Origin of the sequence: Dysgonomonas sp. PH5-45 (genome assembly GCF_029893235.1) — a bacterium.
Classification (GTDB): Bacteria; Bacteroidota; Bacteroidia; order Bacteroidales; family Dysgonomonadaceae; genus UBA1309.
The window spans coordinates 1-57,671 of sequence record NZ_JARXWE010000015.1 but is presented as its reverse complement, the minus strand read 5'-3'; the positions used below and the strand labels follow the sequence as shown (position 1 = coordinate 57,671).

The window sequence follows — 57,671 nt, the reverse complement described above, 5'->3', positions numbered from 1 at the left end:
AATCCGCAAAAAATTCTTTTCCGTCAGGGCATACGGCAATCGCTTTTATGGGTGCTGAATTTCTTTGGCAAGAATATAAAGATGTTTCAATCTGGTATGGAATAGCGGGATATACTATCGCTGCGGGAACCGGAGCATTCCGCATATACAATAATAAGCACTGGGTAGGCGACGTCGCATTCGGTGCCGGGCTTGGCATATTAAGTACAAAACTTGCCTATTGGCTCTATCCTACTGTTGAAAAGAAAATATTTAAAGGTGGTCAGGAGAAAAAGAACAAACGAAATCTTGCTTTTTACCCCTATTACACAGGTCAGCAGGGTGGTTTATCGCTTTCAATGCAATTTTAAAATATAAATGATATGAACTCTACAAAAGATTATGATTTAACCATAATAGTTCCTGTTTATAATGAAGAAGAAAATATAAACAAACTTGAAAAGGAACTATCTGAATATGTATGTTCTTCATCAGTAAAAACCTGCATACTATTCGTTGATGATGGATCGAAAGACCAAAGCAAAACATTGATACAGGAAGTGTGTCAGCGAAACCGTCATCTTTTTTATATAAGTTTTGCTCGAAATTGCGGATTAAGCGCAGCTATAAAAGCAGGGATAGATATAGCCCAGTCGTCATTTGTCGGATATATAGATGCTGATTTACAAACAGCGCCTAAAGATTTTGAACTTTTATTGCCATATAGAAATGAATATGAAATGGTAATGGGTATCCGTACAGGACGCAAAGATAGTTTAGGAAAAAAACTATCGTCGAAAATAGCCAATAGTTTTCGCCGCATGATGACTAATGACGGCATAGAAGATACGGGGTGTCCACTAAAAATTATTCATACCGAATACGCTAAACGCATTCCGATGTTTACGGGGATGCACCGTTTCCTACCTGCTCTCCTTCAGTTACAACATGGCAGGGTAAAGCAGGTTCCTGTTAGGCATTTTGAACGTACCGCAGGTCAATCAAAATTTCATTTATGGAACAGGTTGGTTAGTCCTTTTATGGATTGCTTTGCTTTCCGATGGATGAAGAAACGGTACATAAACTATACTATTGAAAAAGAAGGTATTAATTAAGCCATAGCAAAAAGTGAATAACGACATTTGGTATTTTGTTTTAGGTTTTTTAGCACAGGGGTTATTTTCTGCCAGAATGCTTATTCAGTGGATTTTATCGGAAAAGGCTAAAAAAGTTGTATCTCCGACTATCTATTGGCAGTTAAGTTTATTAGCTTCTATATTATTTTCTATATATGGGTGGCTAAGGGGAGATTTTGTAATAATTCTCGGACAACTATTCTCCTATTATATCTATATATGGAATTTGAATAGTAAAAACAACTGGAAAAAAATCCATTTAGCTATAAGAACAGTAATTCTCTTAATACCTGCTGCCGCACTTTGCTATGTGCTATATAACAATGAAGTAAGCATTGACAGGTTATTTTCAAATATATCGTTATGGTTACTTCTATTTGGTTCCGCAGGTCAGATAATTTTCACTTTCCGCTTTGTTTATCAATGGTGGCATTCAAGATTGAGAGGTGAATCTGTCCTTCCCTTAAACTTTTGGCTGTTGAGTATAATAGGTTCTCTGATAACTATTGCATACGCAATATTCAGAGAAGATCCGGTATTGCTTATTGGTCAAAGTTTTGGTTTTATCACATATTCCAGAAATGTGTGGTTGATTATAAAAAACTGTAATGAGGATGAATCTAAAAAAGAGATTAAATGAAAATATTAGTTACAGGCAGTGCAGGATTTATCGGATTTCACTTGGTAAAAGCATTGGTTGAAAATAAAGAGAATTTCGTTGTGGGAATAGATAATATAAATGACTATTACGATGTAAACCTAAAATATGGCAGGTTGTCTGAATGTGGAATAGGAAAAGAGGATATAACAGAAAATGAAGTAGTCCATAGTTCATTTTATTGCAATTATGATTTTGGAAAGATTGATCTTACGGACTTTATACAATTAGGTGTTCTTTTTAAGAAGTATCAATTTGATTATGTTATCAATCTGGCAGCACAAGCGGGGGTTCGGTATTCTTTAGAAAATCCCCATGCTTATATCAACTCTAACATTCTTGGCTTTGTAAATATCTTAGAGTGTTGCAGGCATAATAATATCAAGCATCTTATATATGCTTCCAGTTCTTCGGTTTATGGATTGAACAATAAAATTCCTTTTAAGGAATCTGCCACAGTTGATAATCCTGCCAGTTTTTATGCTGCAACAAAAAAAAGTAATGAACTGATGGCTCATTCTTATAGTCATTTGTTCAATTTGCCCTCCACAGGAATAAGACTTTTTACTGTATATGGAGCATGGGGAAGACCTGATATGGCTCCGATGATTTTCGCAAGATCTATTCGGGAGGGCAGAACAATCAAGGTTTTTAATAATGGGGATATGCTTAGAGATTTCACCTATATAGATGATGTTATAAAAAGCATCGTCTTACTCTTGGATAAAACTCCGGATAAAAATTCAGATTCCGCTTTCTATCAGATTTTTAATATCGGCAATTCAAAGCCAGTTAATTTACTCCAGTTTATAGAAGCGATTGAATATGAAATGCAAAAAGACGCTCATTTGGAAATGTACCCTTTTCAATCCGGTGATGTAAAGGAAACCTATGCTGATATAAGCAAATTGACCAGATACATTCATTATAAGCCCAAAACAGTATTACCGGAAGGAATAAAATCATTTATTGAGTGGTTTAACTCAATGGAAAATCAATAGGTGTTAATCCTTAATTATTAACTATGACATTAAAACGATTATTTACGATTGACCACATCTACTATATTCTTGTTTTTGCATTAATGTTCCCATTAATCCTACTCCGGGATTATACGCCTGCAAACGAACTTAGATATTTGAATATAGTTGATGATGCCTTAAAAACAGGGAATTTTTTCTCATTTTATAATCATGGTGAAATATATGCCGATAAACCGCCTTTATATTTCTGGATTATAATGCTCGGAAAAAAGATATTCGGAAGTCATCAAATATGGTTCTTGTCGCTATTCTCATTACTACCCGCTTTTGTCATTCAGTTTACGATGGACAGGTGGACACGAGCTGAACTTCCAAACGAATATCAATCCAGTGCAAAACTATTATTGTTCACAAGCGCTCTATTTATGGGTGGAGCCATTATTCTAAGAATGGATATGTTAATGTCTATGTTTATAACATTGGCATTATATGTTTTTTATAGAATGTATTCAGGCAGAGAGAGAAAATATGATAAGTATTTGCTTCCTCTTTGTATTTTCCTCGCAATATTCAGTAAAGGGCCAATCGGAATAATTATTCCGGTAGTCTCTATACTGACATTTCTAACTATAAAAGGGAAAATTAAGGATAGTGGAAAATATTTAGGGTTTAGAACTTGGGGAATACTCTTATTGCTTTGTTCTGTTTGGTTCAGCTTAGTGTGGGTTGAAGCGGGAAATAGTTATTTGAACGATTTACTCTTTAATCAGACATTCAACCGTGCTGTTAGCTCATTCCATCATAAGGAGCCGTTCTATTATTATTTTCAGGTATTTTGGTATTCCTTCGCTCCTTGGTCAATTTTATTCTTTGCCCTTATCCTGTTAGGGATTAAAAATGAGCTGATAAAAACAGATATAGATAAATTGTTTTTGACTGTTGTTTTAACGTCATTTCTTGTCTTATCTATTGTAAGTGCAAAGATTGAAATTTATATGTTGCCTGTATTTCCTTTTGTGGCTTATCTGTCAGTTATTATATTGATGAGATTAAAGAATAAGAAATGGATTGTATATTTTATGATAGCGTTATCTCTCATAGCAATAATGGCTTTGCCGTTGTTTTTATTGAGTAAAAATGATATTACATTTTCTTGGTTGAATGAAATTCACACTTCCATAATATGGGGATTAATTTCACTTGCTCTATTTGGATTCCTTTCTTTATATTTTCTGATTTTCCGAAAGAATATAATTCGTTCGATTAACAGCATATCAATAGGGATTTTAACCGTGATATTTATTGTATCCTTTGAAATGCCTTTTCTGAACAGCTATGTCGGTTATGAAAATATGTGTAAGAGTGGGATTGAGTTATCAGAAAATTCAAAACAATACATTGTTTATGGAATCCGCCGTCCAGAGAATATGAAAGTATATTTAGGAGAGAGTGTTATCATAGCTGAAAAGGATGATATTATGTCCGATATTTATGGCGGTTCAATACTTTTTATTTCTGATAGAGCATTGAGAAAAGATTTTTCATTACGGGAGTATATTGAGAAAAAGCCCTCTACAAAAATAGGAGATAATCTTGTGGTAAAATTATGAGAAGTGTCTTTCTCCGTTCAAGTTAAAAATTATTTTATTTTTTGGTAGGGTATAATTACTCTTATGCGGTATATTAACATATAACATTTTAACAATAAAGGAATATGAAAAGAGTATTTTATTCATTAGCGGTTCTCGCATCGGTTATCACATTCGTTTCTTGTAGCCAGGATGATGATAGCAACTTTGGAGATATAGATCAAAGTTTGGAGCTTCGTGCATCTACACTCGGTTTTTCAAATGGCGATATCTACAAAAGCAGCGTGCTGAATCAGTGTGCTGCCGGAAATCACGAAAACTGCGATATACTTGCAGACGGAACACATCAGGTTTGTACAAATTCCCAACATTCAGGAATTAAACATGACGGTACCCATCACAATGGCACAGGCACAGGACATGGAGGAAATAACCATGATTCCAATACCTGCATGGATGTAAGCCACAATCATAACAACACACAAAACCACGATGTGAATACTTGTACTGATGCAAACCATAATCACAATAACGGACAAAACCATGATGTGAATACTTGTACAGATACAAGCCATAATCACAATGGAGAACAAAACCATGATGTGAACACTTGCACTGATGCAAGTCATAATCACAATGGGGAACAAAATCATGATGTGAATACCTGTACTGATAAGAGCCACAATCACAATGGAAGTGCCGATGGCTCTCATAATAAGGGCAACCATCATAATTAAGATATTATATGCAAAAAGGATGTGCAGTGATTTTAAAATCAGCATCATTTGACACATCCTTTTTGTTATAGAATAAATAACATAAATAATCTTTGAAATACGTGGACGATTTTATCATAAAATTATTAGAAGGAAAAGGCATAAAGCCCACATCTACACGGATTTTAGTATGGGATACAATGCTAAAGTTCACCGAAGCATTCAGTTTAGGGGACTTAGAGAAAAAATTATTGAGCATTGATAAATCGACTATTTCTCGTATAATTCACCTCTTTAATGATAATGGGCTGATTCATAAATTTGACGACGGATCAGGTTCGGTTAAATATTCGGTTTGTCAGGAGGATTGCGGTTGTAGTGAAGGTGATTATCATTTACACTTTTACTGTAACTACTGTAAAAAGGCATTTTGTTTGGAAAACGTGCCTGTTCCTCAAATAGAACTACCGGGAAATATGGAATTGGAGAGCGTTAATTTCGTAATTAAAGGCTATTGCGGAAAATGTGATAAGATTGCAACTTAGTTGCATGACTTTTTATTTTATCTTTGCACAGGTAAAAAAAGATTTAGTGAAACGAATTATTTCCATATCGTTTGTTGCATTGTCAAGTTTAGTATTACTGATACTTGCAATAGTACCACATCATCATCATGAGGGATTGGTGTGTATTGTTATGGAGATATGCGAACAGGATAATCAGGTAAACGATGAACATACAGACCATCGTGAGTTACCTAATGACAGTGACCATGAACAATCTTGTATTGCTGAATCTAAATATACTTCACCCAAAACGACAAATGAAACTAAGTGCAAGGTTTCTTCTTGTCAAAACCATGATCTTACACATTTATTCCCGATATTCTTTTTAGCTGCGGATTTCTTAATCTACGATTCGGGAGAATCAACCTCCGACTTTGAGTACGGAGAATTTATTTCATTCTATAAATCCGCAGAAGCAAACCAATTTCACGGTTTACGCGCCCCTCCTTCCATAATTTCCTGATGTTTTGACTTACAGGCTGTAAGTCATGCTGCTTTGTGCATTTGGATATGTTCAAGGCATAGGGTATTGGTATATACATATCAACCCATAAAAATCAATATTTCTCACGAGAAGCAAAGCAAATATCAGGATATGCTTTACTTCCCCCAATAATTAAAAAATAAAATGAAAACGTACATAATAGGATTATTCGTTGTTATCGCAATATTATTAACCGGATGCAATTCCGGTCAGGGAAAAAACAATCAAAAATCAAGTGATAAACATGAGCATGTTGATGGTGATGGACATGACCATTCTAATGAGAAAGAGCATGAACACTCCGAAGGTGATGGACATGACCATTCAAACGATAAAGAACATAAACATACTGACGGCGATGGGCATGACCACGCTAACGAGAAAGATCATAAGCACTCCGAGGGCGACGGACATGACCACGGAGCAGAAGCAATGGAAGACAGCCATTCGGATGAAATACTTTTCACCAAACAGCAAGCGCAACTTGTTGGATTGAAGACAGAAACCGTTGCTCTTGGTAGTTTCTACAATTCCATTAAAACCAGTGGACAGATACAAGCCTCGCAGGGTGATGAAGCTGTTATTGCAGCTACTTCCAACGGTATTGTATCTTTCACCAATCCGTCCATAACAGACGGTACAGCCGTACAAGCCGGACAATCCATTGTAACTATTTCAGCAAAGAAACTGTTGGAAGGCGATCCGTCCGTAAAAGCGCGGATTGAATACGAAACTGCACAGAAAGAGTTCCAACGTGCCGAATCATTGGTAAAAGACCAGATTATTTCCGCTAAGGACTTTGAACAGGCTCGTTTGCGTTATGAAACAGCGAAAACAGTATATCAGGCACAGGCAGGCAATATGACAGCCACCGGGGTAAGCGTTACAGCTCCCATTGCCGGATATATTAAGAACAGGCTTGTTGCACAGGGGGAATACGTTTCAGTAGGTCAGCCCATTGCAACTGTATCGCAGAATAGGCGTTTGCAGCTACGAGCCGAAGTATCAGAGAACAATTTCAAGATACTTAAAAGCATCAGTAGTGCTAACTTTAAGCCTGCCTATGACAATCAGGTATATAAACTTTCGGAACTTAACGGCCGGCTTTTATCTTTCGGTAAAGCATCCACTGACCAATCTTTCTATATTCCTGTTACATTCGAGTTTGATAACGTGGGCGATATTATTCCCGGAGCATATACCGAAGTATATCTGCTTTCGACCTTACAGGATAATGTAATATCCGTTCCCGTTTCTGCTATTACCGAAGAACAGGGACTTAACTTCGTGTATCTGCAAATAGGCGACGAAGAATATAAGAAACAGGAAGTAACCCTCGGACAGAATAACGGCGAAAGAGTGCAGATCCTTTCAGGTCTTCAACGCGGAGCCAAAGTAGTTACCAAAGGAGTATATCAGGTGAAACTGGCAGCAACTTCTTCAGTAATGCCCGAAGGACATAGTCACTAACCATTAAAACACGAATCAGTATGTTGAACAAGATAATAAAATTCTCGCTGAACAACCGTGTCGTTGTTTTAGTGGCATCCCTGCTGCTTATGCTGGCAGGAACCTATACAGCCGTCAATATGGAAGTCGATGTATTTCCCGACCTCAATGCACCCACCGTTGTGGTGATGACAGAGGCACGAGGTATGGCTCCCGAAGAAGTCGAACGGCTCGTTACTTTCCCTGTCGAAACCGCCCTGAACGGTGCTACTGATGTACGCCGTGTGCGTTCATCCTCTACCACAGGCTTTTCTATCGTATGGGTAGAATTTAACTGGGGAACGGACATCTACCGTGCCCGTCAGATTGTATCCGAAAAGTTAGCCGTTGTCAATGACCAGTTGCCGTCTAACGTTGGTAATCCGACGTTGGGGCCGCAATCGTCCATACTGGGTGAGCTTATGATTATCGGAGTAACCGCCGATTCAACCTCATTACAGGATTTGCGGACATTATCTGACTGGACTATCCGCCCCCGTTTATTATCAACAGGTGGAGTGGCACAGGTAACCGTTCTCGGTGGTGAAATCAAGGAATACCAGATATTGCTCGATCCCGGAAAGATGAAACATTACAACATCGGACTCAATGAAGTAATCGACGTCGTTACCGAAATGAACCAGAACGCCGCAGGTGGTGTATTGTATGAATACGGAAACGAATTTATCATCCGTGGCGTGCTTTCAACAAATAAAATACCATCATTGGGAAAAGCTGTTATCAAAACAGTAAACAATGTTCCTATCCTGATAGAAAACATTGCTGAAGTAAAAATAGGAGATAAAGCACCTAAACTGGGTATGGCATCCAACGACGGCAAAGCTGCCGTATTGATAACTGTTACCAAGCAACCGGCTACAAGTACGCTCGAATTGACAGACAAACTTGACGCTTCGCTTGCCGATTTACAGAAACAGCTTCCGGCAGATGTGAAGATAACAACCGACATCTTTCGTCAGGCACGTTTTATAGACAACTCCATCAATAACGTACAGAAATCATTGTACGAAGGGGGTATCTTCGTGGTTATCGTTTTCGTTATCTTCCTGATGAACGCACGTACAACCATTATATCACTTGTAACGATACCGTTGTCATTAGTCTTTGCAATACTCTCCTTAAAATTCATGGGGCTTACTATTAATACCATGAGCCTCGGAGGTATGGCTATTGCTATTGGCTCGCTTGTGGATGATGCCATTGTCGATGTAGAAAATGTGTTCAAGCGATTGCGGGAGAACAGGCAGAAACCAAAGGAACTGCAAAAAACCGTACTCAACGTCGTGTTCGATGCTTCCAAAGAAGTGCGTATGCCAATTCTATACTCCACATTTATCATCATCGCCAGCTTCGTTCCCTTGTTCTTCCTTTCTGGAATGGAAGGTCGTATGCTTGCACCGTTAGGAGTAGCCTTTATTATGGCATTGATAGCTTCTACCGTAGTAGCCTTAACCCTTACTCCAGTATTGTGTAGCTACCTGTTGGGTAAACCACGAAAAGATGATAAACCGGAACGTGAACCGTATATAGTAAGGAAACTGAAAATCGTTTACGAGGTAGCCCTTAAATGGACACTCAAATACAAGAAATGGGTACTTGGCGGAACAGGTGTTGTTTTAGTGATTGCCGTTATCATTTTCTTCTCATTAGGTCGTAGCTTCCTGCCGCCATTCAATGAGGGTTCATTTACCGTAAGCATCAGTAGTATGCCCGGTATATCGCTTGAAGAATCCGACAAGATGGGGCGTATAGCAGAAGATATCTTGCTTTCCATACCCGAAGTTCAAACCGTAGGACGGAAAACAGGACGTGCCGAACTCGATGAACACGCACTCGGTGTAAACGTATCGGAAATCGAAGCACCGTTCATCCTCGATAAACGTTCCAAAGATGAAGTGCTTGCCGAAATACGCGAAAAGATAAAAGTGTTGCCGGGAGTGAATATAGAAATAGGCGCACCCATTTCGCACCGTATCGACGCTATGTTATCCGGTACACGTGCCAACATCGCTATCAAGTTGTTCGGAACAGACCTCAATAAAATGTTCTCCATCGGTAACCAAATAAAAGCAAACATTCAGGACATTGAAGGTATTGCCGATCTGAACGTAGAACAACAAGTGGAACGTCCGCAGTTGAAGATAGAACCCAAAAGGGAAGTAATGGCGAAATACGGCATAACCTTACCCGACTTTGCGAAGATTGTAAACGTCATGCTCGCAGGTGAAGTCGTTTCACAGGTGTACGAAGAAAACCGCTCGTTCGACCTTACCCTAAAAGTAAACGACGATAGCCGTGAAACAGCCGAAAGGATAAAGAACCTTATTGTTGATGCCAACGGACGTAAAATTCCATTGAGTAATATAGCCGAAATAACATCGTCCACAGGCCCCAACACCATCAATAGGGAAAACGTTGCCCGTAAGATTGTAATATCGGCTAACGTTGCCGGACGTGACCTGCGCGGAGTAGTAAATGACATTCAGGACATCGTAAACGAAAAGATAGAACTGCCCGAAGGTTATCATATTGAGTACGGCGGACAGTTTGAGAGCGAACAGGCAGCATCACGCACCCTGCTTATTACCTCAATCTTCTCCATTCTTGCTATTTTCATGCTTCTGTTTGCGCAGTTTAAGAGCATAAACCAGTCCGTTGTTATCCTGCTTAACCTGCCGCTTGCCCTTATCGGCGGAGTGTTTGCCATTTTCTTTACTAACGGCGTTCTGAGCATACCGGCTATTATCGGGTTTATCTCCCTGTTCGGTATCGCTACACGTAACGGTATGTTGCTTATCTCACGATACAACGACCTTGTGGCAGAGGGGTATAGCAAACTTGATGCGGTAATGACCGGCTCGTTAGACCGTCTAAACCCCATCTTGATGACCGCATTAACCTCCGGTCTTGCACTGATACCGCTTGCATTGGGTGGTGATTTGCCGGGTAACGAAATACAAAGTCCGATGGCAAAGGTTATCCTGGGCGGATTGCTCACATCGACTTTGCTCAACGGCTTTATTATTCCTATCATGTACTTAATTACAAACAGGAAAGTAGTTGAAACCGAAATTCTGGACAACGAGGAACCTGAAGTAAACAACACTAAATTAGAATTAGAATGAGAACAATCATAATAACCATGTTGGTACTCTTCGCAGGCATAACGCTCAATGCGCAGAATAATATCAACCCTGTATTGTCTTCGATAGAAGAGAACAATACAACCCTGAAAGCCCTCCGCGAACAAGTTGAAGCGGATAAGCTGCAAAACAAAACGGGCATCTTCCTTGATGATCCGGAAGTGGGCTTCAATTATCTCTGGGGTAACCCTTCAAATATAGGTAATCGTACCGATTTTAGCGTATCGCAGACATTCGACATTCCCACCATTACGGGAATGAAAAGTCGGTTAGCAAACGGTAGAAACAACCTTGTGGAATGGCAGTACAAAGCCGACCGTATGAATATATTGCTCGAAGCAAAACAATACTGCATTGAACTGATATATTACAATTCCCTGCTTAAAGAACTTTATTTGCGTCTGGAACATGCAGAAACCATTGCCAAAGGTTATAAAGACCGTATGGACAGGGGCGACGTAAGTATCTTGGAGTACAACAAAGTAAACCTGAACCTTTCTACCATACAAGGAGAAATATCGCGCATGGAAGTAGAACGTGATGCACTCCTTGCCCAGTTGAAAAGGCTGAACGGCGGTATCGACGTAGTCTTTAATGATGCAGACTACGGCAGCCGTGAGCTTCCGTTGAACTTTAACGACTGGTATGTACAAGCCGAAGATAAAAACCCGGTGTTGGCATACGTGCGTAACGAAATCGAAGTAAGCCAGAAACAGGTATCACTAAGCAAAGCGATGAACCTGCCTAAGTTTACCGCCGGATACATGAGTGAAAAAGTAGTCGGACAACGGTATCAGGGTGTGTCGCTTGGTATATCCATACCGCTATGGTCGAATAAAAATCAGGTGAAACAGGCAAAGGCATCTGTTGCTGCTGCCCAAAGCCGCGAAGCCGATACCAAGCAACAGTTTTTCAGCCAACTGCAAATACAGTATTCCAAAGCAATGGGACTGAAAACTACTGCCGACAAATATCGTAAATCGCTGGCAAACGTAAATAATACCATCCTGTTGAAAAAAGCACTTGATGCGGGTGAAATATCCTTGCTTGATTACATGGTTGAAATGGGATTGTACTACGACAACGTAAACCAGACGCTTGCAGCCGAAAGGGATTATCAACTGGCATTTGCCGAACTTGCAGCCGTAGAACTCTAAAAAATGATGTCATGAAAAGACAGCAAAAGAAAAAAAAGAGTAAGGTCATTGCAAAGAAAAAAATGATTAGTTCAAGAGCAAAAAAATGGATTGTAGCGTTAAGTATAACCATTGGGATTACATTAGGTTTTTTGTTATGGTATTATGTAACCAGATGTCCCCATCATCATTGTTTCTTTCATAGATGGCCGTTAAAGGAAGTCTTATTCTTTGGGACTTTGTTTACACTATTACCATTTGTGTTTTTGAATGAGGAATTGTATAAAAAGAAGTATAAACGATAAATTAAAATAATTATGGGAAATTGCAATGATGGGGCTTGTGTTATAGACAAGACCAAACAGGAAATGGATACCTCACAGAAAAGAGGTTACATCCGGGCGGCTATCTCCTTTGTGATGCTGATTGCAGGCATCATCTTTTCCGCTGTCGGGCTTTCGTTCTTTGCCGATAAGTGGGTACAACTCGCATGGTATATCATCGCTTATATTCCGGTAGGCTTACCGGTGATAAAAGAAGCATGGGAAGCCATTCGCCAGAAAGACGTATTCAGCGAGTTTACATTGATGAGTATAGCTACCATCGGGGCGTTCTTTATCGGAGAATACCCCGAAGGCGTTGCAGTAATGCTGTTCTATGCCGTAGGCGAACTCTTTCAGGATGCAGCGGTAAACCGTGCAAAAAGGAGCATTAGTGCATTACTTGATGTCCGACCAGAAACAGCGACAGTTATTAAGATGGATAAAACTGAAATAATGTCGCCGGAGAATGTAAATGTAGGTGATATTGTGGAAGTCAAGGTAGGCGAAAGAGTGCCTCTTGACGGAATTTTACTGAATGAATCGGCATCTTTTAATACTTCGGCATTAACTGGAGAGAGTGTTCCCAGAACGATACGGAAAAATGAGGACGTATTTGCAGGTATGATACTTACCGACAATGTTTCAAGAATTGAAGTAACGAAACCATTTGGTATGAGTGCTTTGGCTCGTATTCTTGACCTTGTTCAGAACGCCACAGAAAAAAAGGCACCCGCAGAACAGTTCATACGCAAATTTGCCCGCATCTATACTCCGATAGTGGTGGCACTGGCTGCGCTTATAGTGTTATTACCACTGGCATACTCTGCTATTAATCCGGCATTCAATTTTGTGTTGTACGACTGGGTTTATCGTGGATTGGTATTCCTCGTTATTTCCTGCCCGTGTGCTTTGGTTATCAGCATACCGTTGGGCTACTTTGGTGGTATCGGGGCGGCAAGCCGTAAAGGAATACTATTTAAAGGAAGCAACTATTTGGAAGCCATTACCAAAGTAAATACGGTGGTGATGGATAAAACCGGAACACTGACACAGGGAGTTTTCAAGGTACAAAAGATTGTTCCGGCAGATTTTCTGCTCGAAACAGACCTTGTGAATTTAGTGGCTTCGGTTGAAACGCAAAGTACGCATCCCATAGCGAAAGCTATTGTGGAATATGCAAAAGAGCAGAATATCGAAGTAATTAAGCCGGAGATTGTGAATGAAATCGCAGGGCACGGCTTACAGGCTTCTATCAATGGTAAAATAGTTCTTGTGGGTAATCCTAAATTATTGATAAAAAACAATGTAGAGTTCCCGCCGGAAATAGCGACTATACCCGAAACGATTGTTGTTTGCGCTATCAATGGCATCTATTCCGGATATATTCTGGTAGCCGATGCTCCGAAAGAGGATGCAGCTACAGCCGTGAACGCTTTGCGTGAGTTAGGAATTAAGAATATTGTAATGCTGTCAGGAGATAAACAGGCCATCGTTTCGCAGCTTGCCACAGAGTTGAACGTTACGCAAGCGCATGGCGATCTGCTGCCCGAAGGAAAGGTTGAGTATGTAGAGCAGTTGAAGTCCGATCCGGGTAATAACATTGCTTTTGTAGGCGATGGGATAAACGATGCGCCTGTTCTTGCCATGAGCGACGTAGGCATTGCAATGGGTGGACTGGGTAGCGACGTTGCCATAGAAACGGCAGACGTTATTATTCAGACAGACCAACCGAGCCGGATAGCAACGGCTATAACAATAGGCAAAGCTACACGCCGAATTGTTATACAGAATATAAGTCTGGCTTTTGGTGTAAAGCTCATTGTGTTGATTTTGGGTGCAGGAGGTGTTGCAACCTTATGGGAAGCGGTATTTGCTGATGTTGGGGTATCGTTATTGGCGATATTGAACGCTATTAGGATTTTGAAAATGAAATTTTAATTATGCCCTGTTGGGGTTTGTACCTAAAATATAGCCTTATGAATAAACACGTCAATACTATAATCGAAAAAGTGAATGATCAGCTTGAAGCTATTGAACTGGAAGAAGAAGCCTCTTTAAGAAAAGCTAAAAAAGCAGTTTTGTTGCTAAAAGGAATTATGCAACAGCTAAAGATGAAACTGAACGATTATAAGTTCAAAAGTGATGATGAAGAAATATGTTTTTTTAAAGAGTACAAACCCCAACTTTTCAGCAAATTAATCTATTACTCGGAGATTTATAAGATAGAAACTAATCGACCGACTGGAAGTGATACGGCACAGAAAAATTATATAATAAGGGAATTAGACAGGATAAAAGATTATTTTGATAAAAACTTAGATTTCTACCAGTATTACAGGACAGAGAAGACTCATCTTGACCGTTATTATTTTCTTCGGGTAGAGCCGAATATTGAACTTAATGTAGATTGCTTCTACTTTGAAAGGGATAATAATTTTTCTACCAGTTTTGATTACAAAGTTTCTAAAATATTAGCCAATGAGATGCTCCGTATTTATCTCAATGCTGAATTAAATAAACTGGAAAAACATCCTGAAAACGAAATGGATAACTCTAAATTTCCCCGTATAAAACATACTTGGACAGGAACTAAAACAGAACTTGTCGAACTGATTTATGCTATATATGCAAAAGGAAGCATAAATTATGGAAACATTGATATTAAAGAGTTGATAGATTATTTCTGTAATGTTTTCAATACCGATGCCGGAGAGTTTTACCGCATCTATTTGAATATCAGAAACCGGAAAGAAAGCCGGACTTTATATCTTGATTCATTGCGAGATAGCCTTAACAAAAAAATGGATGATGACGATAACAGGTAAAATGTCAGGTGGTCAATAAAAAAACAGCAGAAGTAATTATAAAAATCAATTCATTATCAATAAGTTATGAGAAAATCAATATAAAGATGATATAAAGTTTATCTTAACGGATTTTCCCTCTTTTAGCCCTGAAAAACTATCATTTTCAGGGCTTTTTTACGTCTTTTTCTTCCAAAAATACCCAATGTAAAGATTCTCACTTTACATTCCTAAAAAAACAAAACTAAAACATTCTGATTATTAGATATTTAGAATGAAATTTCAAAAATAGTTATAGCAACTTGTCATTCTACGTTTTTGCAACTTCCGAACTTTGCATCAATTCAATAAGTAGCAATTATGGATGTCATTACAATAGAATCACAGGCATACAAAGAATTAGTTTCCAAAATTAATGCCATAGCGAAATTCGTGATAGATCATCAGGATGATGATACTACCAACCCGGACGAAATGTGGGTGGACAGTTACGAAGTTTGCACCTTTCTCAAAATCAGCGAACGAACACTTCAACGTTTGCGAAGTAACCGGATGATTTCTTATTCCATTATCTCCGGCAAATCATATTATACCATTGCTGAAATAAAACGGATGCTTACTGAGAAAAGAATCCGCAGCACCGATGAATGTATGAATGACCTTATAAATAATCATAAACTCCATGCTCAACAAAGACGAATTATTAAGACGGACGAATAACGGTTTGGACGTATTCAAACACTATATCCCAGTCCAATGGAAAACAGGACGTAATTTCCTTAATCCTTTGTATGAAGACCGTAAAGCATCGTGCAATGTATATTTTGACCGTCGTAATGGCGTTTATAAAATTAAGGATTTCGGCAATGACGATTACAGTGGCGATTGCTTTTTCTTCGTTGGAAGATTGAACGGTTTGGATTGTAGCAATGGAGCTGATTTTGTCGAAATATTAAAGACAATAAACAGGGATATGGCATTAGGACTGGGTGATTCCGATTACTCTCATACTCCGCAGCCAATCACATCGAACAAACAACAGCCTACGCCTGAACTACCCAAAAACAAACCGTATAATATCATTCAACAAAAATTCACTCAAAAAGAACTGGATTTTTGGAAGCAATCAGGTATTACGCCCGAAATATTGAAATACTACAAAACAGTTTCCCTGAAAGAATTTAGAAGCGAAAATAAAGACAATAAACCATTCTACTATACTTCATCAGAAAATGAGCCTATTTTCGGATATATGAGTAAACGGTATGTGAAGATTTACCGTCCGTTTTCGGAAGTCCGTTTTTTATATGGTGGTAATATCGGGGAGAATTACTGTTTCGGACTGGAGCAATTACCCGCCAAAGGAGATACGCTGTTTATCACCGGCGGAGAAAAAGACGTGATGACACTTGCCGCTCATGGATTCCACGCTATCTGCTTTAATAGTGAAACCTCTATAATCCCGACAGGGATCATCTACAAACTGACATTCCGGTTTAAACATATTGTACTGCTCTATGATGCAGATAAAACAGGAACAGATAGTGCGGTGAAGCATGAAAAGGCATTGTCCGAATATGGTGTTAAACGTCTTGTACTCCCACTTTCGGGAGAAAAAAAGGACAAAGATATTACCGACTATTTCAGTAAGGGTAATAGCCGGAAAGAGTTCCGACAATTATTTCTCGATTTTCTTGATAACCTATATAATGAAACAATGACCATGCTGAAATCATGCGAAATTGATTTTAACAATCCTCCGGCAAAAGCAGAAGAAGTTATATCTGCCGGCGACGTACCACTGGGCACACAGGGTAACATACTTTGTATTACTGGCGGTGAAGGCACAGGAAAAAGCAACTATGTTGCTGCCCTGATTGCAGGTTCGATAAGAAACGACAATCGTCCCATTGATACGTTAGGCGTTGATGTACGGGATAATTCCGACCATAAAGCGGTTTTGCTCTATGATACGGAACAATCGGAAGTACAGCTTTTCAAAAATGTATCAAATCTTTTAAAGCGTGCTAAACTGGAAGAAAAACCGGAAGAACTACGGGCTTTTTCTCTTACGGGAATGTCCCGAAAAGAACGGTTACAAGCTATTGTTCAGAGTATGGATAAGTACCATTACGAATATGAGGGCATTCGCTTAGTTGTCATTGACGGGATAGCAGATTTAGTGTCATCGGCAAATGACGAAGTTGAAAGCATCAGGATTATGGATGAACTATACAGGTTGGCAGGAATATACCGTACCTGTATTATATGTGTGCTTCATTATGTACCCAATGGCTTGAAATTGCGTGGGCATCTTGGTTCGGAATTACAACGCAAAGCTGCTGCAATCCTTAGTATAGAACTTGACAGCGATCCGTCAATATCAGTGGTGAAGGCGCTCAAAGTAAGGGACGGCAGTCCTCTCGACGTTCCTTTAATGCAGTTTTCGTGGGATAAAGAATTAGGTATGCACATATATATCGGAGAAAAACCACGAGAGGAAAAAGAAAAAAGGAAAGAGAAAGAACTGGCGACAGTTGCCCGTGAGATATTCGATTCACAAAGGCATCTGACCTATATAGACCTATGCGACCGCATACAGCAGATAATGGATGTAAAGGAACGTACCGCCAAAAGCTATATTAAATATATGCGAGAGAAAGATATAATTATAAAAGATCCGTCCAATCAAAACTACTTTATGATAGGGCATATCATCTAAAAACGAAATACTATGTATATAGATAGAGAAAATTTTGAAGCATGGATGGAGCGTATCATGGATCGCTTCGACAAAATAGATAAAATACTTGATAAAATGAGTAAACGTAGGAATATGTTAGATGGAGAAATTTTGCTTGATAATCAGGATTTGTGCATGTTGCTTAATGTAAGTAAACGCACCCTGCAACGCTATCGTAGTACCGGAGAACTGCCTTTTCAGACAGTTTATCATAAGACATACTACAAAGAAAGTGATGTTCATATTTTCATCAGGGAAAACTTTAACAAGAAAAGGGGCAACAATAAGAAAAACCCGTGAGGGCATTACTATTTCCATATTTATAGTTTTTATGAATTTATATTCAAAAGCCCGTACCGTCGTGATGACAGGCACGGGCTTTATTTTTACAGTTTGAAATTTTTAGAAGAATCCTTTTTATCCACTTTCGGCGGACTACCACCCACCGATGCAATAACAAGCCTATCGCCCATTATTTCTTTAACTCCCTGCAAAGTATTTGGCAATGGTGCATCCCGAACAGTCGATGTTTCGGTCTTGCCTTGCGACTGGTTCTGATTGGTAGTAGAAACAGTCTTATCAGGTACAGTTTCCGCTTGTCCTTCAGTTTCACTGATTGGAGTAAGTGAGAGCTGAATTTCCCTATCCAACTTTATTAACTCGTCTTTCAGGGTTTTCAGTTCCGGTTCCTTACGCCAAGTACCTTCGACTACTTCTTTCAGTACAGGTATATCCTTTTGCAACTTCTCATTATCCGCTTGATACTTCTCCAAAAGTTTAGGCATGGTATCGAGTGCATTCAGGAAATTTTGTGCTGCGGTCTTCGGATCAGTAGCCATTACCCCGTGATTATAATTGTAGAGAATATTGCCCTCTCCCTTAATAAAGAAACGATTTTGTATAACATCGAAGCCATCTTTATTAGTGGTTTCAGATTTTACCATTAAATCAAAACCGTAAAGTGTACCAATTTTCTCATGCGCTCCATGTGTGCGGGCTTTGTCGGCTATTTCATTTAGCTTCAGCCCGACTTCTTTTGGGTTACTGCCCTGTAATCCGTCTAACTGAACAGGATTCAGGCGGGTAATACCGTCCGGCTGATGCTGAACACGGGTGTTAAACGCTTCAATATCTTTGGATATACGGCTAATAAACCCGTTGTTTTGCTCTACATTGGATATAATATCCTCCAATTTGTAACGTGATGATGACTTGCCACGCATGAATGCCTGTCGTTCGGATTCCAAAGAAGCGATTTTCTTTTCCAATCGTGCTTTCTCCAGTAATTCGGTATTGCCGGAAAGAATTGCCACATATTCAGAGAAGTTCATACCGCCTTTTTCGTCCATACTTCCCTCGTCGATAGTACGGCTACCCAGTGAATTATTTTTCAACTGGCGAATGAAAAGCTGCTTGTTGTGAAGTAAACCGAACTTGTACGCATCTAACGATTTTTCCACAGCATAGATAAGTACATCTACTTTATTATCCGCATATAGCTTCGCAATTTCATTGCCCTTGCGAATGCCCCGACCGTCCCGCTGTTCCAAGTCTGACGGTCGCCAAGGCGCATCTAAATGGTGGATTGCAACGCATCGTTTCTGGGCGTTTACTCCGGTTCCCAACATTTCGGTAGAGCCGAACAATACACGGATTTTACCCTCGTTCATATCCTTAATCATGGTTTTACGAGCCTTATCCGTTTTGGCTTCCTGAATAAAGCGTATTTCGTGAGCCGGGATTCCATAGTCATCCACCAGTTTACGCTTTATCTCGGAGCATGGGTTCCATTCTCCGGGTTTGTAAGTGCCTAAATCGGAGAAAACGAACTGGGTTGCTTTGTGGTCTTTGAATTTTGTGTAGTAGTCTGATACCATTTTAGCCACATGGGAAGCCTTGTTGTCCACATGGTCGCCATATTTAACTGGATCAATCAGTCGCATATCGAGGGACATCTTTCGCGCGTAATCGGTAGCGATAAGCATTTTTGCTTTTTCTTCGCTTTCCGATAATGGCGCACGTCCTAATATTTCACCTTTACCTGTTTTGGCGAACTCTACCAACTTTTGTATAAACTCCTGTTGGTCGGGTGTTGGTGGAATATTATGCAGAATTTCATTCTTTACAGGGCGGTCGATACCAATATCCTCCGCAGAACGATAGTCTGTTATTTCGGCATAAAAAGCTGCCAATTCGGGTACTTTGATAAAATACCGAAAGCGTTCTTTTTGCACAATTTCATTCGTTACCGAAAATTCGTAGTCTATCGACTTTTTGGCGAAGATTGCCGCCCACGCATCGAATGTATTAATACCCTGTCGTTCCAGTTCGTTCGGCCGGAGATACTTGAAAAGCAAGTATAACTCTGTCAAACTGTTGGAAATGGTTGTGCCTGAAAGAAAAGTGGCTCCCAAATCTTTTCCCGTCCTGTCCTGAATGGTACGCAGGGCAAAAAGCATATTCAAGGCACGTTGTGAGCCTTCGGCATTACCCAGACCTGCAACCCTGTCGTGTCGGGTTGTAAAGGTCAGGTTCTTGAATCGGTGGCTCTCATCAACATACAAGTGGTCGATACCCATAAGACGGAAATCTACGGTGTCATCCTTGCGGTTCTCAATCTGGTAGGTTATATTTTCCAATTTGGCTTCAAGGTTTAATTGTCTTTTAACTAAACCTTTTTCCATAGCACGGGAAATCTCCTTTCCTTGTGCCCGTAACACTTCCAGATTTTCTTCTACGCTATCGAGTTCCGCCTGTAATATCCGTTGCTGAATTTCGGGTGACTGGGGTATCATACCAAACTGTTCGTGTGTTAAAATGATTGCATCCCAGTTGTTATTCTTCATTTCGTTGAAAATCTTCGCCCGTTTAGCAGGGGTGAAATCTTCTTTACCCGGATACAACACTTTTGCATTGGGGTAAGCCGTACAGAAAGTTTGGGCTATTTCATGAACATTGGCTTTGAGCGCCATAATGAGCGGTTTATTTACCAATCCCAAACGTTTTTTCTCGTAGGCGCTTACACACATTATCAGGGTTTTACCGCCCCCGACTTCGTGGTCGATAATACCCCCGCCATTGAGTTTATCCATCCAAATTGCATCCTTTTGGCTATTGTATAGGTCGGGAATACCCAAGCCTTTCAGATCCAGTCCCGGAAACTCTTGGTGGCTTCCGTCATACTCCGGACGGACGAAACAATTAAATGTACGGTTGTATTTATCTGCCAGTCGGTCTTTGAACTCCGGTGATTGTTCGTTAAGCCATTCAACGAAACCGTTCCGTATCTCGTCAATCTTGGAATTGGCGAGTTGAATAGATTCGGAATCACGTACCTTGACCTCTTTTATTTCCCCGTCAATCAACTTATTGACTTTCTTTGTTATATCAGGAGAGGTATTATGCAAGGCGTGTTTCATCAGGGCGATACCGTCGAAAGTCCGGCTTGTTGCCTTAACAGCGTACTGATCCCATATCTTGATATTTTTGCTGTCGGCTTTGAGCGTGTATTCATCACGGCTTTGAGCATAATGCACCGATACATTCGTATCAAACAAATGTGAAGCGTATTTGCTGTAAATGCCCGACGGTATCCACCGTTCTCCGAAATTAAAATCCAAATCTTCGAATGCTATCGGACGGGGTATTGCTTCTTTCAGAGCCTTTAATGATTCTTTTGCCGCTTCATTGTCGGGGTGGTTTTCTATATACCGCTCTACGTGTTCCGCTTTGGAGATAACATTACCACTTATGAACTTGTCTTTAATTTCATAAGAGCCTATCATTGGATTGAAAAATACCTGCTCTTTGAGTTCCTCCAGTATTTCATCCGAAGTCCCCCCTGTAAGCCCTGCCATATATTCAAGGTTTACCGTTGCATGTTTATTGAGCGAAGCGGTCAGGGCTTCCCGTGCATTATCGGCATGGGTAATCTCATTGGGATTAAAGGCAACCGGTTGTTGAAATATATCTGCTTTGACGGCTTTACCATCGATATACCTTTCCAGAGAAAGAATTTCCGTTCCTCCGGCATCCATTTTTATAAGGCTAAGATTTTTTGCGTCGTTTATATTTCCGAAACGGCGGGTAAAATCATCATACAGCCGGTTAAGCATTTCCCTTAATGCAGGATTGGCTTCCAACCTTGTTGCTTCGTTGCTGTACAGGTGGTGATAAGTGTCCCGTATTTCAATATAAAGGGATGCTTTCGCCTGCTGTGTTCCGGTGAGCTGAAGCGGATGGAACATCGGCTGAAATCCATTCAAATCACGCAAATAACCGATACGATTATTTTCGTCGGTAACAAGTGAGCCATCACGGTAATGGGACGGTATATCTTCCAATAGGAAAGGAACAGGTTTCATGCGTTCCTGCTGTTCCCGTTCGGCTTCCTCTTTCAGCCGTTCCAACTGTTCTTCCCGACGGGCATCGAATACGGGGTAGGCCTCGACGCTTTCCTGTTGTAGCTTTTCCCGTTGCTGCGCTGCATTATGCGCCATTTCTTCCCGCCAGTCCATAAACGGCAGTTCCTTTGACTTGCTTGCCTGTAATTTGGATTTTCTACCTCTCTTTTTGGGTTTGTTTACCTGACTGCGTTCCTCTTGGGTAAAGCCGAAAAGGTCATAGAGCGTTATTAATGGTTCTTGCGTTACGGACTGGGGTTTCGCCTCCGTAGTCGGCGCTTTTTTAATGGCAGGATCATCCATATCGAAAAGAGTACCTCTAAAAGTATTTGGAGCAGCCGGTTGTCTTTCTTCTGTTTCATTCTGCTTTTTTTCTTTAATTCCAAAATCTTCGGGTTGTGGCGGACGTTCGGCATACAGTTTTCTGTCCATTTCAGAAGCGTAATCACTTAATTCCTGAATATCCTGTTCGGTTATCTGATTGCTGTTATCCAATTTTGCAGATTGAGATTGTTGTGTTACCGACTGTGCCGGGTTTTCCTGTGCATAGTTTTGGTAACGCTGCAAATCCAAATGTTTTGAAAAATCATCTTTCAGCATTTGCCGCAAATCTGTGGCTATTCCCTCAATACCGCCTTCATGGGTAAAAACAATAGCAGGTTTGCCGTATGGATCGGTGTCGATTTTGGAACGGGTTTGTACTACTCTGTTGAAATCACGGAACAGGTTATTAATAGATATGCCGTTAGATAATTTGCGGGATTCGATAAAATCCTGCTGTCGTTGGCTTGGAACTATATTTTTATTATTCCGTTGTAATACAATCAGGTCGCTGCCGACATCAGTTCCGGCATGGTCGGAAAAGAGGTTGTTCGGCAAACGGATAGCGGAAACAACATCGCAGGTGTTCATCAGGTATTCCCGTATCGGCTTGTTCTGTTCCGAATTAAGTACGCCCTGACTGGTAATAAAGGCGATTAACCCGCCCTCTCTGGCCGACATAACACTTTTTACAAAAAAGTAGTTGTGTATCGCCTGTGTCGATTGTTTGACGGCGGGTATTTCATGATTGGAAAGTAGCGGATCGAATACTGAAACATCGCCAAAAGGGATATTGGATGCAATCACATCAAAATGCTGTGAATAGCGTCCTTCCATTTTTTCGTAACCTTCAATCCGTACCTTATCATCAGGATAAAGGTGCGATAGAATTTTACCTGTCAGCAGGTCTTTTTCAAAACTGGTTACTTTAGCTTCAGGTGCAATATCTTTGAAAGAAGAAATAAACGCACCTGTTCCGGCACTGGGTTCTAAAAAGCGTGTCGGTGTTATCCCGTTATCCTTTAGTGCATCCGCTAACGCATCAATAACAGGCTTCGGCGTATAAAATGCCGTAAGGATAGAACTTTTCAGGGAGCTGACATAGCGTTTGTAAACTTCCGGTGTGGGAGAACTTTCACGGAGTACCTCGTGGAGTTCCTGCACCAACGGAAAAAGCTCGACTTCGGATTTAGACCACCGCTCAATATCTTCGGGTTTGTCGGCAGGGTTAAGGATTGCCTTAATCCCTCCGAAGCCTGAATATTTTGCGAGTATTTCCCGTTCTTCGGGTGTTGCCTTTTTTTGTTCCTTGTCGAGCCTTAACGCTAACTTTATTGCGTCAATATTCTGACGCAAATGAGTTCGCTTATTGTAACTCATTTTCGAGCAGTATCAGGATTGTGCCGACAAGCTCTGTATAAAGCGACTGGTACTCTGTCGTTTCGGCATAATCATCACTAAGGTTGTATTTAGCAAATACCGCCTGACATTCGGGCATTAGTTCCTTTGCCTTTGCCTGGGCATCACCCGGAGAAACTTCGTCGAAAAACTCATTCCAGAGTATTTCAACTACTATATTATAAGGAGAAAAGTGTAAGCCTTTGAATAAGGCTTCGTTTGCAATTTCGGCAGCTTGAATATGGTCTAAACCGCTTTTTACTGCTTCGCTGTACGCTTCGGCTGCCATATCCCCACGTCCGGCAATAAATGAAAGGTCATTTGCTTTGTCGGGGTGGGAATCACGTAAATAAGAAAGTAGATTGAGCCGGAAGTACGACATTTCCGCAGGCTCTAAATTTGAATTGTATTTCATAACTATGAATTTTTTAGTGGAAAACTTTTGGTATGGATAAGCAAAAGGCACCGGGGTATCCCTCCCCAGTGCCACCACTAAAAAATTCAATAGCACCTGATTTAATAATTTCTCATTAAAACCTGTGACATATGAACTTCTTAGTGGCAAAGATAGCTGTTTTATTCCAATTTATACAAGTCAGAACAGTACAGGACTGAGCGATTTACATTGTGAATAACATTGATAACCTTAATTTCCTTACCGATACACGTGGTTAGCGAATTAATATTTTCAAGCATATTTAATTCGCAGTCATCAAGTGATTTCGCCCATTCTATAAAGAACTCTTCCAATGAAATAAATTCTCCGATTCTTGGAGTAGTAGGATATGGAAAATCATGACTTTTACAATAATCAATAAAAGAATATAGCATTTTAGTCGGCTTATCCAGATTTGCATTTCTCGTCAATGCCTGTCCTAAATTTAATAACAAACTTATTTTCATTACTTTTTCCTCTTTTTGGAATTATCAAATTGGAATATCGCTTTATACTCTGCATCAAAAGCTACGGCAGCATCAAAAGGCTTATTTTCTTTACTCTTAAAGCCTTTGATAGTACCTGTCTTGCCTTTGGTTAGCAGGTCTTTCAGTTGTCCGTCCGTCAGGTCTTTTCCTGATTTATTCCGGAATACTGTCAGTCCGCAAGCCTCATTGTTACATTTTGCAACCTTTTGGAATATTACTACCTGACCGTTTTTACATTTCGGACATGGACAGCTCTCTCTTGTATTGCCGCCTTCGATTTTCTTCTCCAGTAATTCGGTGGTAATCTGTGCGGCATATACTTCGATACTTCGATGAAAGGTATCGGCATCCATTTCTCCCGTTGCTATTTTATTCAATGCGCTTTCCCATGCTCCGGTCATAGCTACGTCCGCTATTTTTTTATCACGGATAGCCAGATAGACAACCAATCCTTTATTGGTAGGAACAAGGGATTTCTTTTCACGCTGAATATATTCACGGGAGAAAAGCGTTTCGATAATAGCGGCACGGGTGGCAGGTGTTCCGATACCCGATTCTTTGAGCGCTTCCCGTTCCGTTTCGTCCGTAAGGTCTTTACCGCAGGTTTCCATAGAAGATAATAAACTACTTTCCGTATGTAATGGGCGGGGCTTGGTTTGTTTCTTCAGTAAATCCGTTCCGTTAATGGGAAGTATATCGCCATCGGACAGGGACGGGAGTGCCGGAGCATCGTCTTCGCCTTTTTCTTCATCAGGTGCGTTCAATACGGCACGCCAACCGGGAATAAGGATAATGCTACCTTTGACTGAAAAAGCAATGCCCGAAGCATCCAAAGAAACGCTTGTGTTTTCTTTGGTACATTTGCCGGAAAAGGCTTCCAACATACGGGCAGCAATCATATCATATATGATACGTTGGTCGGCTGAAATATCTTTCGGCATATTTTCAGTGATAATCAGGGCATGGTGGTCTGTTACTTTCTTATCGTTTACAGAACGCCTGTTCAGGCTTGCCCCTGACATTGTTTTTGCATAGTTGCCGAATGGAGCGTAACCGGATAACTGACCGATAAGGGTGGGTATCTCGGCAAAAACATCATCGGAAATATAACGGCTTCCCGTTCTTGGATAGGAAATAAGTTTCGCTTCGTAAAGCGACTGGCCTACCGACAGGGTTTTATCTGCTGAAAAACTATGGCGGCTGTTCGCTTCTTTCTGCAAAGTAGTCAAATCGTACAGCAATGGAGGTTCCTGATTGGCTTCTTTCTTTTCGACGCTTATCACGTTTACGGATTCGGCGGATCGGACACGGTTTAAGATGTCGTCTGCCTCCTGCTTTGTGCCAAACCGTTCTGTGGAAATAGCGGCGAACTGGGTTGCATCTTTTACTGTGTGCAATTTTACCTGAAAATAGGTTTGCGGTTTGAAATCTTTGTTTTCCAGATAACGGCTGCATATCATGGCGAGTGTAGGTGTTTGCACCCTTCCCAATGACCATACGCCGTGCCCGGCTGATATTGACAGGGCTTGTGAAGCGTTTATCCCGACAACCCAATCGGCTTGGCTCCGGGCTTTTGCCGAACGATACAGGTTGTCGTACTCTTTTCCCGGACGTAGGTTCTCCAATCCTTTGCGGATAGCCTGATCCGTGAGAGAGCTTATCCAAAGACGGTCGAAAGGGCGGGAACACTCCAGATAATTATATATATATCTGAAAATTAACTCCCCTTCTCTTCCGGCATCGGTCGCAACCACTATACACTCACATTTATTAAATAACTCTTTGATAACTTTAAGTTGTTTCATTGTGCCCGGATCAGGTTTGTATTCTTTACCGTCCTTTACCTGACGGGGCAATAACTTAAATTCGGCAGGAAGTATCGGTAGGTTTTCAGCCTGAAATCCTGTAATACCATAGTCCTGCGGCATTGCCAGTCCTATGAGGTGGCCAAATGCCCACGTTACACAATATCCGTTCCCTTCTAAATAACCGTCCTTGCGGTTATCCGCACCAACGATAGCCGCTATATCACGGGCTACGCTTGGCTTTTCTGCAATTATTACTTTCATTTACTATTGGATTTTTTAGTGGTTGGTATTACATTTTATGTCCTGTGGACTTTTTCACAGGTTTCCTAATCTGCTTCTGCTCTTGCTGCTTTTCGGTCGGGTTTTGCTGACCTTGTTTCAGGGGTTCATTTGAATGTTTGGTTGCTTCATTGGTTTTACCCTGTGAATTGACTGCTACCTGTGTCTTATTGCCTTCGGCAACTTTCACATCCGCACCTTGCTTTTTGGCTCTGTCCGGGTTCCACTTAAAGAAATCCAGTTTGCCTTTTTCCTGATTGACCTTTACATAGGCATTGAAAGGCTCGCCCTTTCCGTCTTTCATCATACCCTGAACATAGACGGCTTTTCCTTCCCGGAGAGAACTTTGTTGTTTATCGTCCAAATCAACGCCTAAAAGTTTTTTAGGAATACGGACTTGGTTCTGCTGTTCTCCGTTCTGGCTTTGTTCCTGTCTATTGTTCTGCTGATACTTATTGCGGTCTAATCCGTCATAATTGAAATCGTAACCGCCTTTGGCTGCATTAAACTGAACATAAGCATCGAATTTTTTAGGATTATCGGTACCTATTGTCTTTTTGGAGGTCATACCCTCTACGAGTACCTTTTTCCCTTCTTTTAATGCCTGTTGTTGTTCAGGAGATAACTCAACACCTTTCAGGTTTTGAGATACTGTGAGCTTATCAAGGGGTACGGCTTCCAAACGGTTAGTCTGCTTGTCGATAGAAATAAGCGACGGTACTTTTTCGCCCGGTCTTGGCTCCAGTTCTACCACCCTACCACTGTTACCCGTTGCTAACAGGTTTTCTTTTACGTCATTGGGGAGCATAATGCCCTGAAACGGTTTTTCCAAATCAACCTGCTGTTGGTATGGATGCGGGGTAAATTTCAGGCTGCCATCCGGCTGTTCCTCCAGTGAAAGACGGGCTTTCATGGGATATTCTACTCCCTCTATTTTGGGGTTGATATCTACAAGGTGCGGAGATTTATACCCGTAACTCATGGCTTTGAGTTCGCCCTCCAGATTTTCGGGCTTGATACCGTATTTCTGATATTCACTTTCAGGGATACGGCTTGTGTCGAATTGCTTAAATTCGGTCTTCTGTTCGGTTGCTGGTGTTGCTTCCATTTTTTCTTCTTTTTTTTCGGTTTGAACTTGCTTTTCACTCTCTTTGGTGGATTGTTCCTGCTGATTCATATAATCTTTCGGATTGATACGATACTTCTCCAAATCTTCATCACTTAGTTTTAATACTTTATCAAGCATATCGACGGTAACCGCATAGAATCCTGTATGCGACGGGTTTTTAGCTTGATTAAAGAAGTTTTTGAAAAAGTTTTCAAGGGGATCGGCGTGTTTGTCAATTTTGATAAAATCGGTTTGCTTCGCCTTCATGGGATCAATGGCATCAATTTTACCTTTTTTGTCGATGCCTTTCACGACTTTGAGTTTGTTGCCTTCTCCTTCATCTCGCATCAGGAGAACTTTGTCTTTCGGATTTAATTTTTCATCCATAATAAAAACTGTTTTTGTTCTGCATCACTATTAATGCAGAATAAAAGTAGCGGTAATCAAGAGGTTAGCTGTTGATTTTTCGGCAGGTGGTCGCTTGTGGCTTCGATTTGGCAGTGAGTGGCGTTATAGGAAAAACAAAGAGCCGGAAATCCGGCTCTCCTACATTATATATATATGTATATTTATTCTTGTTGCTGTAATAAATGAGCCAATGAAGGATCATCCTTAATGCGTTGTAGTTCTTCTGCAACAATTTGTTTGGTTTCCTCTTTGATACGGTTATAGTTGAGCTGTATCTGCTCTTTCATCTTATCTACTCCGTTTTCGTCTTTAAAGTCGGTAATAATAGGAATAGATTGATAAGCCTTAGTTTCGGCAGCTACCTTTGCATTATCTACAACTATTTCACAATGGAAAATTTTCTGCTCGATACGTTCATCAAAGTTGTCGGCAATCGCTCCGACAAACATCCCTTGTGTCAAGTTACTGATTTTGGACGGTGGTATCAAGCTATCCATCTGGGTACTTATAGAGGTCGATTTATCATTGCGGTTAATAGTCATAGACTGGCGTTTCTGTAAGACTTTACCAAATCTATCGGATAATGTTTTTGCAGTTTCTCCCACAACCTGACCGCTAAAAACATTTCCTACGGTGTTCATCACAACTTTTGCTTCCTTATCCCCGTAGTCCCTTATTAGCTGCGAAAAATCCTGAAAGCCCAAAAGCACAGCAACCTTATTACTACGGGCTGTTGCGATCAAATTGTCAAGACCTTTGAAATAAATTGTCGGTAATTCGTCGATTACGACCGAACTCTTTAATTGCCCTTTTTTGTTTATCAATTTAACTATTCTGGAATTGTAAAGTCCCAAAGCTGCGCCGTATATATTTTGCCTATCGGGGTTATTGCCTACGACTAATACCTTCGGATCATCAGGGTTGTTTATATCAAGCGTGAACTCATCACCGCTCATTACCCAGTATAATTGCGGGCTAATCATTCTTGAAAGCGGTATTTTAGCACTTGCTATCTGTCCCTGCAACTGTTCCATTGCGCCCCCAAGCCACGCGTCCATAAAGGGACTTAGGTAGTTTTCCAGTTCGGGATAACTTGTCAAAATAGGGAAAATATCTTCATACCTTTTATTCAGGAACTCTATCGCATGAGGGAATGTGCAATATTTTCCGTCTTTATAAATTCGGAGATACCATATAATAGCAGCAAACAGAATTATCGGAGATTCCACAAAGAAGTCGCCTTGTTTTTGCACCCATGTTTTATTAAGGTTAAGCATAATTGTATAACTCGATTCGTAAGCATCGCTAATATCTTCCATGAAAGAAGGGTTGATTGGATTACATCGGTGTGAACGGCTCGGATCGTCGAAGTTTATCACGTAAAACGTGGGGACTTTTTTGTAGCCTAATTGATTGTTCAGTAAATGATTATAAGCGATTGTAGAAAGGTCAGGAAACTTAAAATCATACACGTACATTGAAAATCCTTTCTCAATTTGTTGCTTAATGTATTGATTAACAACAGCGTATGACTTCCCACTGCCCGGAGTTCCTAACACAATACTTGCACGAAAAGGATTTACAACGTTTATCCAACCCCGCCATTCTTTTTTCTTATACCAGAATTTCGTAGGCAGGTTCACGGAATATTCACTCTGTAATAGCCGTGTTTCCTGCATAAAACTCTCGTTCTCCGTGTTGAATACGTCGTCGAACATATTGTTTTTGAGTAAACGGCTCATCCATAATCCACCGACCAAAAGGAACAGATAACCTGCTGCCATTGTCAGGATGTAAAAACCTGTTGTAGCCGATGCAGGTAATGGCAATTCAAGTATCCACCAATTCATAAAGAACAGGATAAAACCTATTGTCAGAAAAACATAGATTTTCGGCCAAGTGATTTTTTCCTCTTTAACTCCCTTAGTTCCCAGACACGAAAGGGCAAGGAAAACAACGGCAAATAATTTGGTATAAAGAATACTACCGAATAGTCCGGCAGTCCGGTCAAAGTTCAGTAGTATCTTATCAACTACCGAAATATTGATTCCCCATTCACGCAAAGCGTAATAGCAAAACCAATAAATGTTTATCACTACAAAAATAATACTGATTGCCCTCATGAACTCCATCACTTTGGCAAGTCCTCTTAAATCATCTTCTTGTTGCATAATCTTTAAAAATTAAAAGTTTGAGAAGCGAAATTAGAGAGGTTGTTCTTGTAAATGATTGATTTTCTGTCATGTGGTCGCTTGTGGCTTCGATTTGGCAGCGAGTGGCGCTAAAATGGAATAAGAGGTACCTTATAAGTAAATACCTTAAAATAGTGATTTACTATTTTAAGGAATATTGCTAAATTTGAGGCGTGAAATTTTTGACCATCATAGTCGTTACTTTACTGTCCCTGCAAATAGGATTCACTAATACTGTTTTGCAGGAAATATATCGCTTGCCTTTTTTAATCCAACATTATTGCGAACACACTGAAGAAACATCCATTGACTTAAAAGATTTTTTTAAACTGCATTATTCCGAAAATGAGCATAAAACGAAAAAAAAGGCAAATCACAATCACGCATCTTTGCCTTTTCATAACTCACTTAATACAGTACATATTAATCCTTTTATATTTGCGGAACATTCTTTCGACAATCCTGAAAAACCATTTGCCATAAAATCCGATATTAAAATACCGGATCACACATATTATATTCCTCAAAATCTTATTAACTCAATCTGGCATCCACCCAAGAATAATATTTTATAAATAACTTCTTAGCTAAATAATAAGACGATTATCCAAATAAAATATTAATCATCATGGGAGATAAACATAATCATGCGGAGAATAATCATCCGCATACTAAAAATCATACACATACCAACGAACAGAAAACCAAATGGGTTGTTTTGCTGACAGCCGCAACAATGGTAGTAGAAATTAGCTTCGGGTACTGGACTAACTCAATGGCATTATTAGCTGACGGCTGGCACATGGCTTCCCATGTACTTGCTTTAGGTCTGACATGGGTTGCTTACTATGCAGCCCGTAAGTATTCACAAACAGAAAATCACTCATTCAATAAAGGGAAACTATTGGCTTTATCCGGCTATACGAGTGCCGTAGCATTGCTGATTGTAGCTGTATTGATGGCAGTTGAATCCGTACAAAGGTTAATGAATCCAGTAGATATATTTTTCAAGGAAGCTATTATCGTTGCCATTGTTGGATTGATTGTAAATGCTCTAAGTGCAGTATTCCTGCATCACGATCATGAGCATCGTGACCATAATATCCACTCGGCATACCTACATGTATTGGCTGACGGATTAACAAGTATAACCGCTATTATTGCCCTAACTATCGGAATGTTTTGGCAGATATATTGGTTAGATTGTTTGAGTGGTATAATAAGCTCGGTAGTAATAACAAAATGGGCTATTGATCTGATGAAAGGTTCGGGTAAAGATTTAATTGACTATAAAAAAAAGCAACACACGGCAGATCCAGAATAAATATAGTTAATTACAGACAATAACTTTGTTGATTCAACATCCTAATGGGCAAGTTATTAATTATAAAAGACGAAATCAATAACCTGATTCCGTCTTTTATCGTATAGGTGAAATGACAAACAAAACCTATATTTTATTACATCTGCCTGCCATACCTGCGCTTCTTTTTTTTCTTACGACGTGGTAATGGCATTTCTTCTTTAGGATGGTTCTCCGGCTCCGGATTAAGAATTGAGAAAAGCCCACCGGTTACACTATCCGAAGTGTAACTGTTATCATGGTGCGTGCCTGGCTGAATATTATTGTAAACATCAGAAAGGCGTGTGTCTTTGACTGGCTCTTGTGCTTGTTCCTGTTTTCCACCGTACAGGTCATTGAAAACATTAGCGGAATACTCTTTACCCAATCGGGAACCGTTCAGTATGGTGCGGGTAGTATGGTCTATGAATGTAGCGCCATATATCCGTCCTTCATCATTCCGCCTAAACAGAACATCAATACCCTGCTGCCTTAGCTTCGCTCGGAACTCGCTCTCACTTTGGCTGCCCTGCTTGGCTTCCGATACCGCTTTTAATGTATGTGTCTTCAGGTTTTTAGTTTTGATGCGTTCGGCAGATTTCTCCATACGCTTTTCCAGTCCATCGTAACCGACTGACTTCCCGAATATGGAAGACTTTAGCGGATTGCCGACCTTGTTGCCCTCACTATCCAAAGCGGAATAAAGCAATCCCCGATAAGGCTTTCCTTTTGCCTCGCCTTTCAGTTCCTCAACATTTATATTATATAAGGAAAGGACGGCTTTATATTCTCCCATGCTTTGAAAGTGATACATAGAAGCCAGCGGTTTGATAACGGATGCAATCTGCTTTTTAAGGTTTCCCTTTGAAAAATCGACAGGGGTTAGTTCCCATTGTTCACCCTGCTTTTGTCCTTCTGCCGGATGCAAGTTATATTCCCGTTCCAAATCTTCTGTTATAGCCTTACTTCGTTCATGTTCTTTTCCATCATAAACCTTTTTTCCGTCGCTTTTTACCCGAAGCGATACAATGTGCATATGCTCCCGCTCAATGTCCTCATGCTTGAATATCAGATAAGGTTGATCGCCATACCCCAATCGTTTCATGTATTCCCTTCCGATATCTACCAGTTGGTCATCTGTCAAAACATCATCCTCATGTGGATTCAGGGATACATGGAAAACGTGTTGTTCGGTACGGAAGTGCGACGGGATAAACTGCATGAAGTCCTCAATACAATCAATAACGTTGAAGTGTCCATCGGCAGGTTCAAACACAAGATTCGCACCTAATATCTTTCCCAGACCTTTATCAACCTTTTCCTGATTGTACGTCAATGCACCGTACAGGTTACTACCGATGTTTATTTTTGCAACCATTGTTCCTTAAATTCTTCCGATAATTCCAGAATTTTTTTCCCCGTTTCTGCCAGTTCTACCGTTGCCTTTTCCAATTTATAGAGCAAAGCAAGTGCTTTCTTTTCTGAAAAATTGGTATGCAATTCCTTTACAACCTGATTGTAATTCGTCCCAACGGAACGGAATTGTGCGTAAAAAGATGTGAGTTTAGTAACGTATTCCATAGCGGAACGGTCGATTTTTACCACTCGAAACTCGTCCCCGAAAACACGGGCAGCGATAAAACGAGCCTTCGATTGTAGCCCTGATTGCTCAAACATGGTGAGGAACCGGGCATGTTCTACTGCGGTGAAGTTTACCGAATAACGGTAATTCGCCGGATCATTCTTGGGGTTTCTACCCCCTTTTCCCCTTTTGGGGAGATTCTTTGCTTTTTCATTCATACGTCGGATTTTTTAGTGGTATAATCCGTCGTTAGGCACCCTTGCCGCCTTAACAATCATCGCCCGAATGATTCATTATAAGCAACCGACTTCGGAGGTTGCGCCCCCCCGGAGGGGCAAGCGTTTTTTGCAGCAGAACTTGTTTCGTGCAGCAAAAAACACAGCTTGCTATTTGCCATGACGCAAATAAAATCTGTCCTGAACAGGGACAGATATGAATGCGAGTAAACGAGCGAAAATGGCGGTCGGATATCTCCCGACATTTCATGCAGCAAAGTTATAGGCTAAAGTAACGTGCTGTATTCCAAGCAGCGAAGCCACTCGCTGCCAAATCGACGCCACTCACTGCCACCTCGTGAAAAAGTGATGATTCTGCTAATAAATAGGTTTTTATTTGCAGAGAAAATGACTGTATGAACAGACAGCCGGATAGCTAAATGAATAGCTGTACGGATATAAAAACATACAGTCGGCTATATGGAGATACAGCCGGATTAATAGCTAAACAAATGGCTGAACAAACAAATGACTGGCTAAACGGCTAAACGTTCCAACGGCTAAACAGACGGACAGACAAACAGCCAAATGGCTAAACGGTCAAACGGACGGACAGATGAACGGATAACTAATCAAACGTATGGCTGAACAGACAGACGGTTGTTCAACCGGACAGAGATACAAACGATGTATAATAATTAAAAATTTCAGACAATGGAAAAGAAAACTTTGAACGTGGCTTTCAGTACCCAAAAGGGGGGAGCCGGAAAAACAACTCTTACGGTGTTGGTTGCTTCTTACTTGCACTATGTGAAAGGCTATAACGTAGCCGTGATTGATTGCGACTTTCCACAACACTCGATTGCGGAAATGCGTGAGCGTGATATAAAAATGTCGATGGATGATGACCATTACAAGCTCATGGCTTACGAACAGTTTTCTGCATTGGGTAAAAAGGCTTATGAAGTTATCGAAAGCAGCCCAGAAAATGCTATGGAAGATGCACAGGAAGTTATTGAAGTATTGCAGCCTGACTTCGTATTTTTCGACCTGCCCGGAACAATCAACAATCCGGCAGTTGTACACACGCTTTCACTCATGGATTACATTATTGCTCCGATCAGTGCTGACAGGTTGGTACTGGAAAGCACCCTGCAATATGTGATTACGGTCAATGATGCCCTGATTACGCCCGGCAAAGCAAAAATCAAAGGGCTGTACCTGCTTTGGAATCTCGTTGATGGTCGGGAGAAAACCGAACTCTACGAAGTGTATGAAGATGTGATTGATAAACTGGGTTTCCCGCTTTTCAAAACATTCCTGCCCGACAGTAAGCGGTTCCGCCGGGAGCAGTCGGTAAACCACAAAGCCCTGTTCCGCTCTACACTGTTCCCTGCGGACAAAGCATTGGTAAGAGGCAGTAACCTCGATGCCCTGATAGATGAAATGTTGGAAACTTTAAAATAACCGATTATGGCGAAAAAGAAAGAAGAAGTAAACCTGAATGAGATTGATGCCAGTTTTGTCATATCCTCATTCAAGAATAAGGAACGCCGGAATAATCCGAGTTCCATACCCAGAGCATTAGTTCCTGAACACGAAAAGAAACAGGAACAGGAAGCGGAAAGCGTGGAACCTGAAAAAACGGAAGTTATTCAGGAAGAATCCCCCCGTGAGGAAACCAAACGGAAACGCAGTAAATCTCCTGATTACGAAAGCCTGTTTATTCAGGAAGTCGGCATTACGGCACGTACCGGAAAATCTGTTTACATACGCAAAGACCACCATGAAAAGATTATGAAGATCGTTCAGGTCATCGGTAAAAATCAGGTGTCTTTATTCAGCTATATAGATAATGTACTGTCCCAACATTTTGCTGCTTATCAGGATGAGATAACGGAATTGTACAATAAAAACAACGAAGGAATTTTCTAACAATAAAACAATCAAATTATGATAGTCAGTCCATTTTTAATAGATAGCGGAGATAAGGCAATAATAGGAATTGTCCTCTGGGGATTGGTGATACTGGCGGCAATTATTCTGCCGAAAGCTATTCGCTATAAGAAACGTATGCGGAAAGAATACGAAGAAAAAACGGCTCCTGAAATAGAAATGATAGTCGTTCCGGGTGATAAAACGAAACCCGAATCTTCCGGCTATAAGAAACAGTTTCTTGTCAATGCAGGTATCCCGACAAGAAACGGAAAATTAGTAAGTATCCGTAAGGAATACCATAACCGGATTTCAAAGATTGTAGGGGTTATAGGAAAAAATGAAGTAACCATATTCAGTTACATAGACAATGTCCTGAAGCATCATTTTGAAACCTTTCAGGATGAGATTTCAGAACAGTATAAGAAGAATAACAATGATGATTACCTAAACCCTAAAAAGTAAGGATGGAAAAGATATTTATAACCGTAGTTATCCTGTATGCCCTTTTTGTCGGAATTTATTTCTTGTGGGCAAGAGCAGGAAAAAGACGAAAAAAGAACATTATCGGTCAGGGTAGCTCCATTCATGAAGCAGGTCGTTTGAAGGAAAATATTGTCGGGAAAAGCACATTTGATTTAAGCGCATCGACGCCACTCGCTGCCAAATCGGAGCCACTCACTGCCACCTCGCTAAAATCTGAAAATCAGGCTGAAAATCCCGATATATTTGCTTCGCCTAACGAGGTAAAGCCATCAGCGGAAGTGCCGCCGGAGGAATTGGAAGAAGCGTTTTCCGACACTCCACCGGATGAAGAAAACGAGCCTATGGATATAGATTATCCGCTCGAATATGAAATGACGGACGAAAACGAAGATGCGCCGGAAGACGAAGAAGAAACGGAAGAAGTGGAAGGAACGGCACAAGCCGTACTCGCTTCAGGTATTCAGTTCGATGATCTGGGTAATGCAGTCCGCACTGTAAACCGGACGAATGAAGCAACGCCGGAGCAAAAACGAAAAGCGGGCGATACTTTACTGGAGATACGGCAGACTGATATGTTTGAACAGGTGGTTTCTGGTAAGCCCGATGCAAAGCGAATCGTTACCGACCTTATGGCTGAAAGCCTTTCGGCTTTTTATGAGCGGAAAGACAAGGAAGCCGGAACTGCCGGAAACGGCAAAAAGGCTCCCGACAATTTTAATATCAGAGATTTCGCATAGTGCGAAAAGTATTAATAATAATGTAAAACAAAGAAAGATGAAAGAAAGAGATTACGGATAGCTTTCGCGCTATCAACCACTAAAAAATTCAATAGTAACAAGATTTATCAACCCGGTATCGGGACTATCCACCCCGATACCATTTTTTAAACAATTTCTCATTATGACAAAGAAAAAATTTCTAATGTCGGCAGCTTTTATTCTGGCTGCTGTTTCAAGTGCATTCGCACAAGGTAACGGAATTGGCGGCATTACCGAGGCCACGAACATGGTAACGAGCTATTTCGATCCGGGGACAAAATTGATATACGCCATAGGTGCGGTCGTCGGTTTGATTGGGGGTGTAAAGGTGTACGGAAAATTCAGTTCCGGCGATCCCGATACATCGAAAACGGCCGCGTCGTGGTTCGGTGCCTGTATATTTCTTATAGTTGCCGCTACCATCCTGCGCTCCTTCTTCCTTTAATCAGCTTCATACAGATAAGAGTTATGGAGTTTAATATTAACAAAGGGATAGGCAAAAGCGTGGAGTTCAAAGGTTTAAAATCACAATACCTTTTCATATTTGCCGCAGGCTTGCTTGCCGTATTCATTGTCTTTGTCATTATGTATATGGCAGGCGTGGATCAGTGGGTGTGTATCGGCTTCGGTGTAATCGCTGCATCGGTATTGGTATGGATGACCTTTAACCTGAATACAAAATACGGGGAACATGGCTTAATGAAAGTCATGGCTGTAAAACAGCATCCCCGCTATTTGATAAACAGGAAAACTCCGCACCGCCTGTTCAAACGGAAAAGAAAGGAGGTAGGATATGCGTAATATAATGAAGGCATCTACCATTGAAAACAAGTTCCCGTTACTGGCTGTCGAACATGACTGCATCATTTCAAAGGATGCGGATATTACGGTCGCTTATTATGTGGAGCTGCCGGAATTGTTTACAGTAACCAATACGGAATATGAAGCGATACACTCGTCCTGGACGAAAGCAGTAAAAGTCCTTCCTGAATACAGTGTGGTGCATAAACAAGATTGGTTTGTGCGTGAAACCTACAAACCACAGACTGATAAGGATGATATGAGTTTCTTATCCCGCAGTTTTGAAAAGCACTTCAACGAACGTCCTTTCCTGAATCACTCATGTTTCCTGTTCCTGACTAAAACAACGAAAGAGCGAATGAGAATGCAAAGCAACTTCTCATCGCTTTGTCGTGGGAACATTATTCCTAAAGAAGTCAATAAGGATACGAGTGTGAAGTTTCTGGAAGCTGTCGGGCAATTTGAACGGATAATGAATGATAGCGGATTTATTACGCTTACCCGTATCAGTTCGGATGAGATTACAGGAACGGATGAAAAGGCAGGGCTTATTGAAAAGTATTTCGCCTTGTCGCTCGATGATACCACCTGCTTGCAGGATATGGAACTGGGTGCCGACGGACTTCGGGTAGGTAGTAAACATATTTGCCTGCATACGCTTTCGGATGCAGAAGATCTGCCCGGACGTATTGGAACGGATATGCGGTATGAAAAACTATCGACCGATAGAAGTGATTGCCGTTTGTCGTTCGCTTCTCCGGTAGGATTACTTCTCTCATGCGACCATATCTACAACCAGTATTTATTTATTGAGGATAGTGCGGAGAATCTTCGGAAGTTTGAAAAGAGTGCAAGGAATATGCAGTCGCTTTCAAAGTACAGTCGTGGAAATCAAATAAATAAGGAGTGGATCGACCAGTATCTAAACGAAGCGCATAGCTTCGGGCTGACTTCCATCAGGGCGCATTTCAACGTGATAGCGTGGAGTGATGATGTGGAAGAACTAAAACATATCCGCAATGACGTAGGTAGCCAGTTGGCTCTTATGGAATGTAAGCCCAGACACAATACTGTGGATGCCGCTACTTTGTACTGGGCAGGAATGCCGGGTAATAGTGGGGATTTTCCTGCGGAAGAAGCGTTCTATACATTTATCGAACCTGCCTTGTGCTTTTTCACGGAAGAAACAAACTACCGGAGTTCACCCAGTCCGTTCGGTATCAAAATGGCGGACAGGGTTTCAGGTAAGCCACTCCATGTGGATATTTCCGACTTGCCCATGAAAAAAGGAATTATTACAAATAGGAATAAATTCATTCTTGGGCCGTCGGGAAGTGGCAAATCTTTCTTTACAAATCACATGGTGCGCCAATACTACGAACAGGGTACGCATATCGTTTTGGTGGACACAGGAAACTCTTATCAGGGATTATGCAACCTAATCAACAAGCGCACAGGTGGTCAGGATGGAGTATATTTTACTTACACGGAACAAAATCCGATTGCTTTCAATCCTTTTTACACGGATGATAATGTTTTCGATATTGAAAAGCGTGAGAGTATAAAAACGCTGATCCTTACCCTGTGGAAAAGGGATAATGAGCCGCCTTCACGGGCGGAAGAAGTTGCCCTCTCCAATGCAGTCAGCCAGTATATAGAAAAGTTGAAAACCGATAAAAAACTGATACCGTCTTTCAACACATTCTATGAGTTTGTCCGTGATGACTACAAAAAGGTACTGGAAGAAAAGAAAGTACGTGAAAAGGACTTCGATATAGCGAATTTCCTGAATGTACTGGAGCCGTACTATCGCGGGGGTGAATACGACTTCCTGTTGAACTCGGATAAGCAACTGGATTTATTATCTAAACGCTTCATTGTCTTTGAGATAGATGCGATAAAAGACCATAAAATCCTATTTCCCGTCGTAACGATCATAATCATGGAAGTGTTCATCAACAAAATGCGCCGTTTGCAGGGCATCCGTAAGATGATATTGATTGAAGAAGCATGGAAGGCAATCGCTAAAGAGGGTATGGCAGAGTACATTAAGTATCTTTTTAAGACTGTGAGGAAATTCTTCGGAGAGGCGATTGTCGTTACACAGGAGGTCGATGATATTATCGCTTCTCCTATTGTGAAAGAGAGTATTATCAACAATAGCGACTGTAAAATTTTGCTCGACCAAAGAAAATACATGAACAAATTTGACAGTATTCAGGCGTTGTTGGGATTGACCGAAAAGGAAAAATCGCAGGTACTCTCTATCAATATGTCCAATGTACCCAGTCGTAAATACAAGGAAGTCTGGTTTGGGTTAGGAGGTGTACAAAGTGCCGTATATGCCACAGAAGTAAGTCTGGAAGAATATTACACCTATACAACCGAAGAATCGGAGAAAATGGAAGTGATGCAACTGGCTGAAAAACTGGATGGAAATATGGAACTGGCGATTAAGCAGATTGCTGAAAGCAAGCGACAGGAGTACGGAGGATAGATGCCATGAAAAGAAAAAACAGTAAGCCGTTTGCGGCACCGCAACTTCATACCCATTTCCCGATGAGAGAGATATGCGGGACATGGGAAAGCCTTTGCGGTTCCCCCGGACTTAAAATATTCCATGACGGTAGTCGGTTCCGGTTGAAGTTTATTTACAAACAAAACACGGCGTTTACCGTCCCTTTGTGCCAGAGCTGGGGGATTACCTTTTTCTATTTCTACGGTATGATTCGCATTGCCTACGATGATGAGCGGGATATGCTTCTGCTTACTACCGAAGGCGAATACAAAAGGGTGTACGATTAAGGTACACAAAATCAATAATCATTAAAAAATAAAAAGTATGAAACGAATATTTATGTGCCTGATAGTGGCACTTTCTATGTTCTCATTTCAGGCGAAAGCGCAGTGGGTTGTAACCGATCCGACCAATCTTGTGCAAAATATCACAAGTGCGATACAAGGTACATCCACGGCAGGTAATATGATAAAAAACCTGCAAGAAAGTATCAAAATCTACAATCAGGGAAAGGAATACTACGACGCTTTGAAGTCTGTCCACAATCTGATTAAAGATGCCCGTAAGGTACAAAAGACGATTTCAATGGTCAGCGAAATTACGGACATCTACGTGAACGGATTTAATAAAATGGTGGGTGATCCCAATTTTACCCCGAATGAACTGGCGGCAATCTCAACAGGCTATGCCAAACTACTGGAGGAAGGGGGAGCGTTGGTAACGGATTTGAAAAACGTAGTTACCGGAAGCAACGGGCTTTCCCTGTCCGATAAAGAACGGATGGATGCGATAGATGACATTTATACTAAGATGTTGGACTATCGTAACCTGACTAAGTATTATACCCAAAAGAGTATATCGGTTTCGTATATCCGTGCCAAAGAAAAAGGCGATACGGACAGGGTATTATCTCTTTACGGTAGTCCTGCCGAAAGATATTGGTAATCAAACAAATGTAGTCAGTTATGAATTTTGACAACTTACATCAGATTCTTGCGAATCTGTACCAAGACATGATACCTCTTTGCAGCAACATGATTGGGGTTGCAAAGGGGTTGGCAGGATTGGGCGCACTCTTTTATGTAGCATACAGGGTATGGCAGGCGTTAAGCCGTGCGGAGCCTATTGATGTGTTTCCGCTTCTCCGTCCTTTTGCGATAGGGCTTTGTATAATGTTTTTCCCTACACTGGTTTTGGGAACTATCAATGCGGTTATGAGTCCCATTGTTACAGGTACTCATAGCATTTTGGAATCGCAGACAATGGATATGAAAGCCTATCAGCAACAGAAAGATAATCTGGAGTACGAAGCCCGTGTCCGTGAGGGTAAAGCGTGGCTTGTCGATGATAAAGTGTACGATCAAAAAATGAAAGACCTCGGTATTACCGATACGCCTGAAATTATCAGTATGTGGGGAGAACGCCTTTGGTATGATATCAAGGCATGGTTCCGGCAGGTAATCAGGGATTTCTTTGAACTGCTGTTCAATGCTTCCGCATTGGTCATTGATACGATACGCACATTTTTCCTTGTCGTGTTAGCCATACTGGGGCCTATTGCGTTTGCCTTTTCCATTTATGACGGGTTTCAGGCAACGCTCACCCAGTGGCTTACACGCTATATAAGCGTATATCTGTGGCTTCCTATTTCTGACATTTTTTCTTCCGTACTGGCACGCATACAGACTTTGATGCTTGAACAGGATATAGCCTTGTTGCAAGATCCGAACTATATTCCCGACGGCTCGAATGGTGTGTATATCGTATTCTTGATTATCGGAATTATCGGATACTTCACTATCCCGACCGTAGCCGGATGGATTATTCAATCAGGTGGAGCGGGTGCATACGGAAGCGCAGTAAACAAAACAGCAAGTAAAGCAGGTGGAATTGCCGGAGGCGTTGCGGGATCAGTAGCCGGAAACGTTGGCGGTCGTTTGCTTGGTAAATAACCAATAAATGTAATTAAAAACATGGAGTTCAAAAGTTTAAAAAATATTGAAACAAGTTTCAAGCAAATAAGGATTATCGCCATTGTGTTTGTGGTGCTGTGTGCAGGAATTACCGGATATGCAGTCTGGAACTCATTCAGCTTTGCGGAAGCACAACGGCAGAAAATCTATGTATTGGATGAAGGAAAATCGCTTATGTTGGCTCTTTCACAGGACTTATCTCAAAACCGTCCTGTTGAAGCAAGGGAGCATATCAAGCGATTTCACGAACTGTTCTTTACCTTATCACCGGATAAAAGCGCCATTGAATCAAACATCAACAGGGCACTCTTTCTGGTGGACAAAAGTGCTTTCCGCTATTATCAGGATATGTCGGAAAAAGGTTACTACAACCGCATTGTGTCGGGTAATATCAATCAGATTATTCAGATTGATTCTGTGGCATGTAATCTCGATGTTTATCCCTATAAGGTAATGACCTACGCCCGGCAAATGATTATCAGGGCAAGTAATGTAACGGAGCGAAGCCTTGTTACACGCTGCGACCTGATAAACTCTGTCAGAAGCGACAATAATCCTCATGGGTTCACTATGGAACGCTTTGAGATAATAGAAAACAGGGATTTAAGAACAATAGACCGATAAGCCATGATAAAGAAAAAACTTACAGCCGTAAGGGACTGGATGGAAGACGGTCTGCGGTCATTGTTAGGGCAGATAACGCCCGACGGACGGATTATTATAATCCTTGTAATGCTTTTCGTGTTTGGCGCAGGTTCCATCTACATGACGGTTTCTTCCATATATAATATGGGAAAGAAAAGCGGTCAGGAAATGCAGATAGACCATATCAAGCAACTGGAACTGGAGTATCAGCAGAAAGCAGATAGTATCAACCAAATAAACAGATTTGATTATGAGTAAGGAAAACGAAGGTAACGAACCGAAACCGGAAGTTACTGAAAAAAAGAAAGAGAGTAAGCCTAAAAAAGAGCTTACGCCGCAGGAGATTCAGAAGCGGAAAAAGATGCTTGTCTATCCCTTGTTTGTCTTGCTGTTCATCGGGGCTATGTGGCTCATCTTTGCGCCCTCCGGCGGAAAGGATGAAAAGCAACCCGACGGGTTTAACCCTGAACTACCCATCCCTAAAGACGAAGGTATTGTAGGGGATAAGCGGACAGCTTACGAACAGGAAGCCATGCGTAACAAAGAAGAAAATAAAAGGCGTAGTTTACAAGACTTTGCATTTTCGCTCGGTGAAGATGAAGACCGCAAAACGCAGGAAGATTACGAAAAACAGGTGCGCACGGCTCCTGTTACTCCCGATTCTCCCGATAACTCCCGTAGTGCGGCTTCTCCTATCCAATCTTCAGCCCATGCTTATCAGGATGTAAACCGCCAGTTAAACAGTTGGTATGAACAACCCGCAAGCGGAGCCGATGAACAGCAGCTTGCTTTGGATCGGCGTATGCAGGAATTGGAGCGTAAACTGGAAGAAGCCGAAGCTGCGAAAAGTGCGGAGGATAAACAACTGGAACTGATAGAAAAATCTTATCAGATTGCAGCCAAATACACGCCCAATGCACAGGGACAGGTAACGCCTGACGGACAGCAGCAACAAAATGGGGATAACACAATCAACCTGCGTGAGAAAGTAACCCCGAAGCCTGTGTCACAGGTACATCACAGTGTTGTTTCGCTTTTGGCAGCTCCAATGGATAATGACGAGTTTCTGGAGCAATACAGCAAGCCCCGTAACATGGGATTTATCACGGCTGCCGGACAGGAAGGCGTAAGGGAGAAAAACGGTATCAAGGCTTGTGTGTGCCAGACTATAAAACTTTCCGATGGGAAAGAAATGCAACTGCGTTTACTGGAGCCTATGAGAGCCGGAAATATTCTGATTCCTGCTAATACTATTCTGACAGGAAGTGCGAAGATTAGCGGGGAGCGGCTTCAGGTAACAATCATTTCTATACAGTATGCAGATAATGTGATACCTGTTGAAATGGATGTTTACGATTTAGACGGATTGCGGGGATTTTCGGCTCCGGGTTCGGATGAAATGAACGCAGCTAAAGAAATTGCAGCCAACATGGGTACGTCGATGGGCAGTAGCATTACCATAACAGACGACGCAGGTTCACAGCTTGCCGCCGATTTGGGGCGAAGCGCCATTCAGGGATTGTCGCAATACGTCAGTAAAAAAATGCGTAAAGTGGAAGTAACATTGAAAGCTAATCATCAGGTATTACTTCTTCCAAAGGTATAAAACAGGGCGTAAGCCTACCACTAAAAAAATCCAATAGTATTTAGTAATTAACAATTAAAACAATTTTTCGTATGAAACAAATTCTTTTTGCACTCGCTATTATCGGGTGCGTATTCACAGCGAACGCTCAGGATGTTGAAAAACAGAGCGTAGAAAAACAGCAAACAGCAAATATTTCTCCCTCTACCGGAGATTATTTTGACGGTCTGACCAGACCGCTAACCTTTAACCGGATGATACCACCGTACGCACTGGAGGTTACATTCTCAAAGACAGTGCATATCATTTTCCCGTCTGCTATAAGATATGTCGATTTGGGTTCTGCCGACCTGTTGGCAGCCAAAGCTGCTGGAGCGGAAAACGTATTGCGTGTAAAAGCTGCTCTCCGGGACTTCTCTCGTGAAAGCAATTTGGCGGTCATTACCGACGATGGCGCATACTATACCTTTAATGTTAAATATGCCGATGAACCGGTGAAATTGAGTGTCGAAATGACCGACTTTATCCATGATGGAGAAGCCGTGAACAGACCAAATAACGCTATGGAGATTTACATGAGGGAATTGGGTAGCGAATCGCCGTTACTGGTTAAACTGATAATGAAATCTATCTATAAAAATGATGACAGGGAAATAAAGCACATCGGTTCCAAACGTTTCGGTATTCAGTACACACTCAAAGGAATTTACACGCATAACGGATTGCTTTATTTCCACATGCAACTCAAAAACTCATCCAATGTGCCGTTTGATGTAGATTTTATCACTTTCAAGATTGTAGATAAAAAACTGGCGAAACGTACAGCCATTCAGGAACAGGTAATTGTACCACTCCGGGCGCATAATAACCTGACATTGATAGGTGGAAAACGGACAGAACGTGTGATTTTCACTTTGCCGAAGTTTACGATACCGGATGATAAGCACCTTATCATCGAACTGAACGAAAAAGAGGGCGGACGGCATCAAAGTTTTGTTGTCGAAAATGCCGACCTGATAAGGGCGAAAGTTATCAACGAATTGAAAGTTAAATAACCATGAAACGGCTATTACTTATACTAACGTTTGTGCTGTGCCTGGTCTTTGCAGACCAAGCACACGCACAGCGTTGTTTGCCCGGTATGCAAGGCATACAGGTAACTGGTGGAATGGTAGATGGATTCCATTTGTCAGACAAAAAGAATGAACTGGGCTATTATTTCGGGTTGTCGATGGCCACCTATACCAAACATGCAAATAAGTGGGTATTCGGTGCCGAGTTCCTGAATAAATATTACCCTTATAAAGATGACAGAATACCTGTCAGCCAGTTCACTGGAGAGGGTGGTTATTACCTGAAATTTCTTTCCGACCATAATAAAGTAGTCCTTTTTTCTTTGGGCGGATCTGCTCTTGCCGGATATGAAACAAGCAACTGGGGAGAAAAAACACTTTTTGACGGTTCCACACTCCGGAATAAAGACCGGTTCATTTATGGGGGTGCTATTACGTTGGAAATGGAAACCTATTTATCAGACCGTGTTGTATTGCTCCTGACTGCCCGTGAACGGATATTGTGGGGAACATCAACAGGGCATTTTCATTTCCAGTACGGATTAGGGTTAAAATTTATAATAAACTAAACTTTGAGAAGAAATGATAGCAACAACATCAGATAACCTCTTAGAATTTTTAAGATTCTGGAATAATGAACATTTATCGCAGGATGATACTGTCCCTGTGAATATGTATAATATGTCTGCTTTGTCAGCGGGGGTTGGTTTCACATTAAAATGGTTTATTTCAAAAGACGATTTTGAAAAAATAGCGAAGGAAGTAAACTACGTTTTTAATGACAGTGATAAAACTCGTATGCTCCTTAATATTGGAGAAGATAGAATAGAACTGGAAATAGACAAGTATAATATTATTGCTGATTTCAAGGAAGAGGTTAGAGGTATTGATGCTGTCTTTGATAAAATGACAAAACAATAAATATTTTAAAATAAAAAAACATGAAAAAGTTTTTAGCATATTTTTTATACACGCTATTGCTATCGGCAATAGTCTGTGCCTGTAGTGACGATTTGGATATTCAGCAGGCTTATTCATTTGATCTTGTTACTATGCCCGTCCAGAAAAAAATCGTTCAGGGCGAGAGTGCGGAGATTCGATGCCAACTGGTAAAGGAAGGTGACTATGATAACGCCCGGTTCTTTATCAGGTATTTTCAAAGTGATGGAAAAGGAGAACTGCGGATGGATGACGGAACGGTATTTCTACCGAATGACCTATATCCGTTGAATAAAACGACATTCCGGCTCTATTATACATCACACAGTACGGATCAGCAGGTTATCGACGTATATATCGAAGATTCATTCGGTCAGGTCGTGCAAAAAACATTTAGTTGGCAGAATGACAAGGGGGATGATGAAGAAGATGATGATTTACTAAAAGTATCAGTCCATGATTATATGCAGCTATATCGTGTTAAACGTCCTCTGCTGGCTATGGATAGCCCATTCGTTGAATAATGCACCGACAGACGTAGATCTGTGGGGTGAGGAAGTTGAATAAGTAAAGTACCCGGATTATTTCGGGTACTTACTGTTTTTACAGATTGATTATGAAATACCTACTAATATTCGTCACCGTTTTGCTGCATTTGCCTTTATGGGGGCAGCCGTTTGATTCTCTAAACAGAAAATCGGAAATAGAAGACTGTACGAAATCTGCCTATTCTATAAATGAGTTCCAACAGATAGCGGATTCTTTGCAAATGTCTATTGATGAGTTATCCGACTATCCTGTGATTTTTCCAATAAAAAAACCGCTATATATTTCATCGGGCTTTGGTAGGCGTTATCATCCTGTTTATAAAATACAAAAATTTCATACCGGGATTGATATTCCTAAAATCAAAGGTACCCCAGTCTATGCCACTGGTAACGGGATAGTAGTTCGCAAGGGTTTTTGTTCGGGATATGGGAACTACATTGAGATTGAACACGCAGGCGGTTTCCATTCATTTTATGCCCATTTGAGTAAGACGATGGTAAATGCAGGGGATTCGGTAAGTATAACCCAACAGATTGCCTGTGTAGGCAATACAGGAGTATCGACAGGTAGCCATCTGCATTACGAAGTAAGAAAAGGTAAGCGCTATCTGAATCCCCAAAAATGGTGTTATTGCCTTTTTGAAATTATAACAACGAAAAATAAATAAAAATGAATCCACAAGAAAAACAAGATGCTGAATTTGTCAGTAAGGATAAAGACAGATTTATGACACTACCCGGAGATAGACGAACTGAAAGTGTTTCTCTGGCTGCCATTGAAGTTGATCCCGATAATATAAGGTATGTGCCTGAAAATATTCTGAATGAAAAACTTATGAAAAAGGCACTTCAAGGTGATGGTTTAACATTGGAGTACATACCTGATAATATGAAAACATCCGATCTATGTAATGTTGCTGTGGAGAATAGCGGCTGGGCATTACAGTTTGTTCCTGAAGAAATGAAAACAGAACAAATGTGCCGAAGAGCCCTTCATTCCGCTTATGATATTACGGGAGAGGGTATCGAAGTGTTAGCTTTCATCCCTTATCCAGACGTTTGTATGCATGGGATAAAGCTATATGAAAATTCTATGGTTAATATGATGGATATATACGGCTTCATCAATCCGCAAATTATGACTGCGGAGATGGCCATGTATGGTGTTAAGGATGAACCGGGAGTATTAGGCTTTATTCCGGAACATCTTCATTCTTATGAGTTAAGAATGGAGGCTGTTAAAGGTGATGGTATGCGGCTATATAATATTCCTGACAAAGATAAAACGATGGAATTATGCGAGGCTGCAATTAATTCGACCTTTCATAGCCTGAGATATGTTCCCGATGAAATGAAAACTACGGAACTATGTAATCAGGCTTTAAAGAAAGACGCTTTTGCAATACAGTATTTCCCTGCGGATAAACTAACACATGAAGTTTGTCTGGAAGCGGTAAATACAGCCAGTCATCCCCGTATATTGTCATTTATACCGTTTGAGGATATTCATCTAAAGGTTTTCAATGAACAATGCAAAGATTACTCCACTACGAAAGAATTTTTGGAGAATATGAAGCCTGATTATATAAAACAGGATTTGGCATATAAAATTTTTGAGAAACAACCAGAGTTGTTTTACAATATCCCCATCCAATTTAAGGATAAACAATTATGCGAAGCTGCTGTAAAACGTGACGGATCATACTTGGCACATATTCCAGAAAGCCAAAAAACAAAAGAATTATGTGAGTTAGCTATAAAAAGCAGTCCTTATGCCATTCCGTATATTTTGGATGAAATGAAAGGGGAAGAACAATATCGAAAAATGGTAAAAGATAATCCGAAAAACTTAATAGGTATTCCTTATGAAGACCGAACCGATGAATTGTGTCGGATTGCTTTGGACAATACTTTCGGGAAAGATAAAAACGATTTCTCTGTTGTTAATTCTGTTACATCATCTCAAATGTTGCTGGAAGTATTTAAAGCTCATACTAATCCCGAAAAAGTGGATTTGTTGTTACATATTGTTAGTCATGATTTAATCACACCGGAAATAGCAAAAGATGCTTTACAAAAGAGCGGTAGAAGTTTTCACGTTATACCGCAAAAGGCTTGGACACCCGAAGTTGCTGAAACAGCCGTTAAGAGTGATCCCAGTTCATTAGGTTGGGTTCCTTCTAATATGAGGACTGCTGATATGATTTTATTTACTAAAAAAGCTATTGAGGGATATAACATCAATATTCCAGAAGAGATTAGCAAGGGCGATAACATTTATACATTCCACAAAAGAGTGGAAAATATAATAAATAAGCCCTTATCATACGATCAGCATAAGCAGCTATATAATGGAGAATCTATTAGAGTTAAGGATATACAAACATCTAATGGTTTTGTGAAAATTGGAGAATTAAGGTATGATGCAAAGAGCAAAAACCTAAATGTCAAATCTGTGGAACAAACTACCGCAGAAAAACAAAAAAACTCTATCCAAATCAATAAAAAGCCAGACCGAAAAGGGAAAGGGCGGAAAATCTAAAAAACAAAAATATGAACTTTTTATCTACATATTTACAGCCCGGAGAAGAAATAAAATACAGGGCAAAAATACATATATTTCTTTTTCTCCAACCCGCTATATTGTTGGGTATTGGCTATATGTGTTATCTTGATGATGCCCGGATGACACGCTATTTAGGTGTAACATTGCTGTTCTTGGGGTTGGTTTCCCTTGTACAGCGTGTTTTGATAAAGGTTGGTTCGATTTATGCCGTTACTAATAAACGAGTAATTTTGAAAACGGGTGTAATAAGCCGCAGAACGGTCGAACTTGTCCTGGCTAAATGCGAAGGATTGCATGTAAGCCAGAACGTGTTGGGACGTATATTTAATTTTGGAACTATTACAGTAACGACTGGCGGTGCTATCAGTAGCTATCCTTTTATCGCTCGTCCGTTTACATTCAAGCGAGAAATCAACAAGCAAATAGGATAGTTTACAGTGGCGTGCTATTGATTTATGTTTTCAAAATCAGTAATATTCCATTGTTTTTGTGTATTTTTGCACACAGGATCATTTATAACGATGCCAGTCATCGGATGGTTCTTACATAGGAAATAGCAGCATTATAGTGAGGTTTTGAAAACCGCCAAATATTTTAGAACTCACTCACATGGTAATGGATGTTAGCTTCCGTCAGTCTGTATATATGTTACTCGCATATACCGGCAAGGGCGTGAGGTTATTATCTATTGAGTGAGTGGGTGCTTGGCGGTACCTCAAAGCCGATATTTAGTAATTCTTGCGCCTGTTTTTTGGTACTAACATAATATTACAGAGAGATCATGAATTTTGCACAAAAAGCCATTTCTAAACTTTACCTTAAAAGGCAATCACCTGTAAATAAGTTTACTGTTTGTGATAAAATCCGTCCTATACTGGTATTACACAGAATTTCGATTAAAGAATCACTATTTATTTTTCCTGACTATGAGTATGTCTATGAAGCAATGAAAGGGAAAAAAGAATTAGTCAGTACACGGGATTGTATTCGATTTGAAGACATAGTACATCTGGACGAAACAGAGGTTTATGTGGAGATTGTAACCCGCACGGGCTTTGTTCATTTGTTATCTAAGGAAAAGCCGGAGAGAACCTATTTTAATATGTTTTCAGTTACCCATAATAAACCCCGTTTATGGAAATAAAGACAATCTATACTAAAGTAAAAGACTATATTGAGTATAAGAAATTTGTGTTTGAGGATTTGCGGGCTATGGGCTACATTTCAAAAGGGGAGATACTTTTCGTTTCTGTATTTATCCTGTTCGTGGTAGGCTTTACAACTTGGTGGATAATTGATAGTCGGCAAATGGAAAAGGAATACCAAAGGAAGGTGCAGGAATTAGACAGACATTACAGAGAGAAACAAAAGGAACTGAAGATTGACAGGCATTCATTGGACAAGATGCCTCACGAATTTGATTCTCTGGAGGATTGGATCAGGTGGGAAATGGAAAATGATTTTGACAGACCTCGATAAAACAAAAGAAGCATTAAATTTAACTTTAATGCTTCTTTTGTTTTTTATTTCACGGTATATTTTAGAGTTGATTTCTTCATCATTTGCTCTGTTGAAAGTTGTTCCGTTATCTGATCTATTGCTTGTTCTACATTTATGTCCTCCTGTAACTGCTTTTCCGATATATCCCTAATTTTTTCTGCAAAATTGGGGGGAATACTTATTGTTCTTATTCCCTGCATGATTCCGGTTCCGGCATCCACAAGAAACATTGTTATTATATTTGCTTCTGAATTTAACCAATCGTCTTGTTTTTCCTCTGGAATTTTAGTTACATCAATACTCACTTCAAAAGAAAAACCCATGTCAAAAATCAGAAATGGAATGTTAGAGTTTTCATATAAGTAAACATCTAATTTCCCCTTTCGGAATAGTCTTATTTCTTCTGTCGTTGGTTCATGGAAACTGCAAAAAACATCAAAAAATGCTGTATTAATAATAGCAGCAGTTGTTTCTATTTGATTCAAATATCTTTCATCAGGGAATCTCTTACCCACCTCGTATTTTATTTTTTCTTTTGATGTAGTGTCAGCAGAATGTGTGTTATTTGTTTTTTTTCGGTAATCGTTGAGATATAAGGAATAATATATGTATAGTTCCACTTCGCCCATTATCATTTCTTCTTCTCCGCTTGTAAGCGAAGCGGAAGGATAGCAAGGAACTGTATATATAAAAGAGCTTTCTTTGGGGGTAGTAGTCAATTTCTCAAATCCTCTTTTCTCTATAAAATTATCAACCAGTTCCAATACCATAGATGCGTCTTTTGCTTCAAAACAGCAAAAGTTCATATACAAAGGGATATTATTTTTTTCAAAGTTAAAAATAGCAACGTTGCTGGCTATGGTAGTAACGACTTCCAAATTAGTTAAAGGAAATTTCAATTTGCTCTTTTCCTTATTAATGTCCTCAAAGGGTTTGAGTAAATTTATTGTTTCCTCTGTAATATCATCAGTATCTCTAACAAGTGTAGAGCCTTTATATGTTATATGTTCAACCTTCATGCTTATCGCTTTTTATGCAAAAGTAGAGAATTTATATATATCATAGATGATTTCATTTAACTTTTTAAATATCTGTTAATCTACAATTTACTTTCCATAGTGGAATTTGTAGATTATTCTATGTATTTATTTTCGCTACTATCGGTTTGTTCTCGTAAAGCACGCTTTTTAGCTTTCTCTTTTTTCTTCTTTTCTTTTTTTGCTTTGTCATCTGCGATAATGTCATTCAGAGAGCGAACAGTAACAGGTTCTTCCCGTTTAAACCGTTTGATATATATATCTTCGATAAACTGGGGTAACGGAACTTTCCATGTTTCCTGTTTATGGTTATCTATTTTACCTAATTTATCGGGATTTAGTCCCAACTCACGAGCCATCTGGACGTGCTTATCTGACAATTTATGTTTTTTTTGGGCAACTACCCATTTTTCTATTTTTACAGGCATATTATTGAGATTTCAAGACAAAAATACCTATTTGTTCAAATGTATGAAAACAAATAGGTTTAAAAGGCTTTTTGTTACTTTTTCTTCCGTTAGATTACTTTTACTCATGGAAAACCTTAGGTTTGCATTGTAATTATTTTATAAACTATAATGAGTGAACCGTATGGAAAAAGAGAAATGTAAAGTCTATGTTACTATTTGGGACTCATTTTATTCATTTAATTTCAAGAATATTTAATGATTTACGTTATGAATTAAGAAGAAAGGAAAATAACAAGTAAATCAGCATGGAAAATAGGAATAACTTATGTTACTATAACGAACTTGTTATTTGTCTTGGATTAGACCTATATAAGAATTTTATCTGAAAGATATTTAAGGTTTTTAGGATATATTCAAATGCCTTTCCAAATTATAAATCATTAAATCACTTTATTATGGGAAACTATTATTTTATTGGAATTGATGTGAGTAAAAAGAACTTGGATTGTTGCCTCCTGAGTAATGGTGTGGTGGTGAAACAAGATGTTATTTCAAATCATCAAAAGAGTATCGAGGACTACTTATCTGTAATTTGTGCAGAACAAAATATAGATGCAGAACAAATAGTAGTATGTGCTGAATTTACAGGATTATATATTTATCCTTTAACAATCTCTTGTCAAGCCGGAAACTATAAACTTTGGTTAGAAGATCCTACTCAAATAAAATACAGTTCAGGGTTGCAACGAGGAAAAAATGATCCCGTAGATGCAAAGCGTATTGCTTTATATGCCTATCGTTATATAGATAAACTTAAAATATATAACCACCCAACTATAAGTGTTGAATCAATAAAGCTATTAACAACAGAATTAAATATGCTATGTGTTGATAGAGCTAAATACCAAGCTCAATTATCAGATCAAAAAGAATATATGCCTGATAGAGTCTATAAATTGAAGTCAAAGAGATTATCTCTGCTTATTAAAGAATTAGATAAAGCAATAGCTAATATTGAAGCGGAGATTGAGGATATTGTAGCAAAGGATGCTTTATTATCTCATCAGATGAAATTATTATTGAGCATTGAAGGAATAGGTAAAAAAACTTCTTTAAAAATGATACTGGAAACACAAGGCTTTACACGATTTACAGATAGTCGTAAATTCTGTTGCCATGCGGGTGTTGCTCCATTCAGTTATTCATCAGGAAGTAGTCAGCATTCTAAAAATCGGGTTTCCCATAGAGCAAATAAAAGTATAAAATCTTTACTCCATTTAGCAGCCTTATCTGCTATTCAAAATAAGAATAGTGGATTAAGGGTATATTACGATAGAAAAGTTGCTGAGGGCAAAAATAAAATGTCAGTACTAAATGCTATCAGAGCCAAACTCGTAGCCCGCATGTTTGCCGTAATAAAGAATAATGAACTATACAACTCAAATTATACTAATCAGTTTGTTGTCTGAAAAAACTGTTCGTATATTTGCGAATTAAAAAACTATTCGTATATTTGCGAACTATAAAATGAAGAAGATGGAAAAAGTGAAGAAAAGATATACGGTTGAGCAGGTGCAAATGGCACGTTTCGCCAAAGCCCTTTCGCATCCTGTACGGATTGCTATTCTGCAATTGTTAGCAAGTCAAGAATGTTGTTATCATGGAGATATGTCTGAAGTGTTACCAGTAGCGAAAAGCACTTTATCGCAACATTTGAATGAATTAAAAGATGCCGGTTTGATACAAGGTGAAATTACATTGCCATCTGTTAAGTATTGCATTAATCAGAAAAACTGGTCTTTAGCGAAAAGATTATTTGAAGCTTTATTGACTGAAGTAGAAATATCAGACAATTGTTGTAATACATAATTTTTTATCTTTAAAGTTCGTATGTTTGCGAACCTACAGACAATTCGCTTTAAAGCGAATTGAATTTTTGATAAACTTATTATTATATATGGAAAATAAAGAAATTAAAGAAATGGTAAAGCAAAAATACAGCGCACTTGCTTTACAAAATGATAACCAGTCGTCTTGTTGTGGCTCTGGATGCTGTTCCTCTGATAATGTGTATAACATTATGAATGAGGATTACAGTCAGCTTGACGGCTATGAAGCAGATGCTGATTTAGGTCTGGGATGTGGACTTCCTACAGCTTTTGCCGGATTAAAAAAAGGCGATTTTGTTGTGGATTTAGGTTCCGGGGCAGGAAATGATTGTTTTGTAGCCCGCGCTGAAGTCGGAGAAACAGGGAAAATCATCGGTATTGATTTTACAGATGCTATGATAGAAAAGGCAAGAAATAACGCACAAAAGAGAGGTTTTACAAATGTCACTTTCCGCAAAGGTGAAATAGAAGATATGCCTATTGGTGGTAATTCCGTTGACGTTGTAATAAGTAACTGCGTATTAAACCTATTACCAACCAAAGATAAAATCTTCCATGAAATTTTCAGGGTTTTAAAACCCGGTGGGCATTTCTGCATCTCGGATGTGGTTTTAGAAGGTGAATTACCTGAATCCATCAAACAAGTAGCAGAATTATACGCCGGATGCATTGCAGGAGCAATTCCTAAAGAACAATATATGGTTAAGATTTTCAGTGCAGGTTTTTTACAGGTGAAAATACAAAGGGAAAAACCTATCGTTGTCCCTGATGATATCCTAAAAGAGCATCTTGATGAAAAATCATTCCATGAATACAAGGAGAATAATTCAAAGATATTCTCTATTACAGTAACAGGTGTAAAACCTGAAAGTGCTTGCGATTGTAGTTCCGGATGCTGTTAATAATGTTTTGATATGAATGCACAAAAAGTTTTAATTCTTTGTACAGGCAATAGTTGCCGTAGCCAAATGGCACATGGCTTCCTGCAATCTTTCGACCCTGCATTAAAAGTATTCTCTGCAGGGACAAATGCAAGCGGAAAGGTTAATCCCAAAGCCATAGAAGTAATGAAAGAAGCCGGAGTAGATATATCCAGCCATACTTCCGATAGTGTAGATAAGTATCTGAATGAAGAATGGGATTATGTCATTACGGTTTGTGGTGGGGCAAATGAAAACTGTCCTACTTTTTTCGGTAAAGTGAAAAACCGTTTGCACATAGGATTTGAAGATCCGTCAGAAGCAAAAGGGTCACCAGAATTTATCCATTCGGAATATATCCGGGTACGGGATGAAATAAAAGAAGCATTTTATAAATTATACATAGAAAAAATAAAAGGCAATGAGTAAGAAGAAAATGAGTTTTTTAGATAAGAATCTCACTCTTTGGATATTCCTGGCAATGGCTATCGGGGTTGGGCTGGGTTACTTTTTCCCATCTTTCAGCACTACAATAGATTCATTATCCAGTGGAACTACAAACATCCCTTTAGCCATCGGTTTAATCTTAATGATGTATCCGCCATTGGCAAAAGTCGATTATAAACAATTACCGAAGGTTTTTAAGGACGTAAAAATATTATCAGTTTCGTTAATCCTGAATTGGATTATCGGGCCGATATTAATGTTTGTACTTGCCATCATCTTCTTACACGATTACCCTGAATACATGGTAGGTGTAATCCTTATCGGATTAGCGAGATGTATAGCAATGGTGCTTGTGTGGAATGACCTTGCGGAAGGAAATACGGAATACGGTGCAGGTTTAGTAGCCCTGAACAGTATCTTTCAGGTATTCTTTTACAGTTTCTATGCTTGGTTGTTTATTACGAAACTTCCTCCCCTTTTCGGGTTTGAAGGGGCTATCGTTGATATTTCCATCGGTACGATTGCCGAAACGGTTGCTATATATTTAGGTATTCCTTTCTTAATGGGAATATTGAGCCGACTTATATTAGTGAAATTGAAAGGAGAACAATGGTATAAGGAAAAGTTTATCCCGAAAATATCCCCGATAACCTTAATTGCACTGTTATTTACAATCGTTCTTATGTTCAGCCTGAAAGGTGAATTGATTGTACAAATACCAATGGATGTGGTTCGGATAGCCATACCGTTGCTTATCTACTTTGTCGTGATGTTCCTGCTTAGTTTCTTCGCAGGTAAGTTTATGGGGGCTTCTTATGATAAAAATGCTTCTATTGCTTTCACTGCAACCGGAAACAACTTTGAACTGGCTATCGCAGTGGCAATCGGCGTATTCGGATTACATAGCGGACAAGCCTTTGCCGGAGTAGTCGGGCCATTGGTCGAAGTCCCGGTATTAATCCTGTTAGTGAACTTGGCTTTTTGGCTTCGGAAGAAATATTATAAATAAACATAGTACAAACTAATAAAAACACATTGTATGAAAAAAAGTATTTTAATCGGGCTTTTTGCCATATTGCTGGTAGCCTGTGGTGGTAATGCACAAAAAAACAACGGACAAGCCACTGAAACGCAAGCTAAAGAGCAAGTAGCGGATGCTTCTGTGGTGAACGTTTACTATTTCCACGGTAAACAACGCTGTAAAACCTGTATTGCGGTAGGCGATGTAACAGAGAAGACAATAAAAGAACTTTATGCAGACAATCCACACGTGAAATTCATTGAAGTAAAAACCGATGAAAAACAAAATGCTTCACTCGTAGAAAAATATGAAGTAACATGGAATGCCCTTATTATTGCCAAAGGGGATAATTCCATAGATATTACCGACAAGGCATTTGCCAACGCTTTGAATACTCCCGAAAACCTCACTGACCTGATCAAAACCGAAGTCAATAAAAGATTATGATGGAGTTTTTACAGAATCTTGTGGATGGCTCTAACTTTCCATTACTAACGGCGTTTCTTTTGGGCTTAATGACTGCAATCAGTCCTTGCCCATTGGCAACCAACATTACAGCTACCGCTTATCTTAGTAAAGATATAGGCGATAAGCGAAGAGTAATGTTTAATGGCGTATTCTATACACTCGGCAGAATGTTTACCTATACGGCACTTGGTTTGATTTTCTATTTTGGAGCAAGTCAGTTTCAGGTAGCTAAACTTTTGCAGAATGTTGGGGGAATGTGGCTTGGGATAGCATTAGTCATTATCGGGATATTCATGTTGGACATTATTAAACTTAACGACTATGGATTGGAAATCCATAGGTTAGATTACGAATAAAATTCGTGTGAGTGTCGACTATAAGTCGATTAAAAAGCGATAACTAA

The 57,671-nt window shown here is 40.0% G+C and carries 57 protein-coding genes and 1 pseudogene (1 of these 58 running past the window's edge); 48 read left to right on the top strand and 10 right to left on the bottom strand.

What is annotated here, in order from left to right:
* The 17 genes from M2132_RS07195 to M2132_RS07115 form a co-directional block, all read left to right on the top strand.
* Nucleotides 1-350, top strand: the final stretch of a protein-coding gene (locus M2132_RS07195; protein ID WP_129733354.1) for a phosphatase PAP2 family protein. Its footprint begins 445 nt before the window's first position; 350 of the gene's 795 nt are visible here — the last part of the coding sequence; the start codon falls outside the window, past its left edge; its stop codon occupies nucleotides 348-350.
* Between the two features lie 12 nt (nucleotides 351-362).
* On the top strand, nucleotides 363-1,094 hold the full coding sequence (locus M2132_RS07190) for a glycosyltransferase family 2 protein (RefSeq protein ID WP_129733353.1): 732 nt from the start codon (nucleotides 363-365) through the stop codon (nucleotides 1,092-1,094).
* 76 nt (nucleotides 1,095-1,170) lie between these two features.
* A complete protein-coding gene (locus M2132_RS07185) occupies nucleotides 1,171-1,755 on the top strand; it encodes a lipid-A-disaccharide synthase N-terminal domain-containing protein (RefSeq protein ID WP_203558323.1) in 585 nt (194 codons plus the stop codon).
* Nucleotides 1,752-2,774 (top strand): NAD-dependent epimerase/dehydratase family protein, encoded by a 1,023-nt coding sequence (locus M2132_RS07180; protein ID WP_129733351.1) that lies wholly within the window; start codon nucleotides 1,752-1,754, stop codon nucleotides 2,772-2,774. The genes M2132_RS07185 and M2132_RS07180 overlap by 4 nt, the downstream gene beginning before the upstream one ends.
* 23 nt (nucleotides 2,775-2,797) lie before the next feature.
* Entirely contained in the window at nucleotides 2,798-4,366 is a 1,569-nt protein-coding gene (locus M2132_RS07175) for a glycosyltransferase family 39 protein (RefSeq protein ID WP_280698241.1), read from the top strand.
* Between the two features lie 104 nt (nucleotides 4,367-4,470).
* Nucleotides 4,471-5,082 (top strand): hypothetical protein, encoded by a 612-nt coding sequence (locus tag M2132_RS07170; protein ID WP_129733349.1) that lies wholly within the window; start codon nucleotides 4,471-4,473, stop codon nucleotides 5,080-5,082.
* 101 nt (nucleotides 5,083-5,183) lie between these two features.
* Nucleotides 5,184-5,606, top strand: a complete 423-nt coding sequence (locus M2132_RS07165) for a Fur family transcriptional regulator (RefSeq protein WP_129733348.1) — start codon at nucleotides 5,184-5,186, stop codon at nucleotides 5,604-5,606.
* 4 nt (nucleotides 5,607-5,610) lie between these two features.
* A complete protein-coding gene (locus tag M2132_RS07160) occupies nucleotides 5,611-6,090 on the top strand; it encodes a DUF6769 family protein (RefSeq protein ID WP_163176182.1) in 480 nt (159 codons plus the stop codon).
* Between the two features lie 165 nt (nucleotides 6,091-6,255).
* Nucleotides 6,256-7,581, top strand: coding sequence for an efflux RND transporter periplasmic adaptor subunit (locus tag M2132_RS07155; protein WP_129733346.1), 1,326 nt, complete (start codon nucleotides 6,256-6,258; stop codon nucleotides 7,579-7,581).
* 20 nt (nucleotides 7,582-7,601) lie between these two features.
* On the top strand, nucleotides 7,602-10,745 hold the full coding sequence (locus M2132_RS07150; protein ID WP_129733345.1) for an efflux RND transporter permease subunit: 3,144 nt from the start codon (nucleotides 7,602-7,604) through the stop codon (nucleotides 10,743-10,745).
* Nucleotides 10,742-11,920 carry a TolC family protein gene (locus tag M2132_RS07145; RefSeq protein ID WP_129733344.1) on the top strand — a complete coding sequence of 393 codons (1,179 nt, stop codon included), beginning with the start codon at nucleotides 10,742-10,744 and terminating at the stop codon, nucleotides 11,918-11,920. The genes M2132_RS07150 and M2132_RS07145 overlap by 4 nt, the downstream gene beginning before the upstream one ends.
* Nucleotides 11,921-11,931: 11 nt before the next feature.
* Nucleotides 11,932-12,204: a hypothetical protein gene (locus tag M2132_RS07140; protein WP_129733343.1), complete on the top strand. Its 273-nt coding sequence runs from the start codon at nucleotides 11,932-11,934 to the stop codon at nucleotides 12,202-12,204.
* Nucleotides 12,205-12,216: 12 nt separating this feature from the next.
* Entirely contained in the window at nucleotides 12,217-14,160 is a 1,944-nt protein-coding gene (locus M2132_RS07135) for a heavy metal translocating P-type ATPase (protein ID WP_129733342.1), read from the top strand.
* 38 nt (nucleotides 14,161-14,198) lie between these two features.
* On the top strand, nucleotides 14,199-15,047 hold the full coding sequence (locus M2132_RS07130) for an RteC domain-containing protein (RefSeq protein WP_163176180.1): 849 nt from the start codon (nucleotides 14,199-14,201) through the stop codon (nucleotides 15,045-15,047).
* Between the two features lie 339 nt (nucleotides 15,048-15,386).
* A complete protein-coding gene (locus M2132_RS07125; protein ID WP_129733340.1) occupies nucleotides 15,387-15,746 on the top strand; it encodes a helix-turn-helix domain-containing protein in 360 nt (119 codons plus the stop codon).
* A complete protein-coding gene (locus M2132_RS07120) occupies nucleotides 15,709-17,748 on the top strand; it encodes an AAA family ATPase (protein WP_163176179.1) in 2,040 nt (679 codons plus the stop codon). Before M2132_RS07125 ends, M2132_RS07120 begins: the two co-directional genes overlap by 38 nt.
* Nucleotides 17,749-17,760: 12 nt before the next feature.
* Nucleotides 17,761-18,069: a helix-turn-helix domain-containing protein gene (locus M2132_RS07115; RefSeq protein ID WP_129733338.1), complete on the top strand. Its 309-nt coding sequence runs from the start codon at nucleotides 17,761-17,763 to the stop codon at nucleotides 18,067-18,069.
* Nucleotides 18,070-18,155: 86 nt separating this feature from the next.
* On the opposite strand, the gene M2132_RS07110 is transcribed toward M2132_RS07115, so the two are convergent.
* The 6 genes from M2132_RS07110 to mobC all read right to left on the bottom strand — a co-directional run bounded on the left by M2132_RS07110 (nucleotide 18,156) and on the right by mobC (nucleotide 30,589).
* Complete coding sequence (locus M2132_RS07110) at nucleotides 18,156-23,873, bottom strand: N-6 DNA methylase (protein ID WP_280672686.1); 5,718 nt, start codon at nucleotides 23,871-23,873, stop codon at nucleotides 18,156-18,158.
* On the bottom strand, nucleotides 23,860-24,306 hold the full coding sequence (locus M2132_RS07105) for a DUF1896 family protein (RefSeq protein ID WP_280672685.1): 447 nt from the start codon (nucleotides 24,304-24,306) through the stop codon (nucleotides 23,860-23,862). Before M2132_RS07105 ends, M2132_RS07110 begins: the two co-directional genes overlap by 14 nt.
* Nucleotides 24,307-24,467: 161 nt before the next feature.
* Complete coding sequence (locus M2132_RS07100; protein WP_280672684.1) at nucleotides 24,468-24,794, bottom strand: hypothetical protein; 327 nt, start codon at nucleotides 24,792-24,794, stop codon at nucleotides 24,468-24,470.
* Nucleotides 24,794-26,884, bottom strand: coding sequence for a type IA DNA topoisomerase (locus M2132_RS07095; RefSeq protein WP_280672683.1), 2,091 nt, complete (start codon nucleotides 26,882-26,884; stop codon nucleotides 24,794-24,796). Before M2132_RS07095 ends, M2132_RS07100 begins: the two co-directional genes overlap by 1 nt.
* A 28-nt stretch (nucleotides 26,885-26,912) precedes the next feature.
* Nucleotides 26,913-28,397, bottom strand: coding sequence for a DUF3945 domain-containing protein (locus M2132_RS07090; RefSeq protein ID WP_129733333.1), 1,485 nt, complete (start codon nucleotides 28,395-28,397; stop codon nucleotides 26,913-26,915).
* Nucleotides 28,398-28,579: 182 nt separating this feature from the next.
* Nucleotides 28,580-30,589, bottom strand: a complete 2,010-nt coding sequence (mobC, locus tag M2132_RS07085; RefSeq protein ID WP_185154804.1) for a conjugal transfer protein MobC — start codon at nucleotides 30,587-30,589, stop codon at nucleotides 28,580-28,582.
* Between the two features lie 194 nt (nucleotides 30,590-30,783).
* Here mobC and M2132_RS07080 point away from each other — a divergent pair, with 194 nt between their 5' ends.
* A complete protein-coding gene (locus M2132_RS07080) occupies nucleotides 30,784-31,185 on the top strand; it encodes a hypothetical protein (protein WP_280698238.1) in 402 nt (133 codons plus the stop codon).
* A 53-nt stretch (nucleotides 31,186-31,238) separates the two neighbouring features.
* Complete coding sequence (locus M2132_RS07075) at nucleotides 31,239-31,934, top strand: cation diffusion facilitator family transporter (RefSeq protein WP_129733331.1); 696 nt, start codon at nucleotides 31,239-31,241, stop codon at nucleotides 31,932-31,934.
* A gap of 136 nt (nucleotides 31,935-32,070) precedes the next feature.
* Here the strand turns inward: M2132_RS07075 and mobB are convergent, their stop codons facing one another.
* Together mobB and mobA are read right to left on the bottom strand one after the other, a co-directional pair.
* Complete coding sequence (mobB, locus tag M2132_RS07070) at nucleotides 32,071-33,330, bottom strand: conjugal transfer protein MobB (RefSeq protein ID WP_129733330.1); 1,260 nt, start codon at nucleotides 33,328-33,330, stop codon at nucleotides 32,071-32,073.
* Nucleotides 33,315-33,752: a conjugal transfer protein MobA gene (gene mobA, locus M2132_RS07065; RefSeq protein WP_129733329.1), complete on the bottom strand. Its 438-nt coding sequence runs from the start codon at nucleotides 33,750-33,752 to the stop codon at nucleotides 33,315-33,317. Before mobA ends, mobB begins: the two co-directional genes overlap by 16 nt.
* A gap of 711 nt (nucleotides 33,753-34,463) precedes the next feature.
* On the opposite strand from mobA, the gene M2132_RS07060 reads away from it, so the two are divergent.
* From M2132_RS07060 to M2132_RS06955, 22 genes and pseudogenes are all read left to right on the top strand, one after another.
* Nucleotides 34,464-35,216 (top strand): ParA family protein, encoded by a 753-nt coding sequence (locus M2132_RS07060; RefSeq protein WP_129733328.1) that lies wholly within the window; start codon nucleotides 34,464-34,466, stop codon nucleotides 35,214-35,216.
* A gap of 6 nt (nucleotides 35,217-35,222) precedes the next feature.
* Complete coding sequence (locus M2132_RS07055) at nucleotides 35,223-35,684, top strand: DUF3408 domain-containing protein (protein ID WP_129733327.1); 462 nt, start codon at nucleotides 35,223-35,225, stop codon at nucleotides 35,682-35,684.
* An 18-nt stretch (nucleotides 35,685-35,702) separates the two neighbouring features.
* Nucleotides 35,703-36,149, top strand: coding sequence for a DUF3408 domain-containing protein (locus M2132_RS07050; protein WP_129733326.1), 447 nt, complete (start codon nucleotides 35,703-35,705; stop codon nucleotides 36,147-36,149).
* A 2-nt stretch (nucleotides 36,150-36,151) separates the two neighbouring features.
* On the top strand, nucleotides 36,152-36,907 hold the full coding sequence (locus M2132_RS07045; protein WP_129733325.1) for a hypothetical protein: 756 nt from the start codon (nucleotides 36,152-36,154) through the stop codon (nucleotides 36,905-36,907).
* A 163-nt stretch (nucleotides 36,908-37,070) separates the two neighbouring features.
* On the top strand, nucleotides 37,071-37,373 hold the full coding sequence (locus M2132_RS07040) for a DUF4134 domain-containing protein (protein ID WP_018075063.1): 303 nt from the start codon (nucleotides 37,071-37,073) through the stop codon (nucleotides 37,371-37,373).
* Nucleotides 37,374-37,396: 23 nt separating this feature from the next.
* Nucleotides 37,397-37,729, top strand: coding sequence for a DUF4133 domain-containing protein (locus M2132_RS07035; protein ID WP_129733324.1), 333 nt, complete (start codon nucleotides 37,397-37,399; stop codon nucleotides 37,727-37,729).
* Nucleotides 37,722-40,226, top strand: a complete 2,505-nt coding sequence (locus M2132_RS07030; RefSeq protein ID WP_163218418.1) for a TraG family conjugative transposon ATPase — start codon at nucleotides 37,722-37,724, stop codon at nucleotides 40,224-40,226. The genes M2132_RS07035 and M2132_RS07030 overlap by 8 nt, the downstream gene beginning before the upstream one ends.
* Before the next feature lie 5 nt (nucleotides 40,227-40,231).
* On the top strand, nucleotides 40,232-40,534 hold the full coding sequence (locus tag M2132_RS07025; protein WP_129733322.1) for a DUF3876 domain-containing protein: 303 nt from the start codon (nucleotides 40,232-40,234) through the stop codon (nucleotides 40,532-40,534).
* Nucleotides 40,535-40,571: 37 nt separating this feature from the next.
* The gene (locus M2132_RS07020; protein WP_129733321.1) at nucleotides 40,572-41,192 is read left to right on the top strand and encodes a DUF4141 domain-containing protein; all 621 of its coding nucleotides are present in this window, start codon (nucleotides 40,572-40,574) and stop codon (nucleotides 41,190-41,192) included.
* A gap of 20 nt (nucleotides 41,193-41,212) precedes the next feature.
* A complete protein-coding gene (traJ, locus tag M2132_RS07015; RefSeq protein WP_129733320.1) occupies nucleotides 41,213-42,199 on the top strand; it encodes a conjugative transposon protein TraJ in 987 nt (328 codons plus the stop codon).
* A gap of 21 nt (nucleotides 42,200-42,220) precedes the next feature.
* Nucleotides 42,221-42,844: a conjugative transposon protein TraK gene (traK, locus tag M2132_RS07010; protein WP_129733319.1), complete on the top strand. Its 624-nt coding sequence runs from the start codon at nucleotides 42,221-42,223 to the stop codon at nucleotides 42,842-42,844.
* A 3-nt stretch (nucleotides 42,845-42,847) separates the two neighbouring features.
* Nucleotides 42,848-43,123: a TraL conjugative transposon family protein gene (locus M2132_RS07005; RefSeq protein ID WP_129733318.1), complete on the top strand. Its 276-nt coding sequence runs from the start codon at nucleotides 42,848-42,850 to the stop codon at nucleotides 43,121-43,123.
* Nucleotides 43,116-44,471 carry a conjugative transposon protein TraM gene (gene traM, locus M2132_RS07000; protein ID WP_129733317.1) on the top strand — a complete coding sequence of 452 codons (1,356 nt, stop codon included), beginning with the start codon at nucleotides 43,116-43,118 and terminating at the stop codon, nucleotides 44,469-44,471. Before M2132_RS07005 ends, traM begins: the two co-directional genes overlap by 8 nt.
* Before the next feature lie 71 nt (nucleotides 44,472-44,542).
* A complete protein-coding gene (gene traN / locus M2132_RS06995; protein ID WP_129733316.1) occupies nucleotides 44,543-45,505 on the top strand; it encodes a conjugative transposon protein TraN in 963 nt (320 codons plus the stop codon).
* A 2-nt stretch (nucleotides 45,506-45,507) separates the two neighbouring features.
* The gene (locus M2132_RS06990) at nucleotides 45,508-46,092 is read left to right on the top strand and encodes a conjugal transfer protein TraO (protein WP_129733315.1); all 585 of its coding nucleotides are present in this window, start codon (nucleotides 45,508-45,510) and stop codon (nucleotides 46,090-46,092) included.
* A 13-nt stretch (nucleotides 46,093-46,105) separates the two neighbouring features.
* Entirely contained in the window at nucleotides 46,106-46,444 is a 339-nt protein-coding gene (locus tag M2132_RS06985) for a hypothetical protein (protein WP_129733314.1), read from the top strand.
* A gap of 20 nt (nucleotides 46,445-46,464) precedes the next feature.
* Nucleotides 46,465-46,893 (top strand): annotated as a pseudogene (locus M2132_RS06980) (DUF3872 domain-containing protein); the annotation flags it as partial.
* Nucleotides 46,894-47,078: 185 nt separating this feature from the next.
* Nucleotides 47,079-47,678, top strand: a complete 600-nt coding sequence (locus M2132_RS06975) for a M23 family metallopeptidase (RefSeq protein ID WP_165359883.1) — start codon at nucleotides 47,079-47,081, stop codon at nucleotides 47,676-47,678.
* A gap of 2 nt (nucleotides 47,679-47,680) precedes the next feature.
* Complete coding sequence (locus M2132_RS06970; protein ID WP_129733312.1) at nucleotides 47,681-49,552, top strand: DUF4116 domain-containing protein; 1,872 nt, start codon at nucleotides 47,681-47,683, stop codon at nucleotides 49,550-49,552.
* Between the two features lie 11 nt (nucleotides 49,553-49,563).
* Nucleotides 49,564-50,007, top strand: a complete 444-nt coding sequence (locus M2132_RS06965) for a PH domain-containing protein (protein ID WP_129733311.1) — start codon at nucleotides 49,564-49,566, stop codon at nucleotides 50,005-50,007.
* 350 nt (nucleotides 50,008-50,357) lie between these two features.
* Nucleotides 50,358-50,720, top strand: coding sequence for a hypothetical protein (locus M2132_RS06960; RefSeq protein ID WP_129733310.1), 363 nt, complete (start codon nucleotides 50,358-50,360; stop codon nucleotides 50,718-50,720).
* On the top strand, nucleotides 50,711-51,055 hold the full coding sequence (locus tag M2132_RS06955; RefSeq protein ID WP_129733309.1) for a hypothetical protein: 345 nt from the start codon (nucleotides 50,711-50,713) through the stop codon (nucleotides 51,053-51,055). Before M2132_RS06960 ends, M2132_RS06955 begins: the two co-directional genes overlap by 10 nt.
* A gap of 44 nt (nucleotides 51,056-51,099) precedes the next feature.
* Here M2132_RS06955 and M2132_RS06950 read toward each other — a convergent pair whose 3' ends face one another.
* Together M2132_RS06950 and M2132_RS06945 are read right to left on the bottom strand one after the other, a co-directional pair.
* A complete protein-coding gene (locus M2132_RS06950) occupies nucleotides 51,100-52,095 on the bottom strand; it encodes a hypothetical protein (protein WP_129733308.1) in 996 nt (331 codons plus the stop codon).
* 113 nt (nucleotides 52,096-52,208) lie between these two features.
* Nucleotides 52,209-52,541, bottom strand: a complete 333-nt coding sequence (locus M2132_RS06945) for a hypothetical protein (protein ID WP_129733307.1) — start codon at nucleotides 52,539-52,541, stop codon at nucleotides 52,209-52,211.
* A gap of 437 nt (nucleotides 52,542-52,978) precedes the next feature.
* Between M2132_RS06945 and M2132_RS06940 the strand changes: the two genes are divergently transcribed.
* The 7 genes from M2132_RS06940 to M2132_RS06910 all read left to right on the top strand — a co-directional run bounded on the left by M2132_RS06940 (nucleotide 52,979) and on the right by M2132_RS06910 (nucleotide 57,624).
* Nucleotides 52,979-53,992, top strand: a complete 1,014-nt coding sequence (locus M2132_RS06940; protein ID WP_129733306.1) for an IS110 family transposase — start codon at nucleotides 52,979-52,981, stop codon at nucleotides 53,990-53,992.
* A 67-nt stretch (nucleotides 53,993-54,059) separates the two neighbouring features.
* On the top strand, nucleotides 54,060-54,392 hold the full coding sequence (locus M2132_RS06935) for a helix-turn-helix transcriptional regulator (RefSeq protein ID WP_129733305.1): 333 nt from the start codon (nucleotides 54,060-54,062) through the stop codon (nucleotides 54,390-54,392).
* A gap of 88 nt (nucleotides 54,393-54,480) precedes the next feature.
* Complete coding sequence (gene arsM, locus M2132_RS06930) at nucleotides 54,481-55,314, top strand: arsenite methyltransferase (protein WP_129733304.1); 834 nt, start codon at nucleotides 54,481-54,483, stop codon at nucleotides 55,312-55,314.
* 12 nt (nucleotides 55,315-55,326) lie between these two features.
* Nucleotides 55,327-55,761: an arsenate reductase ArsC gene (locus M2132_RS06925; protein WP_129733303.1), complete on the top strand. Its 435-nt coding sequence runs from the start codon at nucleotides 55,327-55,329 to the stop codon at nucleotides 55,759-55,761.
* A complete protein-coding gene (gene arsB, locus M2132_RS06920) occupies nucleotides 55,754-56,788 on the top strand; it encodes an ACR3 family arsenite efflux transporter (protein ID WP_129733302.1) in 1,035 nt (344 codons plus the stop codon). The genes M2132_RS06925 and arsB overlap by 8 nt, the downstream gene beginning before the upstream one ends.
* A gap of 30 nt (nucleotides 56,789-56,818) precedes the next feature.
* Nucleotides 56,819-57,247, top strand: coding sequence for a nitrophenyl compound nitroreductase subunit ArsF family protein (locus M2132_RS06915; RefSeq protein ID WP_129733301.1), 429 nt, complete (start codon nucleotides 56,819-56,821; stop codon nucleotides 57,245-57,247).
* Complete coding sequence (locus tag M2132_RS06910; RefSeq protein ID WP_280672666.1) at nucleotides 57,244-57,624, top strand: sulfite exporter TauE/SafE family protein; 381 nt, start codon at nucleotides 57,244-57,246, stop codon at nucleotides 57,622-57,624. Before M2132_RS06915 ends, M2132_RS06910 begins: the two co-directional genes overlap by 4 nt.
* Nucleotides 57,625-57,671: the final 47 nt, after the last annotated feature.

Coding starts and splice junctions, on each gene's coding strand:
- M2132_RS06960 (WP_129733310.1), top strand. CDS start 50,358: ATGAATTTTGCACAAAAAGCCATTTCTAAACTTTACCTTAAAAGGCAA.
- M2132_RS07110 (WP_280672686.1), bottom strand. CDS start 23,873: ATGAGTTACAATAAGCGAACTCATTTGCGTCAGAATATTGACGCAATA.
- M2132_RS07020 (WP_129733321.1), top strand. CDS start 40,572: ATGAAACGAATATTTATGTGCCTGATAGTGGCACTTTCTATGTTCTCA.
- M2132_RS06915 (WP_129733301.1), top strand. CDS start 56,819: ATGAAAAAAAGTATTTTAATCGGGCTTTTTGCCATATTGCTGGTAGCC.
- traK (WP_129733319.1), top strand. CDS start 42,221: ATGGAGTTCAAAAGTTTAAAAAATATTGAAACAAGTTTCAAGCAAATA.
- M2132_RS07055 (WP_129733327.1), top strand. CDS start 35,223: ATGGCGAAAAAGAAAGAAGAAGTAAACCTGAATGAGATTGATGCCAGT.
- M2132_RS06910 (WP_280672666.1), top strand. CDS start 57,244: ATGATGGAGTTTTTACAGAATCTTGTGGATGGCTCTAACTTTCCATTA.
- M2132_RS07095 (WP_280672683.1), bottom strand. CDS start 26,884: ATGAAAGTAATAATTGCAGAAAAGCCAAGCGTAGCCCGTGATATAGCG.
- traM (WP_129733317.1), top strand. CDS start 43,116: ATGAGTAAGGAAAACGAAGGTAACGAACCGAAACCGGAAGTTACTGAA.
- M2132_RS07100 (WP_280672684.1), bottom strand. CDS start 24,794: ATGAAAATAAGTTTGTTATTAAATTTAGGACAGGCATTGACGAGAAAT.
- M2132_RS07160 (WP_163176182.1), top strand. CDS start 5,611: ATGACTTTTTATTTTATCTTTGCACAGGTAAAAAAAGATTTAGTGAAA.
- M2132_RS07115 (WP_129733338.1), top strand. CDS start 17,761: ATGTATATAGATAGAGAAAATTTTGAAGCATGGATGGAGCGTATCATG.
- M2132_RS06940 (WP_129733306.1), top strand. CDS start 52,979: ATGGGAAACTATTATTTTATTGGAATTGATGTGAGTAAAAAGAACTTG.
- arsM (WP_129733304.1), top strand. CDS start 54,481: ATGGAAAATAAAGAAATTAAAGAAATGGTAAAGCAAAAATACAGCGCA.
- M2132_RS06945 (WP_129733307.1), bottom strand. CDS start 52,541: ATGCCTGTAAAAATAGAAAAATGGGTAGTTGCCCAAAAAAAACATAAA.
- M2132_RS07150 (WP_129733345.1), top strand. CDS start 7,602: ATGTTGAACAAGATAATAAAATTCTCGCTGAACAACCGTGTCGTTGTT.
- mobC (WP_185154804.1), bottom strand. CDS start 30,589: ATGCAACAAGAAGATGATTTAAGAGGACTTGCCAAAGTGATGGAGTTC.
- M2132_RS07170 (WP_129733349.1), top strand. CDS start 4,471: ATGAAAAGAGTATTTTATTCATTAGCGGTTCTCGCATCGGTTATCACA.
- M2132_RS07155 (WP_129733346.1), top strand. CDS start 6,256: ATGAAAACGTACATAATAGGATTATTCGTTGTTATCGCAATATTATTA.
- M2132_RS07105 (WP_280672685.1), bottom strand. CDS start 24,306: ATGAAATACAATTCAAATTTAGAGCCTGCGGAAATGTCGTACTTCCGG.
- M2132_RS07125 (WP_129733340.1), top strand. CDS start 15,387: ATGGATGTCATTACAATAGAATCACAGGCATACAAAGAATTAGTTTCC.
- M2132_RS07175 (WP_280698241.1), top strand. CDS start 2,798: ATGACATTAAAACGATTATTTACGATTGACCACATCTACTATATTCTT.
- M2132_RS07035 (WP_129733324.1), top strand. CDS start 37,397: ATGGAGTTTAATATTAACAAAGGGATAGGCAAAAGCGTGGAGTTCAAA.
- traN (WP_129733316.1), top strand. CDS start 44,543: ATGAAACAAATTCTTTTTGCACTCGCTATTATCGGGTGCGTATTCACA.
- M2132_RS06990 (WP_129733315.1), top strand. CDS start 45,508: ATGAAACGGCTATTACTTATACTAACGTTTGTGCTGTGCCTGGTCTTT.
- M2132_RS06970 (WP_129733312.1), top strand. CDS start 47,681: ATGAATCCACAAGAAAAACAAGATGCTGAATTTGTCAGTAAGGATAAA.
- traJ (WP_129733320.1), top strand. CDS start 41,213: ATGAATTTTGACAACTTACATCAGATTCTTGCGAATCTGTACCAAGAC.
- M2132_RS07140 (WP_129733343.1), top strand. CDS start 11,932: ATGAAAAGACAGCAAAAGAAAAAAAAGAGTAAGGTCATTGCAAAGAAA.
- M2132_RS07030 (WP_163218418.1), top strand. CDS start 37,722: ATGCGTAATATAATGAAGGCATCTACCATTGAAAACAAGTTCCCGTTA.
- M2132_RS06985 (WP_129733314.1), top strand. CDS start 46,106: ATGATAGCAACAACATCAGATAACCTCTTAGAATTTTTAAGATTCTGG.
- M2132_RS07190 (WP_129733353.1), top strand. CDS start 363: ATGAACTCTACAAAAGATTATGATTTAACCATAATAGTTCCTGTTTAT.
- M2132_RS07040 (WP_018075063.1), top strand. CDS start 37,071: ATGACAAAGAAAAAATTTCTAATGTCGGCAGCTTTTATTCTGGCTGCT.
- M2132_RS06965 (WP_129733311.1), top strand. CDS start 49,564: ATGAACTTTTTATCTACATATTTACAGCCCGGAGAAGAAATAAAATAC.
- mobB (WP_129733330.1), bottom strand. CDS start 33,330: ATGGTTGCAAAAATAAACATCGGTAGTAACCTGTACGGTGCATTGACG.
- M2132_RS06925 (WP_129733303.1), top strand. CDS start 55,327: ATGAATGCACAAAAAGTTTTAATTCTTTGTACAGGCAATAGTTGCCGT.
- M2132_RS07050 (WP_129733326.1), top strand. CDS start 35,703: ATGATAGTCAGTCCATTTTTAATAGATAGCGGAGATAAGGCAATAATA.
- M2132_RS07180 (WP_129733351.1), top strand. CDS start 1,752: ATGAAAATATTAGTTACAGGCAGTGCAGGATTTATCGGATTTCACTTG.
- M2132_RS06975 (WP_165359883.1), top strand. CDS start 47,079: ATGAAATACCTACTAATATTCGTCACCGTTTTGCTGCATTTGCCTTTA.
- M2132_RS07060 (WP_129733328.1), top strand. CDS start 34,464: ATGGAAAAGAAAACTTTGAACGTGGCTTTCAGTACCCAAAAGGGGGGA.
- M2132_RS07025 (WP_129733322.1), top strand. CDS start 40,232: ATGAAAAGAAAAAACAGTAAGCCGTTTGCGGCACCGCAACTTCATACC.
- M2132_RS07135 (WP_129733342.1), top strand. CDS start 12,217: ATGGGAAATTGCAATGATGGGGCTTGTGTTATAGACAAGACCAAACAG.
- M2132_RS07090 (WP_129733333.1), bottom strand. CDS start 28,397: ATGGATGAAAAATTAAATCCGAAAGACAAAGTTCTCCTGATGCGAGAT.
- arsB (WP_129733302.1), top strand. CDS start 55,754: ATGAGTAAGAAGAAAATGAGTTTTTTAGATAAGAATCTCACTCTTTGG.
- M2132_RS07120 (WP_163176179.1), top strand. CDS start 15,709: ATGCTCAACAAAGACGAATTATTAAGACGGACGAATAACGGTTTGGAC.
- M2132_RS07075 (WP_129733331.1), top strand. CDS start 31,239: ATGGGAGATAAACATAATCATGCGGAGAATAATCATCCGCATACTAAA.
- M2132_RS06950 (WP_129733308.1), bottom strand. CDS start 52,095: ATGAAGGTTGAACATATAACATATAAAGGCTCTACACTTGTTAGAGAT.
- M2132_RS07185 (WP_203558323.1), top strand. CDS start 1,171: ATGCTTATTCAGTGGATTTTATCGGAAAAGGCTAAAAAAGTTGTATCT.
- M2132_RS07130 (WP_163176180.1), top strand. CDS start 14,199: ATGAATAAACACGTCAATACTATAATCGAAAAAGTGAATGATCAGCTT.
- M2132_RS06935 (WP_129733305.1), top strand. CDS start 54,060: ATGGAAAAAGTGAAGAAAAGATATACGGTTGAGCAGGTGCAAATGGCA.
- M2132_RS07005 (WP_129733318.1), top strand. CDS start 42,848: ATGATAAAGAAAAAACTTACAGCCGTAAGGGACTGGATGGAAGACGGT.
- M2132_RS07045 (WP_129733325.1), top strand. CDS start 36,152: ATGGAAAAGATATTTATAACCGTAGTTATCCTGTATGCCCTTTTTGTC.
- mobA (WP_129733329.1), bottom strand. CDS start 33,752: ATGAATGAAAAAGCAAAGAATCTCCCCAAAAGGGGAAAAGGGGGTAGA.
- M2132_RS07145 (WP_129733344.1), top strand. CDS start 10,742: ATGAGAACAATCATAATAACCATGTTGGTACTCTTCGCAGGCATAACG.
- M2132_RS06955 (WP_129733309.1), top strand. CDS start 50,711: ATGGAAATAAAGACAATCTATACTAAAGTAAAAGACTATATTGAGTAT.